The organism is Bifidobacterium pseudolongum subsp. globosum (assembly GCF_004155535.1).
Classification (GTDB): Bacteria; Actinomycetota; Actinomycetes; order Actinomycetales; family Bifidobacteriaceae; genus Bifidobacterium; species Bifidobacterium pseudolongum_C.
This window is the reverse complement of sequence record NZ_RYUH01000014.1, coordinates 1-57,671: the sequence shown is the minus strand read 5'-3', so window position 1 is coordinate 57,671 and position 57,671 is coordinate 1. Positions and strand designations below refer to the sequence as shown.

Here is a 57,671-nt window from a genome sequence, read left to right as displayed (position 1 = left end):
GGGATGCTGACTCTGAACGTTCTGGAACGCGCCGGTCTTGTGGACGGTCCTTCGTTCGCATCGATGTCCAAGGAAGAGGCGTACGGCACCACGTTCACCGCCGACCGTTTCGATCTGCAGGACCCGTTGATCGCCATCAGCAATTCGCGCAAGTTCTCGATGGATCTTACGCCCGAAACGGCGCAGGAGCTCGCGAAGTCCGAGGAGCTGGAAGCCTGCGATTTCCTATGCGTATACGGCAACGCCAATCTGGATGCGCCCGTCGAGGCCGGCTATGCGATCACGGACGACAACCGATTGGAGGTCACGGGCATGTCCCGCCCGGATGCCGCCCAGGACGACAACGACATATCCAAGTACAATCTCGGTTTTTCCGGCTATGAACATTACTGGCTCGTGCAATGGCGCGATGCGCATGGCGTTAAGCTCGCCAAACCCAAGATCACGTATTTCACCGTCAAGGACAAGTACCGCAGTTCGTTGGACCGTCCGCGCGACCTGCAGTTGTCGGTGGATGGCGATGGCATATTGCGCATCAGTTTTTCCAAGGTGGAAGGCGCGAGCAAATACCGGCTGTACACGATCCGGCACACGTTCTTCACGTCCGAAGTGCAGATGGATCCCATCGCCGACACCGACCAGACGGACGTGCGCCTCGACCAGTTAGGCGACAGCGCCGGCAACGGCGCGTTATCGCAATTGGTGCTGCAAAGCGAGGACAACGCGATGGAGTGCAAGGCGTCAAAAAGCACCGATGTTGACTGCGTTGATTACGATTTGGGTCTGGCGCTCGGCGAGGAACGTGCTGCACAACTTGCCCAGCAGTTCGATGAGCGCATGGATACATCGGATGGCTGGATTGCCGTGAGCGCAATCGACTCGAACGGACATGAGAGCTATTTATCAACAGCCTCGCTTGCGCCGTTCATGTCCTCGTTGCCATTACAAGAAGCCGACTATATGCTGAGCACCATCAATCAGCAGACGCAACCGTTCTCCGGCAATGACTCGCAGATGCCCGACAAGCTCCAGCACGCCTATGCCAAGCACTACGTCACGATGCTCGACGGCCGCACCCACGAGATCTACAAGGAATGCCCCAAGCCTGAATTCGACGATTCGCACATGCTGTACAGCACCTGTATGGTTCCGGGGACGGCATATACGACGAAGCAGTGGTACAGGGACATCGGCGAATACGACCAATCCCAAGCGAAAATCGCCCAGTGGAAGCGAAACGAGCCGAAGTCCGGCGTGATTAGTGCCACCTTCAAACAGGAAATGAATGACCTGCTCGAACCGGATAGCAAGCCCGTTGGGCACAACGGCGTGGAGAAATACAAGCCATTCGGTTCGACCGAATATGTGCGCTATGTGGCGGAGAATCTGCTCGCTGGCCATAAGATGATCGACATCGACGCCTATGCGTCAAGCCCAAGCGCTCCTGAGTTCTATGACGTGCTTCAGGAAGCGATATACCAAAACTCGTATCTTGCCGTCATGTTCAAGGTGGATTATTCGGGTGTCAGTTTGGCCACTATTACTACGACTGGCAAGCGTATGGTGCGTGTGACCTATGCCGATGACGCATTCGCATTGCGTGATGCATTTTACGACAAAGTGATGCAGGGCGCCTCCGCAATCACAGCCGGTGCCACACGCGAAGGCGCTATCCAGATTGACAACTATCTGGCGGCCACCGCCGAGTATGACTATGACGCATTCGAAGCCTACGAGTCCCATATGGAGTTGTTTCAGCTGCAAAAGGCGTTCCCTCATTCCTGGACGGATGGCATATTGATCAACGGCCGGGGCGTATGCGCATCATATACATTGTCGTTCGACGCCATTGCCGACCAGATCGGTATACCGTCGCTGTTCGTTAGCGGACAGGGTGCGAGCGGCAGGCACGCCTGGAACCGCGTGCAGCTGGATGGTAAATGGTACGACATCGACACCACATGGGACGACGATGGCTCATATGCGTCGAGCGAGTATCAGCTCAAGGACGCCAATACATTGGACGAACACACCGTGGAATCGGATTGGATGCTCAAGTCAAGCATTCCCGCCTATGGCGGCAGTCAACGGTAACGGGACCACAAGAGCATAAGGATATAAGGAAGAGAAGCGATGACTGGACCACAGGAGCCGCACGGAAACCCATCTCAGCAGCCACCACAACCGCAGCAGGGCCGACCGTTGCCCAAGGCCGGCTGGTACCGGCACCCGCGCACCCGGAAGACCATGTATTGGACTGGAACGCGATGGGTCTCCACACGGCCCGGCCAATCCAATCCCACACAGGCCAAGGCCGTGGCCATAGACCCCAAGAAGCACAGGAAGCGGATCATCACCATCGTCGCAGCCGTGGTGGCGGTATGCGTCATCGCCTCTTCGGGTGTGGCATGGTTCATGCACAAGCGCGCCGCAGACCGAGAGCAGGGCATCTATGGCGGCTACATGTATCCAAGTGCATTGCAGAACGGCGATTTCGAACTGCTGGAGCCGATGACGGGGCTCGAGTGGTACCACAGGTTTGACATCCCATATGCTTGCAAAGACGATGACGAGAGGTACAAGGAAGCGGTGAGGGTGTACACCGACCCGGCGCTCACCAATGAGTTCCCCACGACCTCGTCTTGCGGGATAGAGAAACCCGGCAATATCACCATCTCCGCATTCACTGGTTCCTCTGTGAGGAACAACAAGAAGGTCTACCCGTTTACCAAGGAACACGACAAGGACCCCGAACATTATTCGTTTGATGGAAAGACGTCGGGAAACCGCTGGTTCGGGTTCGACGGCTACTATCTGGTGCGGTATGCGGGCGATGACGGCAAAAAGCTCAAGAGACCGCAGGTGACCTATTTCACCGTGCAGGGGGATGCGGATGAATTGCCCATCCCCAAGAACCTGCGCGCGTCCGTTGACGATGACGGGTATGTCACGATTCGCTGGGACCCGGTGGACGGGGCCTCCAGATACCAGGTGTTCATGCAGAAGAAGCGGAAGGGCGAGACATCCATCCCTCAGACCGTCACCCTGATCGACTTCACCGAGGACACGTCGATCAATTCCAAGGAACTGGAGATGTCCGCACACGCCATCGATCCGGATGATGAGAGAGACAGCCAGAACGGATTGTTCGGCGGCCTGGTCATGGGCGACAGCGCCGATGACATCGAAGGAACCCGTCTGGACCTGCAGAACGCGGCCACGTCCGACAACATCAAGGCCGAGGATGTGAAGTCGTATTATCCGGGCCCCGACACCGTGCGCAACATGTCGTTCCTGGTGCGTGCCACGGACGGGGAGGGCGGCTACTCTCCCTACGCCATGCTGCGCGCGAATGACCTGCTGTCGCAGATCCCCATCACCGTGAGCTTGCATACCGAAAACCTGCGGGGCAAGAAGCCCGAAGGCGGCATCGAACTGCTGAAGTACGAGGCCGTGGGCTACGTCAACATGGCGGATGGCACCATCCGCAAGACGCGCCGTGTGTTCGACTTCGACAAAGCCACCACGCGCAAGGAGGACTCGGTCCAATACGACCGTGAGAACGGTGGCACCACGAGTCGCAGGGAAACGCTCATATGGGAGGTGCCGTGCACCATCAAGGGCACCACGATACACGACACGGTCTCGATTCCCGCGACCGATTACCCGACGATCGACGCGCTGAAGAAGGGATTCGACGAGGCGGACGCCCAGCTCGACGAGGAGAATCCCGGCACAGGACTGCTCCCGGTGGTCGATGACAGCGATGTGGATTGGGAGCAGCTGGCCAAGGACATGGCCGTGGAGACTTCCACGACCATGCCGGACCTGTCGTCCACGGGCATCCCCGTGAAAGGCACCAATGAGCTGGTCAAATACCTGGCCGCCAATCTGCTCGCCGGCAACCGCAGGATCAACGTGGCCCACTACGTCAGCGCGGATGACTCCGATCACAGCGACACCCTCCAACAGGCGTTCCAGGAGGCCGTGGCGCAGAACCCGCTGACCTTCTGTGTGTACACCTGCACGATGTCGGTCCGTACGGACGAAGGCAGCGAGGACCCGATTGTACAGGTGTACGCCGGCTCCAAACGCCAGAGGAAAGAGGATTACCTCAAGGAGCGTGACAAGGTCCTGGGCGTCGTCAATGCGTGGGTCAAAGAGGTCGGCGGCAGTCCACGGGACAAGGTGACCTATTTCCACAACAAAATCATCGACTCGTTCCGGTACGACCATGCGGTCTACAAGGACGGCAAAAGCAACATCGACGCCCGGACGGAATACACCGCCAGCGCGCTCGCGTTGGAGGTGGCCGGCACCGACGACGCGTACATCGTCTGTTCGGGGTATGCGCAGGTGTTCCAGGCGTTGTTGAACCAGGCCGGCATCGAATCATGGTATGTCACCGGCAACGTCATCGACCCGTCCATCCCCGTCTACAACAGCCGGCACGCGTGGAATGTGGTCAATACCGGCGAAGGCTGGACCGCCGTGGACGTGACATGGGATGATTCCCAGTCGGGGCCTGCGGGAACCGAGTTCCTGATGGTGCCGTTCGACCAAGGGAGGATGGCCAGTCGCACATACGATGCGGACTCATTGCCGGTGAACGTGGTCTCAAGCATCGTGCCCGCGAATATGGTGCGGGAGGACAATGGTTCGCTCTTCTGACCACGGCAATCGCCATGGGCGCAGTAGACGGGTGCAGTAGAATCGTGCACGTATGGTCCGGTCGTGGATATCGGTCGGATCGGTGGACTGATGCATATCAAGTGAGGATGAATATGCCACGTATGTTTGGAACCGATGGTGTCCGTGGTCTTGCCAATCGTGATCTGACCGCCCAGCTCGCGCTCGATCTGGGGGACGCCGCCGTGCGTGTGCTCGGCGACGATGCCCCGAAACCCGATCAGAAGGCGGGCCGGCGCCGTGCGTTGATCGGACGCGACACCCGTGTTTCGGGTGACTTCCTCTCCAACGCGCTCGCCGCCGGCATGAGCGCCGGCGGCTTCGACGTCATCGACGCGGGCATCATCCCCACGCCGGGCGTGGCCTATCTGACGAGCGTGCTCAATGTGGAGATGGGCGCGGTCATCTCCGCCTCGCACAACCCCATGCCCGACAACGGCATCAAGTTCTTCGCGCGCGGCGGCTTCAAGCTGCCCGATAAGAAGGAGGACGAGATCGAGGCCGTGCTCGGCCAGGATTGGGACCGCCCCACCGGCGCGGGTGTGGGCCGCGTGAGCCACGACTCGAACACCGCCACGAACATGTACATCGACCATCTCGTGGCCACGATTGCCCCGATCACCGACGGCACGCAGTCCAAGCCGCTCAAGGGCCTGCGCGTCGTGGCCGATTGCGCGAACGGCGCCACGTCGGTCGTGGCGCCCGAGGCACTGCGTCGCGCGGGCGCGGACGTCATCGTGATCAACGCGTCGCCGGACGGCTACAACATCAACAAGAACGCCGGATCCACCCACCCCGAGCAGTTGCAGGCCATGGTCAAGGCGTCCAACGCCGATCTGGGCGTCGCCTTCGACGGCGACGCCGACCGCTGCCTGGCGGTGGACGAAGACGGCACGCTCGTCAACGGCGACCAGATCATGGGCATCCTCGCGCGCGCCAAGCAACGCGAAGGCAAGCTCAACCACAACACGCTCGTCGTGACCGTGATGAGCAACCTCGGCCTCAAACTCGCGCTCAAAGACATGGGCATCACCACCGTGCAGACCAACGTCGGCGACCGTTATGTGCTCGAAGAGATGCTCAAGGGCGACTACTCGCTCGGCGGTGAACAGTCGGGCCACGTCATCAACCGCGAATTCGCCACGACCGGCGATGGCACACTCACCGCGCTCACGCTGTGCAAGGAGGTCGTCGATTCCGGCCGCAGCCTCAAGAGCCTCGCCGCGGACTTCCCGCAGCTGCCGCAGCAGCTCATCAATGTGCCGAATGTAGACAAGATGGCCGCCAAGACCAACAAGGCGGTGCTTGACGCCGTCGCGCGCGAAGAGGAACTGCTCGGCGACACCGGCCGCGTGCTGTTGCGCCCCTCCGGCACCGAACCGCTTGTGCGCGTGATGGCCGAGGCCGCCACGCAGGAACAGGCGGACGCCGTGACCGCGCGCCTGGCGCAGGTCGTGGCCGACGAGCTCGGGCTGTGAGCGCACAGTAGACATACCTTATATATAAGAGAGAAGGATACGGATGTTCGGATCACACAAGCGCGTCGACATGGCGCTCAACAGGGATGTGGAACGGCTGCTCAAATCCGCCGACCACGGCGTATTGCCGATCGTCGAGGCCGGCGAGCCGGTGCTGCGCGCGCAATGCGTGCAGTACGACGGGCAGTTGAGCAAGCACACGCTGCACAAACTCATCGAGACGATGCGCACCACGATGCTCGCCGCGCCGGGCGTCGGGCTGGCAGGCCCGCAGATCGGGCTGAACCTTGCGCTCGCCGTGGTGGAGGACCATGCCGACGGCGACGACGACCCGCGTGAAATCGCTGAGTTCCCGTTCCATGTGATCATCAACCCCGCCTACGAACCGGTAGGGGAGGAGACGCGCTCGTTCTACGAGGGTTGCCTCAGTGTGGAAGGCTACCAGGCGGTGCGCAAGCGCTGGCTCGACATCGTGGCCCACTGGCACGACGAGGAGGGCAACCGCCACGAGGAGCGCCTGCATGGCTGGCCGGCGCGCATCTTCCAGCACGAGACCGACCATTTGAGCGGCGAGCTGTACATCGACAAGGCGGAGATCCGCTCGCTGACGACCGTGGAGAACCTCGAGGACTTCTGGTGCGAAGACCCGGTGCCCACACAGGCCGCGAAGGAGCTCGGTTTCGACCTCTGACCGCCCCGAATCCCTCCTGCCGCCATATCGCGGCAGGAGGGATTCCGTTATGTTCGGGGCGGTGGCTTGGGATTTGTCGGCCAAGACGCGTATATTCCTGTGGCCACTGCGTCGCTTATTGGTCAGCGGTGCACCAACCAACCGGATACCGACAGTGGGGTTCTTTTGTGGGGTGAAAAACATTCACATTTCGCGTATAAGAGCATGAATTTTCGGTTTTTCCACAACGCCTGAAGCGTATTATGCCTTGATTGAAACGGTGGGGTCCGCATTTTTTCCGGTTCTATTGTGAAAGCGTATCCGATAAGAGGCACAAAGGACCGGTCATGACAGAACTTACGGATCAGCAGCGCGCCATCGTGGACAAGGCGAGCCGAGACGACATCAATGGTTGGCATTACCTGCACGTGGAAGGTGAACCCTACGACATCGGGTTCCAGCACGGCTACCTACTCACCGACGAGTTCCGTGACGCCATCCGCGTCTACACACACATGACGCTCGAAACGCTCGGCATGGACTACTCATTCTTCGTGGAACAAGCCGTGAAACTCCATCAGGCGCACATCGAGCAGGAATACCTCGACGAGATGCAGGGCATGGCCGACGGCTTCACCGCCGGCGGGTTCCCCACGACGCTCGGCGACATCATCGGCTGGAACGCATGGATGGAACTGACCGGCTACTGGTGGCCGCAGGTGGCCGCGCAGTACTCCAACAATCCGCCGGCGGGCCCCAAAGGCTCCCATTGCTCGGGCTTTGTGGCCACCGGTTCCGCCACTGCGGACGGCCGGCCCGTCATCGCCCACGAAAGCTTCGACGACTTCTGGAGCGGCCAGTACTTCAACGTGTGCGAGGAAGTGGTGCCGGCCCACGGCAACCGCTTCAAGATGCAGACCGTGCCGGGCTATATCGATTCGATGACCGACTTCTATGTCACCTCCGCCGGTCTGGGCATCACCGAGACCACGATCGCCGGCTTTGTGGGCTACGACGTCAACGGCATCCCCGAATACGTGCGCTCGCGCAAGGCCACGCAATACGCCAATTCGATCGACGAATGGGTCGACCTTGCGAATCAGGGCAACAACGGCGGCTACGCCAACATCTGGTTGCTCGCCGACACCAAGAACGGCGAGATCGCGCGCTACGAGCAGGGCCTCAAGCACCAGGAGCTGCTGCGCACGACCGACGGCTTCTACTATGGCTGCAACGCGTGCCACAATCCGCGCATCCGCAACCTCGAATGCGTCGACAACGGCTACAACGACGTGCGCCAGCAGACCGGCGCGCGCCGCGCCCGGTTCGAACAGCTCATGCCGCAGCTTGCGGGCACCATCGACGACGATGTGGCCAAGCGCATCCTGGCGGACAAATTCGACCCCTATCTGGGGTACATCAACGCGTGCTCGCGCAACATCTGCGCGCATTACGACGTCGATCCGCAATACTACGCCGACGATCCGCACGGTGTGTGGAATGTGCCGTTCTTCCCGGGCGGCTCGTGCGACGGCAAATGCGCGGACGCCTCCGACATCGAGGCGCTGCGCATGTGGGGCATCTTCGGACGCGCGGACGGCGAGCCGTTCGACGCCGACGAGTTCATGGCCCAGCACCCACAGTGGAACTGGCAGCGTGGTTACCTGTATGACCGCCCCAGCCAGCCGTGGACGCTGTTCGACTGAACGCCAAGACAAAAACACCGGGATTACCGCACAAGGAAAGGCATCGATCATGGAATTGACCAAACAGGACCTGGCGCAGATGGCGCAGGCCTATAAGAAAGACACCGCCCAGCAGATCGCGGAGCAGGCCGTCAAGAACAACGGCATCCACGCCTCGAGCGAACGTGAGAACGTCGTCGTCACCAAGAACAATTTCGTGTTCTCCATCGACGTCGACAGCGAAGCCGTCGCCAACCAGGAGCAGTCCGGCCGCTGCTGGATGTTCTCCGCGCTCAACTTCCTGCGCTTCCACATGGAGAAGCAGCTCAAGCTGCCCAAGGGCAGCTTCCAGCTGTCGCAGAACTACAACTTCTTCTATGACAAGCTCGAGAAGTCGAACTTCTTCATGGAGAACATCGTCAAGTACGCCAAGGAGGACCTCAACGACCGCCGCATCGACTTCCTGCTCGCCACGCCGCAGCAGGACGGAGGCGACTGGGACCCGGTCTGCGCGCTCATCGAGAAGTACGGCGTCGTGCCGCGCGAGGCGATGCCCGACACCAAGGTGACGCTCGACACCTCCGAGTTCAACGCGGTGCTCAACCGCCTGCTGCGCGAGGACGCGTTCGAACTGCGCGCCATGGTCCGTGACGGCAAGTCGGATGAGAAGATCGAGAAGACCCGCAAGGACATGCTCTCCGACATCTACCGCATGCTGTGCGTGAGCTTCGGCCAGCCGCCGGAGAAGGTGGACTTCGAATACCGCGACACCGACAAGCAGTACCACGCCGACTACGGCCTGACCCCACTCGAGTTCTACAAGAAGTATCTCGGCGAGATCAGACTCGACGACTACGTGGGCGTCATGAACCTGCCGGTCGACGGCATGGAATTCGGCAAGGTCTACACGATCGACATGACCGGCGAGGTGCTCGGCGCCAAGCGCCACCTCAAGTACCTCAACGTGCCGTTGGATGTGTTCAAGCAGGCCGTCATCGACCAGCTCAAGGCGGGCGAGCCTGTCTGGTTCGGCTGCGACGTGGTGCAGGATTCCGATTTCCAGAAGGGCATCCTCGCGCTCAACCTGTATGACGTGCAGAAGATGTTCGGCATCACGTTCAAGATGGACAAAGGCCAGCGGTTCCAATACAACCAGAGCCTGCCGAGCCACGCGATGACGATGGCCGGCGTCGATCTGGACGCCGACGGCAAGCCGGTGCGTTGGAAGGTGGAGAATTCGTGGGGCGCGACCGCGCACGGCAAGCCGGTCGGCCACCAAGGCTACTTCATCATGGACGACTCGTGGTTCGACGAGTACATGTACGAGGTCGCCGTACGCAAGGAGTACCTGCCGGAGGAATACCGGAAGGCACTCGACACCGAGCCCGAAGTGCTTCCGTACTGGAACACCTTCAACCCGGAACCGTGATGAGGCGCGTGGCTCCGGCCCCGCTTCGGCGTTGTGCAAGATAAGCAGGAAATCATGAGTGGAAATACAAAATCGAAATCCGGCGCCATAGTCAAAGGCGCCAAGGGAGGCTCGGGCAATCTCACCACCATCGCGTTGATCATGATGAACGTCACGGTCATCGCCGGTCTGGCGAACGACGTACAGCAGTCGTTCTACGGCTTGTCCTCCGTCACACTGTTCCTTCTCGGCGGATTGCTGTTCTTCCTGCCGACCGGTCTGGTCGCGGCCGAACTCGCCTCCGGGTGGAGCCAACGCGGCGGCATCTTCCGTTGGGTCGGCGAAGGCATCGGCACGTTCCCGGCCATCGCCTGCCTGTTGATCCTCTGGTTCCAGACGACCTTCACCTTCGGCTCCGGCATCCCGTCCATGTCCGCCACAATCGGCTTCTTCACCACCAAGTACGACTGGGCGGTGGACTTCGCCAAGAACTCGCACACGTGGAAGGTCACGCTGCCGATCATGATCGGCTGGCTCGCCTACTACTGGTTCTGCTGCTGGCTCGCCACCAAGGGTGTCAAGACCTTCAGCAACATCGCCAAGTACGGTGTGATCCTCGGCACGTTCCTGCCGTTGGGCGTCATGACGATCCTCGCGGTCGTCTGGCTGTGCCAAGGCAACAGCCCGGCCATCGACATGTCGCCGGCGGAGCTCGTGCCCAAGTGGTCGGGCATGTCCACGCTCGCCCTGGCCGCAGGCGTGTTCTTCTCGTTCGCCGGCATCGACATGAACGCCGCGCACATCAAGGACCTGAAGAAGCCGAACAAGCAGTTCCCGCTCGCCATCTTCATCTCGATGATCCTCTCGCTCGTCATCTTCATCGTCGGCACCCTGATCATCGCCATGGTCATTCCGAACAAGCAGATCAACCTGCTGTACACGCTGTACGCCACGTACCGCGCGCTCGGCGCCGCGATCGGATTCCCCGACCTGTATCTGGTGTTCTGCTGGCTCGGCATGCTCAACAGCTTCGCCGCGCTCATCACCAATCTCGCCGGCCCCTCGTACATGCTCGGCCAGGCCGGCCGCTCGGGCTTCCTGCCCAAGTTCCTGCAGAACAACAACAAGCACGGCATGCCGAGCCGCCTGATGTACACGCAGATGGCCCTGATGACCGTCATCGCGTTCATCGTGTTCCTGCTGCCGAACGTCGAGGGCTTCGTCGCGCTCATCACCCAGGCCATCACGATCCTGTACCTGACCTACTACGTGCTCATGTTCGTCGCGTTCCTGCGCCTGCGTTACCAGCAGCCGAACCGCCCGCGCGGCTTCAAGGTGCCCGGCGGCATGGTCGGTGCCTGGATCGTGGCCGGTGTGGGCATCATCGCCTGCCTCTTCGGCATCGTGCTGGCGTTCTACCCGCCGGCGCAGCTCGAGGCCGAGGTCGGCTCGGGCCTGACCTATGACCTGATCATCATCGGCCTGCTCGCCTTCGTGTTCCTCGCCTGCGTGCTCATCTACCGCGCCTCGCGCAAGCACGACTGGTCCGATCCAACGAACCAGTTCGCGCCGTTCACTTGGCAGATCGAAGGCATGAAGAAGCCGGGCAAGGCGCTGTCCAACATCCCGACCGCGCTGCTCAGCGAAGGCCAGAACCCGATGGGCCAGCCGATCAAACATCTCTACGATCCGAACGAGACAATCGATCTGCCGAGCGCCAAGGACGCCGACGCGCAGGCCGCCGCAGCCGCCGCGCTGCTCAAGAAGCACGGCATCACCGAACCGGGCGAGCCCGCCAAGGTCGCGCTTGTGGGCGACCCGAACGCCGGCATGAAGACGATCGCCTATGAGCCCGAGCCGGTGCACACCGACGACGACGGCAACATGCTGCCTGCGCCCGCCGCCGCGGACGTCAAGGCCGCAGCCATCCCGACCGACGCCTCCGCCGACGCCAAGCGCGCCCAAGCCCGCGCGCAGGCGCTCGAAGCCGACGTGCAGGACTACACCGACGAGGCGCATGCGCTCGAAGACGAAGCCAAGGACGACGCCGCGCTCGCCAAGGCCGAGCACCGTGTGCAGGTCGACGAGGCCGAAGCCAGCGAGGCCGCAGCCAAGACAGCCAAGCCCACGCTTTCCGGCGGCACGTCTACGCCGTCCAGGCCCGCGGGCCCCGCATCCCACTGATTCACATGTTTTCAATCTAAGGAGTCATTATGACTGACGAAACCAACGCTGCATCCAGCGCGAAGGAAGACAAGAAGGAACCGCTTGAACCGGTTCCCGCCACTGCGAGCAAAGACTATGTCTGGACCGGCGCGGACGGCACCACCATCAACTACACGGCCACCGCGGAAATGGTGCCGGTGCGCGAGGACGACGGCACGCTCATCGGCCACATGTTCATGCTCTCGCAGGTTTCGGACGCATCCGACAAGTCCGACCGTCCGGTCACGTTCTGCTGGAACGGCGGCCCCGGCGGCGCGTCGTACATGGTCAACATCGGCGGCATGGGCGCCGTGCGCGTCAAGACCGACGGCATGGCGCACCTGACCGGCGTGGGCGAGGTGGAAGACAACCCAAGCACACTGCTGACCAGCTCCGACCTCGTGTTCATCGACGCGTTCGGCACCGGCTACTCCCATGTGGCGCCCGGCTTCGACGCCAAGAAGGTGTGGGGCGTGGACGGCGACGGTGACGCGTTCACCCGCGGCATCATCGCGTGGCTCACTGAGCACAAGCGTTTCAACAGCCCGGTCTACCTGTACGGCGAATCCTATGGCACCATGCGCAACGCCGTGGTGTACCGCATGCTCGGCGAGCATGGCGTTGGCGTGACCGGTGTGGTCGAGCAGTCCACGATCCTGGACTACGCACCCACGCTTTCGGGCAATGACGCATACTACATGGGCATGGTGCCGGTGTACGCCGCCACCGCGAACTACTTCGGCAAGGCCGGCAAGGGCGTTGACCAGTACGAGTGGTACAACAAGGCGTTCGACTTCGTGAACTCCACGCTCGCCGGCGCGCTCATCCTCGGCGATGAGCTGCCCGCGGACAGGATGGACGAGATCGCCGGCCAGATGAGCGAACTCATCGGCCTGCCGAAGGACTTCATCAAGGCGAAGGGCCTGCGCATCGAGCTCGACACGTTCCGCAAGTCGCTGCTCGCCGACGAAGGCAAGACCACCGGCCGCTACGACACGCGCTTCACCACCTTCGGCTACCCGGACGTGCAGGGCGACAACGAGTTCTTCGCGGGCGAGGACCCCTCGTACGACGCGATCAACGCCGCCTACCTGGACGTCTACATGAAGATGCTCGGCGACATCGGATTCAAGGGCTACGCCAACTACGAAGGCCTGTCGATGAAGGTCAACGAGTCGTGGAACTGGAACCATCAGGCCCCGGGCACGATGGGCTCGCCGCAGACGCCGAACGTCGCGTTCGACATCGCCACGGCGCTGCGCCGCAACCCCACGAGCCGCATCCTGTTCTTCGGTGGCATCCACGACGCGGCCACGCCGTACTGGAACGTGCGCCACGACATGGGCAAGCTGTTCCTGCCGCAGGCGCTCAAGGACCGCATCGAATACCATGTGCATTCCAACGGCCATATGCTGTACTGCGACCAGGTGGCGCTCGAGGCCGCCGGCCCCGAGCTCAAGGCGTTCTACGAGAAGCGCCACGAGCAGTGAGCGGTTGGCTGACCGCTAGAGAATAGCCGCAAGATCGGGCCATGCGTCTGGGAAATCCTCCAGGTAGCGCATGGCCTCGTTGCGCATGGCGCGCATCACGAGCATGTGCTCGTAGACGGGGTTGCGCGCCAGATGCGGGCCTTCATGGTGGTAGTCGTCCACGATCCGCGCGGACTGCTCGTCCCATGTGCGGTCGTCGCACAGGCGCCGCAGGTTCGTCAGCGCCGCCAACTCATCCATGTCGAACGCGCCGAGCACGCGCGCACGGTAGATCTCCTGCAACTGCCCGCGCTCGTCGAGGCCCTGCAACGCGATCTCGCGCAGCGACTCCCAGTCATAGGGCACAAGGTCTTCGGGGAACATGATCGTGAACTGTTCGGGGCGGCGCGTTTCCACATCGTCGATGAACTCGAGCAGGTCGCGCCATCGGCGTGCATGGATCAGCCGCGCCGCATAGGCGTCGGCGAGCGGCGCGATCGTGCAGTGCTCGCGCAGCAGCGCGTCGGCCTCGTCCGCGTCGCCGCTCATGCGCATCAGGTCGTGCCGCATGAGCAGCATCGCCTGCTTGAAGTGGAAATGCGCGTGCAGCTCCAGCTCACGCCGGTCCGTGCAGGTGTTGGGGTCCGGTTCGTCGTCGAACCCTTCGAACCCGTCCAGATCGGCGAATTCATGCGCGTATTCGCCGGTCACCATTTCGCGGAATCGGGCGTCGGCGATTGCGTCGTCACCGTACTGGCGCGCCATGCCGTCCATGCTGGCCACCGCGTTGTTCAGCGCCTCATACGCAAAGACGCGCGTGTCGTCCCACTGCGCGAACGACAGGCAGCAGGAGAGCAGCTCCACCATCGGCATCGGGTTGATGCGGAAGTCCTCGTTGCACGCCACGTCGGTCACCATGCGCAGCGCCTGCGCGCTCGTCTCGGGGTCCGCGTTGCGCGCCACCGAATCCATGTAGATGCGCACGAGCTGGATGAGTTCCTTGAGGTATTCCAGGCATTCCTGATTGCGGTCCTCGCACGACCCGATGAACCGTGCGGTCAGTTCGACCGCCATGCACAGGTTGCGCGTGGCGTCGAGCCACTGGTTGCTCGCGAGCGCGTTGGCCACGACCGCTTCCACGCCGGCGAGCGCCTGCGATTCCAAGCGGAACGACGGCATGTCCTTGCATGGCACGTCCATGCCGCCTTCGGGCGTGGGGGTGGCGCTTGGGGTGATGGCGGCGATGCCATCGAAATACCATTGCATCGGCTGGGCCATGACGAGCCGCGCCTCATCGGGCTGTGCCACCGGCGTGGGGTTGCGCCGCGCGTCCTCGTGTTGCGAGCATGACGATATGGTGGGGTCCCACAGGAACGTGGGGCCGTCGAATTCCTCGTCGAATCCCCATTCGGTCTCCACGAAATCCACCATCTGCGTCAGTTCGCGGTACTGCGCGATGTTTGAACTGTCAGCTCGCATTGTCATGTGTCGTCCCCTTGCCGCAGCGCCGTCGGCGGCCTCGTGTGGCTGTGCGCGCGGCGCCGGGGCCCTGCCGGGCGGCCCGATCCGGTGCGCATACGGTTCACGCTAGCAGTTTCCCGGGCACAGCACCGGCATGGTTCTACGATGTGTACGCGCCCGTCTCAGAGTGTGTCGCGCGCACGGTTCACATGGTGGCCATGCGCGCGGATGCTCAGTCCTGGTGCTCGAATGGGAACGCGAGGCCCCATTCGTCGCGGATCTGGTCGAGCAGCGCCATCATGCGCAGGGTGTCCACATGCGGCATCTCGATGCAGTCGCGGCGCCCTTGGCGGATCGCCTGCACGCTTGCGGCCACTTCGTATTCATAGCCGGTGAGCTGTTCGGGCATGTCGATGTGGTCGACGCGCTCATGGCCGTTGTTGTAGACGTCGACCGCGGAGACGTTGTTGACATTGCGGCACGCCAGGTATCCTTCCGTGCCGTACACCATGCCGTCGCGGTCCGAGGCGCACAGCATCGAGCTGAGCGCCGTGGCCATCGTCGTGTCGGCGTAGTAGAGCGTCGTCGTGCTTTGCGCGTCCACGCCGGTGGGGTAGGGCTGCATCGAGGTGGCCAAGTGGTCGATCTCCTGGGCTCCCATGACCATGTCGATGAACGTGAGCGGGTAGATACCGACGTCGAGCAGCGCGCCGCCCGCGAGGTTCGGGTCGGTCAGGCGCGCCTTGTGGGTCATGGGGTAGCACAGGTTGGCGTTGATGCCGGTCACCGCGCCGATGCGCCCGGAATCGATGATCCGGTCGATGATCGCACGCGACGGCATGTACCGTGTCCAGATCGCCTCGCCGCAGTACAGGCCGGTCTTGTCGGATTCGTCGATGACCGCGCGCGCCTGCTCGAGGTTCGCGGCGAAGGCCTTCTCCACGAGCACGTGCTTGCCGCCCTTCATGCATGCGATGGCCTGTTCGGCGTGCAGGCTGTGGGGGGTGGCGATGTATACCAGATCCACGTTCGGGTCGGCGAGCATCGCGTCGTAGGAACCATAGGCGTGGGGCAGATGGTGTTGGGCCGCGAATTCGTCGGCCTTGCCCTGTGAGCGCGAGGCGATGGCATACGGCACCACCATCGAGCTGTACGTGGGGGAGCCGGCCATCATGGTGAGGGTCTTGGCCATCGTGCGGGCGATCCGGCCTGCGCCAAGGATCGCCACATTGAGCGGGCGTGCCGCGTCGCTCCCTCTGGTCGTGGCCTCGGGTTGGGATTGGGTGGAATCGGTCATCAGGGCCGCCTTTCTTATGGAAGCATTTCCGTGCGGTGCGCGGGCGCACTATTCCCACCGTAGGCACTTCGCCGACCGCGCGATGGCACATGACGCCCAACGCGTAGTATGAACCACAGGGCATGTGAATCAGGGCGCGCATACAACGCCCAAAAGGAGACCGTGATGGACGAATCCCATAATCTGCACACCTTGCCGCCGCTCGCCACGCGCGCCGGCGCCGTGCACCCGTTCCGCGCGATGCGCATCGGCGCGCAGGCGGACATGATGGAGGCGGCAGGCGTGCACGTGATCAAACTCAACCTGGGCCAGCCGGACTACGACGCCCCCGAACCGGTGCGCACGGCCATGCGCGACCTGTACGACGGGCGCGCCCTGCCCTACACCGAGGCGAAGGGCCTGCCGGCGCTACGCCGCAAGATCAGCGAATTCTACGCCACACAGCATCAGGTGAGCGTCGATCCCTCGCGCATCGTCATCACAGCGGGCGGGTCCACCGCGCTGCTGCTCGCCGTCGCGCTCACTGTGGACGCCGGCAGCGAGGTGCTCATCGCCGACCCGTCATACCCCACCAACCGCGAACTCGTGCGTGCGTTCGAAGGTGTGGTGGTGGACGTGCCCACAAGCGCCTACACGCGCTTCCACCTGACCCCCGAGCTGCTCGGCCAATACTGGTCCAAACGCACGCGCGCCGTCATGGTGACCTCGCCGTCGAATCCCACCGGCACCACCATCGCCCCGGACACGTTGCGCGCCGTGTGCGACTATGCGCGCGAGCACGACGCCTGGCGCATCGTCGACGAGACCTACCTTGATCTGGCCGATGTGGAGCCGGACGGCACGCGCGTGCCATCGGTGCTCTCGATCGACCCGGACGCGATCGTATGCAGCAGTTTCTCGAAATACTTCGGTATGACCGGCTGGCGGCTTGGTTGGATCGTGGTGCCCGAAGCCACCGTGGACGCTGTGGACAACCTTGCGACCAACTTCTTCCTCAGCGCGCACACGCCCACACAGATCGCGGCGGTGGAGTGCTTCAGCAGCGAGGCGCTCGCCATCAGCGAGCGGCGCCGGCTTGAGCTGCTCGAACGCCGGTCCATAGTGATCGATGGCCTGCGCGGCCTTGGATTGCCCGTGGACGTGGCTCCCAACGGCGCGTTCTACGCGTATTTCGACGTGAGTTCCACGGGTCTGAGCGCCACCGAATTCTGCGAGCGCGCACTGCAGGAGGCGCATGTGGCGCTCACCCCCGGCGCCGACTTCGGCGAAGCGACCGCGGACACGCATGTGAGGCTGTCGTACGCCGCATCGCGCGACGACCTGCGCGAGGGATTGGACCGTCTACGCGCATTTGTCGGCTCGCTCGGTGCCAAGCGGGCGCAGTGATCCCGTCGATGGAGGAAGGAAAAGAGGTATCATGGCGAATCTGAAACTGCGTTCCACGCGTCTGGGCGTGCTCGACATCGGTTCGAACACCGTGCATATGCTTGTGGTCGATGCGGCCGTAGGTGCGCGTCCCGAGCCGGAAGCGAGCTCGAAGACCACGGTGCGGCTCATGGACCATCTCAAAGAGGATGGCAGCATCAAGAAAAGCGCGGTGGACGCATTGCTCACCGCGGTGGACGAATCCATGCGGCTCGCCGAACAATCCAAGGTCTCGCAACTGCTTGTGCTCGCCACTTCCGCGATTCACGAGGCGCCCAACGGCAACAAGGTGCTGCACCGGCTCGAAGAAGTCATCGGGCAGCGCGTCACTGTGCTCTCTGGCGAAGACGAGGCGCGTCTGACGTTCCTCGCCGCACGCCGCTGGTACGGCTGGGACGCCGGCCGTCTATTGATGATCGACATCGGCGGCGGCTCGCTCGAAGTCGCGCTCGGCTCCGACGAGGAGCCCACCATCGCCGCCGCCGTGAACGCCGGCGCCGGCGTCGTGACGCGCGACCTGCTGCCGGGCGGCATGGCGTCGGTGAAAGACCTCGACGCGGCATACAAGAAAGTACGCAAGATGATTGCGCCGGTCGTCGACGCCGTGCCCGCCGAGGATTATTCGAGCCACGCCGTCGGCACGTCGAAGGCGATCCGTTCGCTCGCACGCCTAGCCGGCACGGTGATCCACCAGCCAGGGCGCGAGGACGCGCTGTGCGTGGAGCGCGGGCAGCTCGAGGATTGGATTCCGCGCCTCGCGGCGATTGAACCGGCCCAGCGCGCCGCACTGCCCGGCATCACGCAGGACCGCGCCATGACGATCGTGGGCGCGGGCATCATCGCCGTCGAGATCATGCGCGCGCTTGGCATCAACGAAATCGAAGTGTGCCCGTGGGCGTTGCGCGAAGGCGCGATCCTGCGCTGGATCGACCAGTACGGGCGCACGCGCTTCGGATTCTGACGGCTTGTCGCGCTTACTGCAGCGCGGCGAGTTCGTTCTTCGCCTTGTGCAGTTTGGCGTAGATCTCGTTGCGCTGCGTGGGGTTCTTTGCGCGCTTGTGGTCGGCGGTGAGCTTCGCGACCGCAGCCTCCAGCGCGCGAATGCGCTCGGCGCGGGCGATGCGCGCGTCGAGGTCCACGTGGTCGATGGAACCGAGGATCGTCTGCGAGCACAACGACGCCCACAGTTCGTCCATCGTGGCGCCGTTGACATCGAGGAACATCTCGCCGGCCGGCTCCCATGCGCTGTGGAATACGCGGAACGTGGGCGTATGCCCGGCGCGCCCGGGAATCGCGCGGCGCACGGCGAACTGGCATTCCTCGCGCGTGGTGCCCTCATGCTCGGCCGTGCGCACCACGGCGAAGAGGATGCCGGATGCGCGCTGTGAGGCGATGAGCTCGATGACATCGTCCGGCGTCTCCTGCACGCCGTCGGCCAGGCGCAGGCCCAGCACCAGGACCTCCGGCATGCGGGCGCTCGCCTCAAGACCGGTGTTCGCCGGGCGCAGCAGCGCGAGCATCGTGATCGACGCGATGCCGTGCACCAGATGCTGTTTGGTCTTCGCGGAAAGGGGAGCGGTCGGTTTCGCCGCGAACAAGCCCTTCGGCAGGGTGCCTTTCGCCGCGGGAATCGCCTGCGAGGCTTCGAATCCAAGTGTTTCGGCGGTCACGGAACCACAGGCGGCCATCGTCATTGTGGGCCTTCTTTCGTCGGTGCTACTGCTGTTTCGCCCCACTGTACCGCCCGGTGTGCGCGTGCGGCCCCGCAAGTCTCATATCGGTGGGTGCAGTGGCATGTTTTTTCTTGTACAGTATTGGAAATTCCCGGGCGTACGGTTGCGAAAAAGCCGATGTGACCTGCGCCGTCAACCAACGGCACAGGTCACATCGACTGTTCAGGGGAGGCGCGAGGTCAACGTTCAAGCAGTGCGTTCAGTCGCTGGATGAACGCGGCCATGTCCTGCCGGTAGGTGGGCGTCATGCCTTCGAAGCGCCATGTGCCATTTGGATTGCGGTAACCCTGTGCGATGCCCGACCCGCCAAGCCATTCGATTTCTCGGTAGTGTGGAGTTTGCCCTGCCACCACATCGGTGAAATCGGTCTTTGGCTTGACGCTTGATGCCTTGTGGGCGAGTTTGGCGATGCGTTCGAGGAACGCGGCCATGTCCTGACGGTAGACGAAGGTCATGCCCTCATAACGCCATGTGCCGTCGGCATTGCGGTACCCTTCGGCAATGCCTGCATGGGCGAGCCACAGGATATCCTCGGCGTGCGGGGTCCTTTCATTCACGTCAGTGAAGCGGTGCCAATCCTCTGCAGACGGCTTCCACATGCGGGAATCGCCGATGTTGCGCAGCTGGGCCTCACGCCTGAGGAATGCGGCCATGTCCTGACGGAACACCTTGCCCATGCCCAGGTAGTTGCCATCCGGGTACCCTGTGGTGATGTCGTTGTTGGCCATCCACTGGATGTCCTCATGATGGGGGGTGTCGTTGTTGACGTCTTTGAACCCGATGGTCACGGTCACGGTATCAGACTTACCGGCGGCTGTCACTGTGACTTCGACCTTTCCGGCCATATGCGCAGTGATGACGCCATCCTTCGACACGCTCAGCTTCTTGTCATCGGAGGATTTCCACGTCACGGTCTTGTCCAGCGCTTCGACGGGCAGGACGTCGGCGGTGAGCTTGTCGGTCTTGAACACGGTGATGTCGAGTTTGCCGTTTTGCACATGCGCGCCCTTGATGGCGACCTTCTCGACCTGCGGGTGCACGACGACCTTCACGGTCGCGTTCTTGCCACCCGCGCTGGCGGTGATCGTCGCGTCGCCGGTCTTGTGTGCGGTGACGGTGCCGTCGGCCGCGACCGATGCGACCTTGTCATCGGAGGACTTCCAGGTCACCTTACGGTCGGTGGCATTGGCAGGGGAGACAGTTGCATTCAGTTTCGAAGAAGAGAGCGCTGACATACGCAAGATGCCGTTGCTTACCGCATCTCCTTGGATGGTGACGGTGTCGACAGGGCGTTTGGCTACCGTAACCGTAATCGAAGTGGACTTGCCGCCTGCCGTGGCGGTGATTTTCGCGGTGCCGAGCTTGCGTGCGGTGAGTTCGTGACCGTTGACCGATACGACTGACGGATCGGAACTCGTCAATGTGACGTTTTGATTGGTTGCGTTGCTCGGGGAAACATAGGTGGACAACGTCGTGGAATCCCCGACATACATGGAGAGATCATTTTCGCGGATATGTACGGAGTCCACTGGGATGACCCGGACGGTGACATGCACCGTGGATGAATAATCGCCAATGTGGAGGGTGATATCGGCTTCACCTGCAGCATGGCCTTGAATGGCGCCTTCAATCTGTACCATCGTCCGTGAGTAGCTACCGAAAGAGATGGTGCTTGTTCGGGTAGCCGTTGTATATGCGGAGGCAACTTGATTATCGGATGACGACCACCAGGCACTGGAATTTCCGTTGTAGATGGTTACGGAATCCGAAGTGACGTTTTCCGTAGTATATACACCCATCGTGAGTTGGTTTCCGAGGATATTAGCACCCTGTATTGAGAAATCGTTGTTTCGAGCTTGTGCACTCTGCGTGGTGGTTGTTACCGTTTCGGCATCCACTGCGTAAGCGGCGGACATGGTAAGACTGGCGGTGAGACAACATGCAAGAGTAACCCCAACCATTGTTCTGATTTTTTGTGACAGCATTTCGACTCCTTCTCCAGTGTCGACATTGACTGAATTACTGCATGGACTGCATTGGAAAGTCTACTCTACGTACTAACTACCATCAAAATGGACATGTGGGGCAAACTGTGTTAATTGCAATGGGTAATCGGCCGTTAGGTCTGTTGGGTCTCAAGGACTGCCAAAACGCCGTGCCGCACCAAGAGCCACGGCATATGGTGCCCCAGATCGGATTCGAACCGACGACACCCGCTTTAGGAGAGCGGTGCTCTATCCACTGAGCTACCAGGGCAAACAACCTGCCATTATACACAGCGCCACGGCCTGTGGCCAGCGCTGTGGTTTTCGGCGCGCTGCGAATCATTCGCGGGGAGGATGGCGCCGGTCGGGCGGCCGCGGGTACCGTGGGTGGCATGCGGCCGGTGGACCCAGGCGGGCGAGCCGGCCATATGCTGTCGATGTAAGTTCGCACAACCGCCCGCAAGGAGGCACCATATGGCATCGCGTAGGCACCCTGTTCTGGCTTCCGTAGGGGCCCTGTTCGCACTCGTCGCATTGCTCGGCTGCGCGGCCCGTCTGCTGCCAGAAGACATGCAGGCGCTGCCGTATGTGCCGTATGTGATCGCGTTGAGTCCGTGGTTCGCGCTCGCCGCGGTGGTCTCGCTCGTCTGCGCGTGCATTGCACACCGTTGGTTCACCGCCGCGGTGGCCGTGGCGTGCATCGTGCTGCAGGGCTATTGGCAGCTGCCGTTCTACCGCAACGGCGAGCCGCTCGGCGCGCAGGCCATCGCCGCGGTGGCGCAGGCCAAACCCGCCACCGACGACGCGTTCGCGCGCGTGATGACGTGCAATGTGTACAAGGGCGCCGCCGACCCGCAGGCGATCGTCGACGCGGTGCGCGACCAGCATATCGAGGTGCTCGCGCTGCAGGAGACCACGCCGCAGTTCGTGCAGCGGCTTGAGCAGGCGGGCATCGGGGATTACCTGCCCTATGCGGTCAGCGCGTCGTCGGATGGTACGTACGGCAACGGTCTGTGGTCCGCGCAGCCGTTGCGGCAGCCGGCCGACGCGGAGTTCCCGTCGAGCGCCTCGGCCATGCCCGCCGGCACTCTCCGCTTTGACAACGGCGCGCTGCCGGTGCGGTTCGTCAGTGTGCACACCACGTCGCCCACCGCGCAGTCGTGGGACCTGTGGCGCAAGTCACTCACCGAGATGCAGCAACTGACCGCGCGCACCGGCACACAATACGTGCTCATGGGCGATTTCAACGCGACCTACGACCACGCGGTGTTCCGCGACCTGCTCGGCTCGCGGTTCCAGGACGCGGCGCGCGCGAGCGGCCACGGCCTTGTATTCAGCTGGCCCGCCGACAAACCGTGGCTGCCGGCGTTCTCGGGCATCGACCACATCGTCACCGAACGTGGTGTGGTCGTCGGACAGGTCAGCACGGTGCGCATCGGTGGCTCGGATCACCGCGCACTGCTCGCCACGCTCGACTTCACGCGCCGCTAGCGGCCGATTACTGCAGGTTTTCCTGCGTGCCGGCCGTGCTCGCGGTCTGCGCCTGCTGCGCCTGTGCGGCGTCGAGGCGCGCGCGCACGTCGGCGAGCAGGGACTCGGCACGCTGGGCGAGCGCCTCGCCGATCTCCCACTGGCGCATCGACTGGTCGAGGCTCAGGCCGCCGTTCTCCAGTGCGCGCACGGCCTGCACGAGCTTGTCGCGCGCCTCCTCGTACGGCATGGCGGCGATGAGGTCGCGTTCCTCCTGGGTCAGGCTCGTGGCCGCCTGCGGTGCGGGCTGCGCGGTGTTGGTGGATTCGTCGCCGGTGATGGTCTCTTCGGTCTGCGTGATTTCGATGTCGTCTGCCATGGTGTCTCCTTGGGATGTGTGATGTATGTGGATTGGATTGCGGTTGTTAGGGATTGTTCTGGGTCGGCGTGTTTAGACGTGCGTGGCTTGGGCCTGCGCCACCACGGTGCCGTGGCGCAGGGTGATTGTCAGCTCGTCGCCCACATGCACATCGCCTGCGTCGTCGACCACATGGCCGCTGGCGTTCTGCAGCACCGCGTAGCCGCGGTCGAGCGTCGACTGGGGGCTCAACGCGGTCAGCGTGGCCTTGAGCTTCTCCACATGCATCTGCGCATCGTCCACGATGCGCGTCAGCCCGATGCGCATCGCGCGCACGGCGTCGGCGATGTCGCGTTCGTGGGATTCGACCATCGTCTGCGGGTGGGTCAGGCTCGGGCGGTTCACATATCCCTCGATCAGGCGCGACTCGTTGTCCACCATCGCGCGCATGCGCATGCTCATCGTGCCGATCGCGCTCGCGACGAGCTGCTGCTGTTCGCGCACGTCGGGCACCACGCGTTTGGCGGCGTCGGTGGGGGTGGAGGCGCGCATGTCGGACGCCAAGTCGATGAGCGTCCAGTCGTCCTCATGCCCGACCGCCGAGATGATCGGCGTCACGCAGGCGGCGGTGGCGCGCACCACGCGTTCGTCGGAGAATCCGATGAGGTCTTCGAAACTGCCGCCGCCGCGCGCCACGATGATTACGTCCACCGCCGGGTCGGCGTCGAGCTCCTGGATGGCCTGCACCACTTCGGCGGGGCATTGCGGGCCCTGCACATGCGCGTATTTGACGGCGAAGTGCACGATGGGCCAGCGCAGGTTGACGTTCGTGATGATGTCGCCCTCCGCGCGGGCTCCGGGGCCGCACACGATGCCGATCGTCGTGGGGAATTCGGGGATCGGCACTTTGTTGGATTCGTCGAACAGGCCTTCGCCCTTGAGCTTCTTGCGCAGTTCGTCGATCTGCTCCTTGATGCCGCCGGAACCGATGCGCCGGATGTCGTCGGCGCGGAAGCTCAGGCGCGTCGATTTGACCCACAGATCGGCCTGCCCGTGCATGACCACGCGGTCGCCCTGCTGGAACGCGCGCGCCTTCTGTGCGAACGCGCCGAAGCCGAGCGCGGAGATCGACACCTCCTGGAAGCTGTCACGCAACGTCAGGTACACCGTGCCGGTGCGCCGCGCGTTGATCTCGATGATCTGCCCCTCGATCCATGCGGCGGGCCAGCGTTCCACGGCGTCGTGGAAATGCTGGCTCAGCAGCGAGACCGGCCACGGGTTTTCGGGGGTCGTGTCGCGCGCGAACCTGGGCAGCTCGTCGGGCGTGCGCGGCCTGTCGAGCGGCGAGCCGGCGCCGCCCGAGCCATTGTTGTTGTTCCAAACCATACTGACTAGATTCCATCAGCGAACGGACATCGTCAAGGCGCGCAATGCGGCGTGTCGGTTGGTTTTCCCGGCCAGCGAACGCACCGGCGCGCACCTCGGCCGGGCGCTTGGGATACCATAGGCTCGCGTGGATTTCCGCACGGCGAACAAGGTGGTTCGTGATGAGTATCACACGCATGACATTTGGGGCGGAATTTCAACGAAAACCCAAGATATGGGTCATTTGCCGGCGCGTTGTACTAGATATGGGGGGTGGCTTTGGCGTACAGTTCTGTCAGGCAAGTATGGCGCCCCACCGCAGCGGGCGCTTCGGCAACACGGCCGGGTGGCACCGGTCCCTTAAGAGAACAGGAAAGCGCATGGAAGCTCAGGTCATGGACGCCCCGCGGACACAGGCAAGGAACGCGACCACGGTGTTGGTCGAAAAGCGCGATGGTCGCATCGTGGATTTCGACCCCGTCAACATCGTCGAAGCCGTCAAGTCCGCCTTCGCGGACCTCGACAAAGAAGTCGGGCCCGAAGAGGAGCGCATGATCCGCGACCTGGCCAGCCAGGTGGAAGGCGAAATCAAGGAACGCTACAACGGTCCCGCCAAGATCGAAGACATCCAGAACCTTGTGGAGCACGCGCTCATCGAGGACCACCTGTACGAAGTGGCGCGCACCTACACCAACTACCGCCTCAACAAAGACATCGAGCGAGCCAAGGCCACTGACATCAACGAGGCCGTCAAGCGCCTCGTCAACCGCGACGAGTCGCTCGTGCGCGAAAACGCGAACAAGGACTCGAACGTCTACGCCACGCAACGCGACCTGCTCGCCGGCGCCGTCTCCAAGGCATCCGCGTTCTCGATGCTGCCCGACGCGGTGGCGAACGCGCACATGAAGGGCGACATCCATTTCCACGACGCCGACTATTCGCCGTTCACGTCGATGAACAACTGCTCGCTGCCCGATTTCGGCGACATGCTGCGCCACGGGTTCGCGCTCGGCAACGCGATGATGGATTCGCCGAAGTCCATCGGCACCGCCGCCACGCAGATCACGCAGATCATCAAGGACATCGCGGGCGCGCAGTACGGCGGCCAGACCGTCAACCGCGCCGACGAGATGCTCGAGGACTACGCGAAGCGCGATTATGCGAAGAACATGGACATGGCCCGCGCCATGATCCCCGATTCGACGCCGATCGCCGTGGCCGAAGACATGGTGCGCGGCCTCAAGGAGCAGGAGCCGCGCTGGCTGCACTTCGAGAACCGCGAGCCGCTGCCGATGGACGAGGCGTTCGACAAGGACCTGCCCGAACTCGACCAGCTGCGTGAGGTCTACGCGAAGATCATGACGCGCAAGGCCATCTACGACGCGATGCAGACGATGGAATACCAGATCAACTCGAACCGCGTCTCGAACGGCCAGACGCCGTTCGTTACGGTCGGCTTCGGCCTGGGCACGAGCTGGTTCGCCCGCGAGATCCAGCGCGCGATCCTGCTCAACCGCATCCGCGGCCTGGGCAAGGACCGCCACACGGCGATCTTCCCCAAGCTCGTCTTCACGATCAAGCACGGCGTCAACGCCGACCAGGGCGACCCGAACTACGACTTGAAGCAGCTTGCGCTCGAATGCTCGACGAAGCGCATGTACCCCGACGTGGTGTTCTACGACAACATCGTGAAGATCACCGGCTCGTTCAAGGCCCCGATGGGCTGCCGTTCGTTCCTGCAGGGATGGATCGACCCGCAGACGGGCGAGGATGTCGAAGACGGCCGCATGAATCTGGGCGTCGTCACGGTCAACGTGCCGCGCATCGCGCTCGAATCGCACGGCGACGTGAACCGCTTCTGGCGCCTGTTCGACGAGCGCATGGAGACCGCGCACCAGGCGCTGCAGTTCCGCATCATGCGCTGCAAGCAGGCCACGCCGGTCAACGCGCCGACGCTGTTCCGTTACGGCGCGTTCGGCCGACTGGACGCGAACGACAACGTCGACCAGCTGTTCCGCAACGAGCGCGCCACCGTCTCGCTCGGCTACATCGGTCTGTATGAGACGACCGCGGTCTTCTACGGCAAGAACTGGATGCGCGACCACGGCTGGGACCCGCAGGGCAAGGAGTTCGCGCTCGAGATCGTGCGCCGCATGAACCAGCTGTGCAAGGACTGGTCCGCCGCCGAAGGCTACCACTATTCGGTGTACTCGACGCCGGCCGAATCGCTCACCGACCGCTTCAACCGCATGGACCGCGACAAGTTCGGCGAGGTCGAGGGCGTGACCGACCACGACTTCTACACGAACTCGTTCCACTACCCGGTGTGGCTGCAGCCCACGCCGATGGAGAAGCTCGACTACGAGAAGGACTTCCCGTACTACGCTTCGGGCGGCTTCATCAACTACTGCGAGTTCCCGTGCCTGCAGGCCAACCCGAAGGCGCTCGAGGCCGTGTGGGACTACGCGTACAACATCGGCATCGGCTACCTCGGCACCAACACCCCGATTGACCACTGCTTCGAATGCGGCTTCGAAGGAGACTTCGAGCCGACCGAAGAGGGCTTCAAGTGCCCTGAGTGCGGCAATTCCGACCCGGACAAGTGCAATGTGACAAAGCGCACGTGCGGCTACTTGGGCAACCCGGTGCAGCGCCCGATGGTGCACGGACGCCACGAGGAGATCGCCCACCGCGTCAAGCACATGGCTGGTGAGACCGGCCGCGTCACGCTCGGCAACGGCGAGACGCGCGAATGGTTCGAGGAAACGAAGTAAACGCACGCGCATAGCGCGACCGGCAGGGCGGCACATCCGCGGTGAACGCGGGATGTGCCGCCCTGTGTCATGATGGATGCAGATTGGGCATGGAGGAGCAGGAACGCATGGTACAGGCAGGCACACGCCACGATTTCGTCAAAACCAAGGAATACCGGGGCCCATCGGTGCCGAGCCCGTTGACGAACAACCCGCGCGCGGGGCAGTGGACGAATGCGATGAGCCACAACATGATCGCCGACTACAAGCGGTTCCTCATGACCGACGGCGAAGGCATCCGCTGCTCGCTGTATGTGTCGGGCTGCCCGTTCCACTGCGAGGGCTGCTACAACTCGTCGATCTGGGATTTCCAGGCGGGCCACGAATACAACGAGAAGCTCGAGGCGCAGATCATGGACGACCTTGCGCAGGGCTTCGTGCAGGGCATCACGTTCCTCGGCGGCGAACCGCTGCTCAACACCGGCGTGCTGCTGCCGCTCGCCCGCAAGATCCGCGAACGCTTCGGCCACACGAAAGACATCTGGTGCTGGACCGGCTACACGTGGGAGGAGCTCATGCGCGAAGGGGAGAGCCCCGACAAGCTCGACCTGCTGCGCGAGATCGACATCCTCGTCGACGGCCGGTACATCAAGACGCTGCATGACTCGTTGCTGCAGTTCCGTGGTTCGTCAAACCAGCGGATTATCGACGTTCCCGCAAGCCTTGAGCGCGGCGAGGTCGTCATCTGGAGCAAGCTGCACGACCAAGAGCGCTTCATTCCAGAAATCTACGGCCATGAGCGTGCCGCCGGCGAAGGCGACGCGAGCTGACGCGCGCGGCACGCTAGTCCGCTTTGGACGCTTGCGTGTCGATCCACGTGTTTACCGCGTCGATCGCCTCATTGATCGTCACCTCGGCCGCTTTGTACACCTTGGAATCCTTGATGCCCGAGTCGTCGATGAGCCGTTGGCCGGCGTCGACCGCCTTCTGCAGCGCGCCGGTCAGGTATGACCCGACGGCCGAGCCGTCGTAGTGCTCACGCACGTCGTCGAGCACGTCGCCGGCGCGGTCGAGCGCGGACTGCAATCCGCTTTTCGCGCTGTCGGCGGCGTCGCCGGCCGCCTCGCCCGCCTTGTCGAGCGTATCGGAGGCGCCCTGCTTGAGGCTCTCGCCACTGAGTGCGTCATCCACCTTGTCCTTCGCCTTCTGCTCGATCTGCTTCGTGGACTCGCGCAGCGAATCCGTGGCGCTGGTGAGCGTGTCTGCGACCAGATTGAGTTGGATGACCGTCGCGTTGGTGGCACACCCCTCGTCCGAGACCGTGCCCTCGGCGGCGGTCGCGGCCTTCGCCACCGCGTCGAGAATGTCGTCCACACCCAGCACATTGCGGATGAACCGCTGGATTGCCGGCGAATCATCGCTTGTGGCGAGCAACGCCTTGCGCGCGTCACTGAACTCACTGACCGCCGTACGGCAACGGGCGAGCGCCTCGGAATGCTTGTGGCTGTACACCACGCCGCCGATCACCGCGCCGATCAGCGCGATGAGCGCGATCACCGCCACCACAATCGGCCACGTTTTGTGCTTGGGCGGTTGCGGCGCCGGCGCCCCACCCACCGCATAGCTCGGCGGCGCCGCCTGCGCCGCGCTCGCACGGATTGCATCGACCGGCAGCGCCTGCGTGGCCGGCTCCTCCTCGAACTGCTCCATCGCGATGTCGATGCGCTGCGTGGGGTGCAGCTGCCCATCCCCATCTGTGTTCCGACCGCTCATCCCAGCCTCGTTTCTCGCGCCATCGTCGAAAGGGCGGACTGCCGGGCGCAATGGCGCGCGTGTATCGGTTAGAGAAAGTATAGGTGAGTGTTCATGCAGTGAGCCGCACGCTGAACCGGCCCTTCACAACGTACCCGCTCGGCACTAAGATAATCGGATTATTGACGTTGGGGCGGCGCGCGCGGAACACAAGGCGACCATGCGCGCGCCCGCACCAGCACGCCCGAAGATGAACGAGGTATCGATGGTTCAGACGGCACCCGAACGCATGCCGAACGACAACACAACACCCACGCAGCACACCAGCCAAGCCGCACAGCCGGCCGGCCACGGCATGCGTGGGTCCGCCGCGCGCCCGCTGCGCGTCGGCCTCGACATCGGCTCGACGACAGTGAAGGCTGTCGTGCTCGACGATTCCGACGCGCTCGGCGAGACGCTGTTCGCCGACTACCGCCGCCACCACGCGAACGTGCGCGCCACGATGGAGGGGCTGCTGCGCGACATCCGCGCCAAGCTCGCCGAACTGGGCCGCGCGGACGAGCCGATCGCGCTCGCCATCACCGGATCGGGCGGCCTCGCGCTCGCCGACGCGATCCATGTGCCGTTCGTGCAGGAGGTCATCGCGGAGACGCGCGCGATCGACCAGGACGTGCCGCAGGCCGACGTGATCATTGAACTCGGCGGCGAAGACGCCAAGATCACGTATCTCAAGCCCACGCCCGAACAGCGCATGAACGGCTCGTGCGCCGGCGGCACCGGCGCGTTCATCGACCAGATGAGCACGTTGCTCGACACCGACGCCGCCGGACTCAACGCGATGGCGAAGGACTACACCACGCTGTACCCGATCGCGTCGCGCTGTGGCGTGTTCGCGAAGACGGACCTGCAGCCGCTCATCAACGACGGTGCCGCCAAACCCGACCTCGCCGCGTCGATCTTCACCGCCGTGGCCACGCAGACGATCGCCGGCCTCGCCTCGGGCCGGCCAATTCACGGCACGGTCGTGTTCCTCGGCGGACCGCTGTTCTTCATGAGCGAGCTGCGCGAAGCGTTCCGCCGCGCGCTCGACGGCAAGGCCGACGAATTCGTCACGCCCGCCGACGCGCACCTGTACGTCGCGTACGGAGCCGCGCTCATCGCGGGCGAATCCGACCAGATCGAGCACGCTGAGGACTATCCGGCGCGTTCGGCCGACGACATCATCGCCGCACTCGAACACCTGAGCACACTGCCGGCGAACACCGCCACGATGCCGCCGCTGTTCGCCAACCGTGCCGAACGTGAGGCGTTCGACGCGCGCCACCACCGCGAGCACGTGCACATCGGCACGCTCGAAGGCGCACGCGGACCGCACTTTTTGGGCATCGACGCCGGATCGACCACGATCAAGGCCACGCTCGTCAACGACGACCGCGAGATCGTCTGGTCGTCATACGCCACGAACGACGGCAGCCCGCTGACCGCCGCGATCGAGATCGTGCGCACGATCGAACACGACCTGCCCGAAGGCGCCTGGATCGCGCGCAGCTGCGCCACCGGCTACGGCGAAGGGCTCATCGCCACCGGCCTGCATCTCGACGAAGGCGTGGTGGAGACGATGGCCCACTACCGCGGCGCCGAAATGGTGAGCCAAGGCGTCACCGCCGTCATCGACATCGGCGGCCAGGACATGAAATACCTGGCCGTCGACGACGGTGTGATCGATTCGATCGCCGTCAACGAAGCCTGCTCATCGGGCTGCGGGTCGTTCCTGCAGACCTTCGCGCGGTCGATGGGACTGACCATCGAGGAGTTCACGCAGGCGGCGCTCGCCTCCGAACACCCCGTGGATCTGGGCTCGCGGTGCACGGTGTTCATGAACTCGAGCGTCAAGCAGGCGCAGAAAGAGGGCGCGAGCATCGAGGACATCGCCGCCGGCCTGTGCTATTCCGTCGTGCGCAATGCACTGTACAAGGTCATCAAACTGCGCGATTCGGGCGAGCTCGGCAGCACGGTCGTGGTGCAGGGCGGCACGTTCCTCAACGACGCCGTGCTGCGCGCGTTCGAACTGCTCACCGAACGCGAGGTGACGCGCCCCAACATCGCCGGACTCATGGGCGCCTACGGCGCCGCACTCACCGCGCGCATGCACTACGATGACATCGCCGACGACACGGACGGCGACACCGACGACGCCGGCGCACATGTCGCGCGCATCGACGGCGTGGACCACACCATCTCGAGCATCCTGCACGGCGTGGCCCTCGACGAGCTGTCGATGACGACCGAACGTGACGTGTGCAAACTGTGCCAGAACCACTGCAAGCTCACCATCACCACATTCCACGACGGGTCGCGCTATGTGACCGGCAACCGGTGCGAACGCGGCGGCGACGCCAAACGCAAACGCAGCGACCGGCCCAACCTGTACGACTTCAAATACAAGCGCGCCTTCGCCTACCGCCGCCTGACCGACAAGAAGGCCACGCGCGGTGAGATCGGCATACCCCGCGTGCTCAACATGTACGAGAACTACCCGTTCTGGTTCACGCTGCTCACCAGCCTCGGATTCAAAGTCGTCATCTCCGGACGCTCCAACCACGAACTGTTCGAAACCGGCATCGAATCCATCGCGTCCGAAAACATCTGCTACCCGGCGAAACTTGTGCACGGGCACATCAAGTGGCTCCTCAACAAAGGCATCCACACGATCTTCTACCCATGCGTCTCGTTCGAAGACGACCTGGTGCCCGAAGCTGACAACCACTACAACTGCCCGGTCGTAGCCAACTACCCCGTGGTCATCGGCGCCAACATGCCCGAACTGCGTGCGGACGGCATACGGTTCATGCGCCCCTACTTCAACCTCTCCAAGCACAGCCTCATGGTCGACCGCATCGTCGAGGAATTCGCATGGGCCGGCGTGACGCGCGAGGAGGCCGAAGCAGCCGTCGCCGCCGCCTACGCCGAAGACACCGTGTTCAAACACGATGTGCAGCAGGAAGGCGTGCGCGCGCTCGCCTACATGAAGGAGCACAACTGCCGCGGCATCGTGCTCGCCGGGCGCCCCTACCACGTGGACCCCGAAGTCAACCACGGCATCCCCGAGACGATCTGCTCGCTCGGCATGGTCGTGCTCTCCGAAGACTCCGTGAGCTGGCTCGACCCCAACGACGTGCCAGCACTCACCGCATACCTCGACGAAGATGAGACCGACCCGGCCGCCCACACGAGCGAAGGGTTCCGGCACGTCGAAGACCGCAAGGTCACCACCATGCCGCTGCGCGTCATGAACCAGTGGGCCTACCACGCGCGCCTCTACCGCGCCGCGCACTTCGTGGCCTCGTGGCCCGGACTCGAACTCGTGCAACTCAACTCGTTCGGCTGCGGCCTCGACGCCGTGACGACCGACCAGGTGTCCGAGATCCTCGCCGACAAAGCCGACGTGTACACCATGCTCAAAATCGACGAAGTCTCCAATCTTGGCGCCGCCAAAATCCGCCTGCGCTCGCTCAAAGCCGCCGTCGAGGAACGCGAACGCAACGCCCGGCTCGCCGCTACGCCCGCAGCCGGTGCCTTCCGGCACACCGGCACCGCAGCGCCCACACCCGGCCGGCAGATCCTGCTCGACGCCGTCATGGGCCAGCAGGCCGGCGCCGGCGCCCAGCAGAACCGGCACAGCGCCACCATGAGCGCCTACGCCAACCGCGTGCCCTTCGGCAAGGACATGCGCCGCGACTACACCATCGTCGCCCCGCAGATGAGCCCCATCCACTTCCGGCTCGTCGAAGCGGCCATACGCGCCTCCGGATACAAATTCGACGTGCTCGAACACGCCAGCAAAACCGACGTGGAGACCGGCCTCAAATACGTGAACAACGACGCCTGCTACCCGGCGATCATGACCGTAGGCCAGCTCGTCGAGGCCATCAAATCCGGGCGGTACAACCCGGACACCACGGCGCTCGCGATCTCGCAGACCGGCGGCATGTGCCGCGCCACGAACTACTTCGCGCTCATCCGCAAGGCGCTCGTGGATGCAGGCTACCCGCAGATCCCCGTGATCGCGATCTCCACGCAAGGTTTTGTGGACAATCCCGGCTTCACGCCCACAGTGCCGTTGCTGCACCGTGCGGCGAAGTCGCTTGTCATCGGCGACCTGCTCATGAAGTGCCTGTACCGTGTGCGCCCGTACGAGGCGAATCCGGGTTCCGCGAACCGCCTGTACGAGCGGTGGAACGTGATCGTGCGCGAGACGCTGCTCAACCACGGCATGTCGAAGACCGCGAAGATGCTGTACGGCAACGCATACTGGCCGTATGCCAAGCTCGTGGCGAAGATCGTGGAGACCTTCGACGCGCTGCCGCTCAAGGACGTCGAGCGCAAGGTGCGTGTCGGTGTGGTGGGCGAGATCCTCGTGAAATACCAGCCCGACGCCAACAACCACGTGGTCGAGGTGATCGAGTCGCAGGACTGTGAGGCCGTGGTGCCCGGCATCATCGACTTCATGACGATGCGCCCGTACATCAACGAATGGAACGAGCACCATCTGGGAACGGGGCGCAACAAGGCGCTGTACACGGCGTTCAAAGGCGTGATCCACGCCTACATGAACCCGGTGAACCGCGCGCTTGAGGCGAGCGGCGGCAAATTCGACAAGGACCTGCCGATGGACCAGCTCGTGGCCAAGGCGCAGACCGTCACGTCGATCGGCGTGCAGGCCGGCGAAGGCTGGCTGCTCACGGGCGAGATCGTGGAGCTCATCGAATCGGGCTGCCCCAACATCATCTGTGCACAGCCGTTCGCGTGCCTGCCAAACCATGTCACGGGCCGTGGCATGTTCGGCAAGATCCGTCGGCTCTACCCGCAGGCGAACATCGTCTCGATCGACTACGACCCCGGCGCGAGCGAGGCGAACCAGCTCAACCGCATCAAACTGATGATCGCCGCGGCGAAGAAGAACGCCGCAGCCGGCCGAACCGGCGCGTGAATTGTGCACATTATAGGGATTTTTTAGAACAAACGCGCCGTGTCCGCGTGCGCGCGCGTTACTATGGGCACTTATGACGACACCACGAGTTTCCTACGCGCATCTGCTGGTTCAGCCGAATCCGCGCCACGTGCGCAGTCTTGTACGATTCTTCGAGGAGGGGTGCTCCACGCCTGGCACCGGGGGCTTCGGCGTGGAGATCGAACATCTGCCCGTGCACAACAGCGACGACACGGCGGTCACCTACGGCGAGCCGAACGGCGTGGAGGAACTGCTGCGCCGCCTGCGCCCGTACTACGACCCCGCGCAGGAATACTGGCAGGACGACCACCTCGTCGGGCTCGCGCGCGAGGGAATCTCCATCTCGCTCGAACCGGGCGGGCAGATCGAGACGTCGATCGGCATTCTGCGCAAACCCGAGGATCTGCTCGAACTGCACGGGCAGTTCATGCGCGAAGCCGCACCGATCCTCGACGAGCTCGATTTCCGCCTGGTGAACTACGGCTACCAGCCAAAGAGCTCATACGCGGACATCCCGCTCAACCCCAAACTGCGCTACGCCGCGATGAACGAGTACCTGGGGCGCATCGGGCAGTTCGGCCCGTGCATGATGCGCGCATCCGCCTCCACGCAGGTGAGCATCGACTATACAAGCGAACGCGACGCGATCGACAAGATGCGCCTCGGCACCGCGATCGGCCCGATCCTCGCATGGTTCTTTCGCAATACGCCATATTTCGAAGGCGCGCCGAACCCGTGGCCGTTGTGCCGCCAGCGTATGTGGGACTACCTCGACGTGCAACGTACCAACGTGACGCCGGGCCTGTACGACGAGCGGTTCAGCTGGGAGGATTACGCGGCGGACGTGCTGAGCACCCCGCTCATGTTCGCCGACCTGACCCACACGCCGGAAGCGGAAGGTGCGTCCGTGCACGGCATCGAATTCGCCGCGTTCTACACGACCGCGGCCGACCTATACCCGGACCGCGAGCTCAACGCGTACGAGATCAACCACGTGCTCTCCACGCACTTCAACGACGTGCGTTTGAAGAACTTCATCGAGATGCGGCACTGGGACTCACTGCCGATCGAGCGCGCGGAATTGCTCACACAGATCGTGAGCAACCTGTTCTACGATGTGGAGCGCCGCAACAGCCTCGAATCGTACTTCAGCGGACTGACCGGCGAAGACGTGCACGCCGCAAAGGCCGTGCTGCAGGCGCGCGGGGGAGAGGCGAAGCCCTACGACCAGCCGATGGAGTATTGGGCCGAGGTGCTGGGCGTAGGGGATGCGCTGGCGGATGTGCCGGGCGACGCGAAGTGGCCGGAGGTGCGACAGGGGTAAGTTGTGTGCAGACTGATAATCGTGTATACTCGGATTTGCTAATTTCCAGTAAGGATGGACTCGATAGCCATCTTGAATGCTAACGGAAATGCTCCGCAGGGGAAGCTTCGGCTTCCCCGTTTTCGTATTCCACCATACTTTTGATGCATGGTGTGTAGATACAGAATTACTGATGGAGTATGGGTCTACATTAGGTGATTTGAAGAATATGCTATACACTGAGAGGACGATGACTTCCAAAGGGGGCAACATGAAACAAAGGCGTTACACTATTGGGGTTGATGTTGGTCTGTATTCCGTAGGATTAGCGGCCATCGAACTCGATGAGACAGGGATGCCTGTGCGCATTCTCAAGGCGATGAGCGTGATTCATGATGGAGGTGTGGATCCAAATTCGCAGAAAAGTGGGGACTCCCGCCGGCAACAGGCTGGTATAGCACGGCGTACGCGTCGTATGCGTAGGCGTAGGAAGGCTCGCTTGGCTAGGTTGGATAAAAAACTTAGCGATTTGGGTTTCCCCATCGTGGATGAAAGGCTGCTCCATGGATTTGGCGCGTGGCAGATCCGTGCATTGGCGGCGTCTGAATACATTGAAAATGAGGATGAGCGCAGACGTGCAATCTCCATAGCCTGTAGGCATGTTGCACGGCATAGGGGGTGGAGAAATCCATATATTCGTGTGGAATCTTTGCTGAGCGTGGACGCGCCATCATCAGAGCAATATCAACAATTGCGAGATAGTGCCATTGCGAAGCTTGGTGGGGAATACATTCCAGAAACTGCGACTCCTGCCCAAATCATTTATGCAGTGCTCGCTGAAAACCATGGTCCGGCAATCCGCATCCGTACGTCGACTGGCAGTAAGAAGTTGGGCGTCAGAGAAGGGCTTATTTCCACTCGTCTTATGCAGGCGGACTATGCATATGAATTGCGCACTATCTTCAAGCAGCAACATGTTTCGGAAGAAGTGGCTCGTGAGTTGATTCTCGCTATATTCGAAGCGAAATCTCCGCGTGGCTCTGCTGAACGCCGTGCAGGGCGTGATGCCCTCGATCCCATGGAGATAAGGGCATCAAAAGCTTCTTTGGCCTTCCAACGTTATCGTATCGCCAATATCATCACCAACCTTCGCATTTTGGATGGTAATGCACTGCGACCGCTTACGGTCGATGAAAAGCAACGGGTGTACCAGCGCCTTGCATCGCAACAGACGGGAGAGAATCTGCTGTGGAACGATATTTGCAGGGAACTGGGATTGCCAAGGAATCGCCTCAAGGGCGTTGGTTCGCTCACTCAGGATGGCGAGGAGCGAGTGACAAGCCAACCTCCGCAATTGACATCCGTGCAGCGGATTATGGGGTTGAAAGATTCGAAGCTTCGTAAACTCCTCCAGCAATGGTGGAATGAAACTGATGATTCCACGCATGAGGCAATGATTTCGCTGCTATCGAATGCGGTCGATATTGACGACAAACGAGAAGATCCAGTATTTACAGAAGCCATTGAGTTCATTGAACGTCTTGATGATGATGCACTGACCAAGTTAGATTCCATTGATTTGCCGAGTGGTCGTGCGGCATATTCAGTGAAGACGCTGAATAAACTGACAAGACGAATGCTGGATACTGATGACGATTTGCATGCGGCTCGTAAAGCGTTGTTCGGTGTGGATGATAATTGGCGGCCCCCGCAACTGCCAATCCATGCACCCCTAGGTAATGCTGCGGTGGATAGGGTGCTGAAAATCGTCCATCGATTCCTGATTGCTGCGCAAAGTCGATGGGGGAACCCGGAATCAGTTCAGATTGAGCATGTGCGCAATGGGTTCTCGTCTATTCCCACTGCGCGTCAAGACAAGCGTGATTATGAGTCCTACCTCGCGAAGCGAAACGCATACCGAGCTCAACAAGCAGAGGATCTGAAAAAGGAGTTTGGGCTGGATACCGTTCGCGATTACGATCTTCGGCGCATCGAGTGCATTACCCGGCAGAATGGCGAATGCCTGTATTGTGGTCGCACCATTAGTTTCAAGACATGCGAGATGGACCATATTGTCCCCCGCAAGGGTGTTGGTTCCACAAATACCAGAAATAATTTTGCTGCCGTATGTGAGGAGTGTAATCGGTCTAAATCCAATATGCCGTTTGCCGTATGGGCACAGACGGATGCAGCACGGCAGCGAGGTGTTTCCTTAGAAGATGCCCTTGCTAGAGTCAAGATGTTCAATATCGATTCGTTGGCAATGAGCAGCCGAGAGGCGAGAAATTTCATGAATTCCGTAATCGCACGATTGCGGGAGACTGAACAGGATGAACCGATTGACAATCGGTCCATCGAATCAGTCGCGTGGATGGCTGATGAGTTGCATCGACGCATTGACTGGTATTACAACTCGGCACGATATACGGGAACTTTGGCTGCAGATGAGCCAGCTGCGACACGAGTGAGCGTGTATCAGGGAAGTATCACTGCCGAAGCGCGTAAGGCTTCTCAAATCGATGGGCAAATTCATTTTGCTGGAGCAAAATATAAGACGCGTCTAGACCGTAGGCATCATGCCATTGATGCAGCAGTAATCGCAATAATGACATCAGGAGCTGCGCAAGCTTTGCAGATTCGCAGGAATTTGCATATAGCGCAGAATGCGATAGGCCACATTGAAAAGGACGAAGTTGCGTGGAAAGAATATCCAACCTTGGATGACCGAGGATATGCTGCCTACAGAAAATGGGTGGAGTCTATGCGTGCGCTGTTGGATTTGCTCAACGAAGCATTGGATGCAGACCGTATACCAGTAACTCATTTGTACAGATATTCATCTGGTAATTCTGCGGCTCATGATGCAACTATTCACCCGCTAGTTAGAGTTCCGCTAAGTAATGCGATGGATGCCAAATTGATAGCGAAGGCCTCAACGCCAGCACTATATTGTGCTTTGACGCGTTTGCCGGAATATTCGCCGAAGAACGGTCTTCCTGAAGATATGCATCGTGAGATTACGGTGAATGGAACGTATTACACGGCATCGGACACTGTGACATTTTTTTCTGGTAACAGTGTGCAGATTGCTGTGCAGCGAGGATCCGCTGATATTGGATGTGCTATTCATCATGCTCGCATCTATAAGTGGTATAAGGAGAACAAGAAAGGCGAGCGTACATATTCGTACGGTATGATTCGCGTGTTCCAACCCGATTTGCTGCGTGCTACTCATGAGGATTTATTCACATGTGCCCTTCCTGAGCAGTCTATTTCGATGCGGTATGCAGATCACAATGTAGTCGATGCTATTCGCGACGAGCGTGCTGAGTATAAGGGTTATCTTGTTGTAGGTGATGAGATTGAGCTGGATTTTCCCGACGATGTGAGCGATCAGCTGGTTTCCTTCCTCAATCTTTTTGAACAGGATCTGCATGTTGACAGCACTATTCTTGGTCGATGGGTGGTGACGGGCTTCGAGTCTGCGACGAGAATCAATCTGCGACCGAGTGTATTGGCACTCGAAGGATTGTCGAAAGTCCTAGAACGATTGGATGTCGACTCTAAAGTCCTCGCTAATGTGAATACTCTATTTTCCAGAAGTTGGCGTTTGACCATCGGGAAGATTCTTCCCTACAAAGCAACGGTGGTTCGTCGGAATACTCTTGGTGAGAAACGATATGTTTCCTACAACCATATGCCAGTTTGTTGGTCCTTCGATTAAGCGGGTGGAAATATGCAAAGCGCTTGGCGAGTCATGGATTGCACACAATTACGAGGTAAGCTGCGATATGTTCGCGGACGCTTGCGCGTATGCCGTGAAGGCGAGGATCCAGTGGAGATCCCGTTGGCTCAGATTGCCGTGATATTGCTGGGACAAAAGGCTACATGCTCTACTGCGTTGTTATTCGAACTTGCAAAGCATGGTATTAGTGTCATGCTCTGCGACTGGCGTGGGATTCCAGTGGGAGCCTTGCATAGTTGGAGTGATTCTCCAACGTTTGTTACTCGCAGACAGCGTGCGCAGGTCTCAATGAGCGTACCACGGCAGAAAAATGCGTGGATGCAGATTATCAAAGCTAAAGTGCGTGGTCAGGCGCATTGCCTTGATGTATGTGAAAAATCAGGAGGGAATGAGCTTCGTGAGCTTGCGAAAGCGGTTCGTTCCGGTGATTTGACCAATATTGAAGGACAGGCGGCGAGAAAGTATTGGCAGTACCTTTTTGGTGGAGAGGGTTTTCGTCGCGTTCCAGGAGCAGGAGAGGGGCGTAATTCACAACTGGATTACGCCTATGCCGTTCTTCGCGGTTTCGTTATCAAATCAATATGTTCAGCCGGTTTGTCGCCAGTTTTTGGAGTTGGACACCACAACCGATCCAATTATTTCTGTTTGGCTGACGATTTGATAGAACCATATCGTCCTGCCATTGATTGCCGGGTTGCGCAACTGGATATTCAAGGATCTTCCCTAGGGAAAGACGAAAAAACAGCATTGGTGCAGGCAGTGCACTCTCAGTTCAATGGAGGGCTGACAATTCCCAGTTCCATTGACGAGTTTGCACAGCAATTTGGCTTATATTGTGAGTCGAAGGAGAGGGTATTGGCAACTCCGATTTTTGGAGGATATGATGAAAAAGGATGAGGAGAGTGGGGGGATGTGGTGTTTGGTGATGTTCGATTTGCCTGTACAGACCAAGAATGAACGACGCGAGGCAACAGCGTTCAGGAATATGCTGCTTGACATGGGTTATATGATGGTACAGTTCTCCGTGTATGCGAGATACTCACCAACCCAATCGGGAAACCGATCCACGGTGAAAATGATTAAGCAGCATTTACCGTCCGGGGGGAAAGTACGGGTGGTGCATATTAGCGACCATCAATGGGCGCAATCTCTGCGTTTTGTCAACGAGGTTCCTCAAAACAATGTGGAGGCACCAGATGTCTGCACTGTTTTTTGAACATCTTTTTGGTGAAAATCGTTGGAAAACCTACCTTCTTGGCAGGCTATCAAGTCTATCAAGAAGGTAGGAAGCTAATTTCCAGCGAGCGTGACTGGTGTCACGAACTTCTGGCAAGTCTATCAAGAAGGTAGGAAGCTAATTTCCAGCACACTCGACGAGATGCTCGCCGACGAACCAAGTCTATCAAGAAGGTAGGAAGCTAATTTCCAGCATTGATCGTAGTGGCCCGTGTGCGTCTGCAAGTCTATCAAGAAGGTAGGAAGCTAATTTCCAGCATCGCGTCGCGCAAATCGGGCCGGTCGGCAAGTCTATCAAGAAGGTAGGAAGCTAATTTCCAGCGCTGCGGTGAGGTTGATGGGTGTGGGTGCAAGTCTATCAAGAAGGTAGGAAGCTAATTTCCAGCACGCCAATGAGAATCACCATCATGCCGGCAAGTCTATCAAGAAGGTAGGAAGCTAATTTCCAGCATTGGCGCCAGGATCACCGTAGACTTCCCAAGTCTATCAAGAAGGTAGGAAGCTAATTTCCAGCTCGATACACTCAAGGCCAAGGGCAAGATCAAGTCTATCAAGAAGGTAGGAAGCTAATTTCCAGCAGCGCGAGCAGGAACTGTGGCGCCAATTCAAGTCTATCAAGAAGGTAGGAAGCTAATTTCCAGCTGCGCAGGCGGCGGATGGCATCGTTGTCCAAGTCTATCAAGAAGGTAGGAAGCTAATTTCCAGCGCACACCATGGCGGGAACTGACCGCCTCCAAGTCTATCAAGAAGGTAGGAAGCTAATTTCCAGCTCACGATCCTGCCCACGTGCGGCGAACCCAAGTCTATCAAGAAGGTAGGAAGCTAATTTCCAGCCATTGGTTCGGATGCGGTGGACATGGTCAAGTCTATCAAGAAGGTAGGAAGCTAATTTCCAGCGACGGAACCACATATGATTCCAGCAAGACAAGTCTATCAAGAAGGTAGGAAGCTAATTTCCAGCGCATGTCCGGCATGGCGCTGGTGATGGCCAAGTCTATCAAGAAGGTAGGAAGCTAATTTCCAGCTTCGTCGGCTTCAAGTCCGAGAACGGCTCAAGTCTATCAAGAAGGTAGGAAGCTAATTTCCAGCACGCAGATCGACGAGTGGGCGCTCCGCTCAAGTCTATCAAGAAGGTAGGAAGCTAATTTCCAGCAGAGGGCACGCGGATAGTAGGCCGGGTGCAAGTCTATCAAGAAGGTAGGAAGCTAATTTCCAGCACCGTCATCGCCTCAAACCCGTCGGCACCAAGTCTATCAAGAAGGTAGGAAGCTAATTTCCAGCATCTACAGCGCTACGGGGCCGACGATTTCAAGTCTATCAAGAAGGTAGGAAGCTAATTTCCAGCGACGCGCCGGTAGTCGGTAGCGTGGGCGCAAGTCTATCAAGAAGGTAGGAAGCTAATTTCCAGCGCGTGGGGTTCCCTAGTATCTCCCTAGCAAGTCTATCAAGAAGGTAGGAAGCTAATTTCCAGCCGGCGTAGTGGAGTTGGTCGCGCATGCGCAAGTCTATCAAGAAGGTAGGAAGCTAATTTCCAGCGAAGAGGGCATAGCAAGTCTATCAAGAAGGTAGGAAGCTAATTTCCAGCCGCGACGTCGGTCAGATGGTCGGGGGAACAAGTCTATCAAGAAGGTAGGAAGCTAATTTCCAGCATTCATACTGCCGCTGCAACTGATGCAGCAAGTCTATCAAGAAGGTAGGAAGCTAATTTCCAGCCGAACGGTGTGGACATGGACGCCATCGACAAGTCTATCAAGAAGGTAGGAAGCTAATTTCCAGCACGCGCTCGACCTGTGCATCAAACTCGACAAGTCTATCAAGAAGGTAGGAAGCTAATTTCCAGCTGGCGGAATCAAGCGTATGGGCCCGAGCCAAGTCTATCAAGAAGGTAGGAAGCTAATTTCCAGCATCAGATTCGGGTTAGCGATGTGGTTTCAAGTCTATCAAGAAGGTAGGAAGCTAATTTCCAGCGACGCAGGTGACGGTGGACACGGATTGTCAAGTCTATCAAGAAGGTAGGAAGCTAATTTCCAGCTATCGACCCGGTGACCTCGTCCGCGAAATCAAGTCTATCAAGAAGGTAGGAAGCTAATTTCCAGCTGCAGGAACACGGGGCGTTCCACCTTCACAAGTCTATCAAGAAGGTAGGAAGCTAATTTCCAGCACCGATCCATACGATGATGCTTCCGGCGCAAGTCTATCAAGAAGGTAGGAAGCTAATTTCCAGCGATGGTGATGACCCATGCGAATTGTTCACAAGTCTATCAAGAAGGTAGGAAGCTAATTTCCAGCTGAAGGAGTACGGTATTCAAGGCAGGCCCAAGTCTATCAAGAAGGTAGGAAGCTAATTTCCAGCCCGCAAACCACTGTTCACTTCTTGTGCTCAAGTCTATCAAGAAGGTAGGAAGCTAATTTCCAGCGATGGTGATGACCCATGCGAATTGTTCACAAGTCTATCAAGAAGGTAGGAAGCTAATTTCCAGCAGATCCCCGGCGTCACCAAGACCGAGGCCAAGTCTATCAAGAAGGTAGGAAGCTAATTTCCAGCCACCGCCACCAGCCGTCGATGGTTTCGACAAGTCTATCAAGAAGGTAGGAAGCTAATTTCCAGCGAGCTGTCGTTCGCTACGTCGGCTGAGACAAGTCTATCAAGAAGGTAGGAAGCTAATTTCCAGCGCATGGGCCGCACAGACCGGGACATGCGCAAGTCTATCAAGAAGGTAGGAAGCTAATTTCCAGCCGGTGTGGAACGCTCTTGTCACGTTCTTCAAGTCTATCAAGAAGGTAGGAAGCTAATTTCCAGCGCCAGACACCACTCGTCATCGAGACCTACAAGTCTATCAAGAAGGTAGGAAGCTAATTTCCAGCGTGAAGAATCACGAATTTCCGGCATATAGGAACTAAAGTTATTGATTTAGACTTTCATTCGGTTGCGTTTGGGTAGCGTGTGCTGGCGTGGAATTCGTTCCAGTCGGTGCCGGTTCCGAGTGTTGGCTGGGTCATGTCGGGCTCGTTGTCTTGGTCTGTACGTGGTTTGCCCTGCCGGTCGTGTTGCTTGAGGATGCGGGCGGGGTCGGGTTTGGCGCTGTGCATGGTGCAGTGCCATTCGCAGGCGCGGCGCATGTGCGCCTCGGGCAGGCCGCGGTGGTTGACGAGCATGCACTTGAGCGCGGCGTTGAGCCCTCCCTCGAGTGTTTGTGTTCAATTGGGGATTGAGGTTTTGGTCAGGTAGTTTTTTCGGGTTTGCGCATGGGAGCATGCCGACCATCACCGTTGGGTCTGGTTGACTGGGAAGTGCTCTAATTCTTCCAGTTGAAAGGCCCGGAAAGGCAATGATCAGCATGTCCGTAGTCCACTCTATCCGTTCGATGCGAAAGGAAGGCTGCTCGGTCGCGGCGATAGCCCGCGAGCTGAACGTGAGCGAGCCGACCGTGCGCAAGTACTTGAAGGTGCGTGACCTGTCGCCCAAGCCGCCGGTCAAGCGGGCCAGGCCGTCGAAGATCGACCCGTGGGTGCCGTTGATCGAGCAGTGGCTGGCCGAGGACCGCGAGTCGTGGTCGAAGCAGCGTCACACGGCCACGCGCATCCATGAGCGTCTGGTGCACGAGCATGGTGCGGACGTGTCCCTGTCGACGGTGAACCGCAAGGTCGGCGAGCTCAAGCGGCAGTTTCGCTTGGAAAGGGAGAGCGGGTTTCTGGACCTTTCATGGCATGAGGCGGAGGCGCAGGCCGATTTCGGCCAGACCGATGTCTGGTGGCGTGGGGTGCGCACGCGCATGCGCTTCTTCGTGCTCTCGTTCCCGTATTCGAACACGGCGGTCGCCTGCCTGACCCCGGGCGAACGCGGAGTGCACGTGCGCGGCGCTTCGTGGCCTGTTCGAGCGTCTGGGGGGGCGTGCCGCGCCGCATCGTGTTCGACAACGCGGCCGGCGTGGGGCACAAGCGCAAGGACGGCGGGGTGCGCTACACGGAACTGTTCGCCGCCTTCCGCGCGCATTACGGGTTCGACTCCACGCTATGCAACCCGTATTCGGGCCATGAGAAGGGCAATGTGGAGGCCAAGGTCGGCGCGATCAGGCGCGCCCTGTTCGTGCCGGTGCCCAAGGCGTATGGTTACGAGTCGTTCAACGCCGACCTGTTCGAACGCTGCATGGCCATGGCCGACAAGCCCCATTACCGCAGGGGCGAGAGGGAGTCGCGCCTGTTCGAGCACGACAGGGCCATGCTGCTGCCATTGCCGGCCGCCGGATTCGACCCGGTGGCCTACAAGCGCATGAAGGCCGACAAATACGGGGCCGTCACCCTCGAGGGACGCCACCGATACTTCACCGGCATCGAGCACGCCGGACGCGAGCTGATCGTCGGCCTTCGCGCCGACAGCGTCGAGATCCTCGACACGACCGGCAAGCCCATCGGCATGCACGAACGCGCGTACGGGGACGCGCCCACCAGCAGCGACGACCCGGTCAACCAGCTCGAGGCGCTCGTGTTCAGGGCCAACGCGTGGCCCAACAGCAAGGTGCGCGACGCCCTGCCCGACCCGCTGCGCTCGTGGCTCGACCAGCAAGGACGCATCGAGCTGCAGGGCCACCTGCGCACCATGCTCGCCGTCAGCCGCGACACCGGATGGCGGACCGCCATCGACGCGATGAGCGACGTGCTCTCGGCCACCGGCACCCTCGACGCCGCCAGCGTCGAACTGCAGGCCGCGCGCCTGCGTGCCGGCAACGAACCCATCGTCTACGACGAACCCGTCGACCTGAGCGAATACGACATCGCCTTCAGCGACCTGCACCACTGACCCCCACAAGGACCACACCATGAAGAACAACGACACCGCCACCCGCCTGCGCGACAACGCGCGCGCCCTGTTCATCTCCAACGACACCATCGACGACCTGCTCGCATGGGCCACGCCCCGCCAGATCGACGCCGTCAACACCATGCTCGCCCGCGAGATCGAGCACCGCGAACAAGGCAAACGCCAACGCCTGCTGCGCCGCGCCAAATTCCCCGTCATCAAAAGCCTGGACGGCTACGACTACACGCACGTCAAGATGCCCGACGGCTACGACACCGACCAGCTCACCAGCCTCGAGTTCCTCGACCACGCACAGGACCTCGTCTTCTACGGCAAGACCGGACGCGGCAAGACCCACCTGGCCACCGCCCTGGGCATCAAGGCCGTCGAACAGGGACGCACCGTGCGTTTCTGCCAGACCGCCGAACTCGTCCTGCAACTGGGCAAGGCCAAACGCGCCGGCAACCTCGACCAGATCCTCAAGGACCTAGGCCGCGCCGACCTGATCATCCTCGACGAATTCGGCTACGTGCCCTTCGACATCGACGGAGCACGCCTGCTCTACCAGATCATCGCCGGAGCATACGAACGCCGCAGCATCATCTTCACCACCAACATCGAATTCGGCAAATGGGGCACCATCTTCGCAGACGACAAACTCGCCGCCGCCATCATCGACCGCATCGTCCACCACGGACGCCTCATCGAATTCCACGGGCCAAGCCGCCGTCTGAGCCAAGCCCTCATGTTCAACAACAAATAACCACCCGCCGGCACGCCCCATGCACAAAACCGAAAAAAGCTAATGACAAAAACCAAAACGCCAATTTGACAAAATACACTCGAGGCGGTTGCTGTCGCGTGGCACGGGGCCCTGCGCGGTCAGTGTGGGGTCGAGGAAACAAAAGAGCGTGCCGTCTTTGAAGAGGCGTTCAAGCCTGAAATAGGCGCGGCGCAATGGCAGGTGGGTCCACCACCATCCGCTTCTGCTCGTGGCGGCCCTGGGATCGTCGGGATGGTCCTTGGCATACGTGCGTTCGGCCAGCATGCCTTTCCAGCGTTCGTGCCACGCGTCGGGCGCCTGGCCCCACCTGGCGGCCGTGTCGGCGTCGTGGATGCGGATGAGCGTGTCGGCGAGGCGTTTGAGATCCTTGCCCGCCTGCAGTCTGGGTCTGGAGGTCAGATCGGCCCTTGTGTCGCGTTGCACGTGGACCAGGCAGCGTTGGATGCGCGTGCCCGGCCAGATTTGCGCGCAGGCTTTGAGGATGCCTTTCATGCCGTCGCATACGAGCACGTCGGGAGGTGCGATCTGTTCGAACAGGGCCTGGTAGGCGGCCGCGCTCTCCCGGGCGCACCACTGCCAGGCGAGCACCTCGCCGTCCTCGCCGTCGACCGCCGTCAGCAGGCACCAGCCGTTCATGTAGGTGCCGTCGGCCATGACCGTGCGATGCACCACGCCGTCGGGTTCGATGCGCGGGGCGAGCCGCCAGCACCAGTCCACGCGTTTGCGGAAGTTGCGCGCGCTCTCCGTGCGTTTGCGTTGGGGCGCGGCCTCGAGCAGCCAGTCCAGGAACTGCGCCAGCTGGGTGCGGCGCCGTTTGGTGTTGTTCCTGGTGCCGGCGGTCAGCCTGCACCCATCGCACTGCCAACGCTGCCGGCCCATGCGGTCGTGCCCGTTCTTGCGCATCGGCGACTGGCAGACCGGGCATTTCTTCGCTTGCTTCGAACGTGTCCTCATGACACACATTGCACACGAAACCACACAAGCAGATACCCGTGCGCATCTGCAACGGGACGACACGCCTACTGGCGAAAAGGCAAACCAGACTCTAAATCAATAACTTTAGTTCCTATATGCCGAATTTCCTGAGTGTTCAAGTCTATCAAGAAGGTAGGAAGCTAATTTCCAGCATGGGTCTACTTATCTCATATATCAAGGTTAGTCTATCAAAGTCTATCAAAGAGAGAGTCAATTCCCATATCCGTTATCTAAATGAAAGTGTAGCATCTGTTGGGTTGGTAATTGTCCAGAAAACCAAGCCGAAGGACTATTGCACCTATGGGAGCGGTGTATTCACACCTGTCGGAAGAAGAACGGCAGGTCGTCCAGATTGAGATTGGCAACGGTACCGGCATACGGGCGGTCGGCACGATGCTCAGGCGCAGCGCATCCGCCATCAGCAGGCAGATCAACCACGACATGTGGTTGCCGTCCAATGAGTGGGTCGTACCGACCAAAACACCTCAAGGCGGCCCGTGGGCGCCGTCATTGTATCGCCGGTCCCGCGCAGTGCAAGGCCGGACGGCGCAGTGCGAAGCCGCGCAAGCTGTATCGCTTGTCGGGTATGGGTGTCTGTGGGCGTAGGTGGTCGCGGCTGGGTTTGCTCGCTGCTGGCCCGGCGGGCTGCGCGTCCTGTGGCCGGATGACCGGCTCATGCACGTGTGCCCAGAGACAATCTACCAATGAATCCACGCCATACGCGGCTGCGCGACGAACTGGGTATGGCCAGGATCTTCGGACTCGTACTCCAGCTGGCAGCGGGCGAGTAACGAGAATCGCGACGGCATGATCCGCCGCTATCTGCTCAAACGCCACATAATCGCGATGGGCGTGGTACGGGAGGTGTAGGAGATTGTCTACGAGACCGACAACAGGCCCATGCGCATGCTCGGAGACCGCACACCTGACGAACTGCCAAACCTACAAGCCTGACAAAGATGACACACTTTCATCTAGACAACGGAGTATGTACAAGGTTTGTATAGTGTTTGTTACAGTAAAATCGCAGTAGATGATTGCAAGGCTGAAAATGTGAGGAGGCGGAGATGCATACAACACTGGACTTGAGCCAATACGATGATGTGACGGTGTATGACGATGCGCCTCGTAGGCCAAAGATACATGTGGATTATCTGCCGACTCCGTCAGCGGTTGCACGCCGTGTGCGTGAGTTGATTGATGGCCGCCACTTGAGCATGGAGCGGGTGGCAGCGGATGCGCATGTCGATGTGCATGCTGTGCGTTCGTTGTATGACAGGGGTTTAGCGAGTTTGCAAGATACCCGGCGTGTGTTCGCGATGTTGGGAATTCATGTGCATGCGTATCCGGTTGAGATGGTGACGATGTCGCTATGAGCGATGTGTTGCATGTGTGGGTGGGCGATCGATGCCATGTGGGTATGTTCATCCGTGACGATGACAATCTGGTGGAGTTTCGGTACGATTCCGATGCCGATACGCCAATTAGCGTGAGTTTGCCTCTGGATGGGGATTGGACTGTGCGTGCGCCAGAAGCGTTCCTTGACAATCTCCTCCCCGACGAGGAGACTGCCCGCCATGCCATGATGTTTCGTCTGGGCGCGGCATCGACTGACGTGTTCGACCTGCTTGATGGCGTGGACTCCACCGGTGGTCTTGTGTTTACTCGTTCTGATGATGCGGAAAACATTACGAGAATGATCGAGCCGGTTGACGAGAATATGCTGGCCGATCAGATTGCCTTGATTGAGAGGCGTCCGCATTCATGGTGGAATGAGGAAGGCGTGCACGAGCGTTTTTCTCTGGCCGGCGCGCAGGGCAAGTTCTCGCTGACTCGTATTCAGGATGAGTGGTATTGGCCGAATGCCGCTGTACCGTCGACGCATATCGTCAAACCGCAGCCAAGGGATTTGCATGGTCTGCGCGACATCGAGCTCGCTGTCATGGATTTAGCGCTGTTGTGCGGTCTTCCAGTACCGCAGCATGGTGTGTTGTCCGTACAGGAACATGATGCGTACATCGTGGAACGTTTCGACCGTGCTGTCAGGGATGGCCGTATTGTGCGTTTGCGCCAAGAGGATCTGCTGCAGGCCATGGGACTGCCAGGACGGATGAAATACGATGTGAGCGTCGATGACGTGCTTGATTTGTTGCACCGTGTGGATGCAAGCGATGAGTTGGCATATGTATGGCTTGAGCGGTATGCGTTTAATGTTTCGACCGCGAACAGCGATGCGCATGCGAAGAACTATTCATTGATGCTGGGCGCCGATGGTGTGCGATTATCTCCGGTGTACGATGCTGTCGCCACCAGATTCTGGCCTGAGTTTGTGTGGGAGTACGCGATGCCGATAGATGAGGATGCTCCGTTTGCCGAACAGGTGACACCCTCCCAATGGGCTGAGCTGGCACGTAGGCATATGCTTGATGAGGAACGGGTGGTTGTTCTTGCTCGTACAATGGCCGCTCATGTGCTGACACGGGCTGAAACATTACGTGAAACACTGGCCTCGCAAGACTTCGACCGACTCATGGCATGTCTGCGTAAAGTCAACGAATCAATCGAACCCTTATTCTAGCGTTCGCGGACGAAGGACCTTCCTTTGTGGCTGCGGGTGCAGGAGGGTCCGACTGCAGTCTTGCGATTATCGATCTGCTCAAGGTTTGCCCCGCATGTGTAGGAATGATTGTTGACCCGATGCTAAACTGAGAGTCGGGTATTACCGCAGTGAAGAAGTTCGGAATCATGATGACGTTAGCGAAGTGTGGCCGACTGTGCAAATCGAATTTTTCGGGCATTGTTGGAGAGTGTTTTGCTAATAGAATCAGACTGTTTGCCCCGCATGCGCGGGGATGATCCGAAATGGAGGAACGGGAAACCCTGAAAATCACCGTTTGCCCCGCATGCGCGGGGATGATCCGAACAAGAAGTTTTTTTGCGCAGCGGTTACGCTGTTTGCCCCGCATGCGCGGGGATGATCCGGAGGGCTTCGTCACCGGCATCACCATGCAAAAGTTTGCCCCGCATGCGCGGGGATGATCCGCGCTCAAAGCGGCACAGGATGCGATCGCCGACGTTTGCCCCGCATGCGCGGGGATGATCCGACTTGACCCACTGCACAGCGGCTACGGTGACTGTTTGCCCCGCATGCGCGGGGATGATCCGGTCACCGTGCGCAACAGCCTGACAGGCGAGCGGTTTGCCCCGCATGCGCGGGGATGATCCGGCTCCGCGGAGGTCGGCCAGATCCCCGGACAGGTTTGCCCCGCATGCGCGGGGATGATCCGCGGCAATATCGGCGGGGCCGTATCGGGGCTCGGTTTGCCCCGCATGCGCGGGGATAATCCGCTGTTTCGAGTGGACCCGGTTCATTCAAAGAGGTCCGCGAAGCGTTGAATCTCCGGATAATCCGGATCCTTGGTCAGTTCTTTTACTGATTCTGGGATTTGTTTGAGTATCTCAGGGTTGGCGCAGGCCGTATCCAAAGCCCGCACAATCGCGAGATCAGGCTCACCGACGTCGAGGAACGACTCCATGTAATCCGCTTCGTCAGAAGACACATGTTTGATTACGTTAATGCATTGCTTGGCGATCTCAACCACTTGTCTGTTCACATCATCCATGGCGTTCGCCCCCTGTCTTCCATTTCTTCCTCTTGGAAAGCCCTACTTCTATTCTACCGTTTTCAGTGTTTCTCACTACGCCGGATCCGCCGGCGGGAAAGTTTGCCCCGCATGCGCGGGGATGATCCGGCGTTATGCAGTTCTATCATCTCATAAGCCAAGTTTGCCCCGCATGCGCGGGGATGATCCGCACTCGCCGACGTGCGAGCGAACGGCAAAAACGCCAAACCAATGAGCCGTGCCATAAACTATGTCTTGAACAACAGAGAAAGGCCCTACAACGAGTCTTACAACTCAACAACAGGGCAGCCAAGAAACACGCGAAAAGCATCATAAAGAAACGAACATAACAATGCGCACGCCAATAGATCCACCAATGAAATGCAGGGAATACTACCCGCCAGTCGACAAAGAAATCGCCGCCCTGCCGACGTGCGAACCCGGCGAAAAACCGGAACCACTACTGATCCCTGAATACCTGTTCGACACACCCAACGACGAACGGACAGAACCACAGCCGGACAACACGGAACACGAGCCATACACCGACCACGACCCGAAACCAGCCGATCATGACCAGTGAACAGGCCCTCGACCGCATCGCCCACAGCCTCGAACAGATCACCGACATCCTCAACGGCAGCACGCCACTCGAAATCACCCGAGAAAAAGCATGTTTGCCCCGCATGCGCGGGGATGATCCGAAACGGCAGCGGGTCGAGGCGACCACGAACAAGTTTGCCCCGCATGCGCGGGGATGATCCGATCACGCCGGAGGCCATCGCCGCCGACAAGAAGTTTGCCCCGCATGCGCGGGGATGATCCTCTATGTTGAAGAACGGACCGTGGAACATGCCCCAATACACTATCAGCGCTTCAGCAAGATTCATTTTTCAACGTTGCGGTCGCGCATTTCTTCAGGGAGATACCGGGCAAAGTCACCATTGTAGGAAGTTCTACGGCCGCGTTCACTCATGACAGTTCTTTCATCACGTTATCCTGTGGGTATTCAGATGAGCGCATCATCTGGAACTTCGCCCTATGGTTTCGGCTTGTCGATATCGAGCCAGTGCTGGATGTCTTTGATGCATTCGGTCAGACTCTGGGGATACGACTCCCCAAAATGGAAGTAAGGCTTGTGGAACCGTTCCACGTACTCACGTGTCAGTTTTTGGAACAGATACAAGGTTTGTATAGTGTTTGTTACGGTAAAATCGCAGTATAAGCAGTATAAAATGATGCAAGAGCGGAACGAGCTGGAAGGAGGAATCTCGTGACGGATATCAGAGATTTCCGCAGCATTGAGGAATACCGGCAGTGGCTGCGCATGAACCGGTTGTTTTCCCAGTATCCTATTGATCAGATCCGCCGGTGGGGGTTGGCGCAACTGCCAGAGGTCCGTTCCATGGTCAACGGCGATTACTTTCAGCGGCTAATCGACGATTGGGAGGACGCATTGCATGATCCTGACCCGTCCGGTTTGCGAACCGTTGCATTAGACACCACGCCGTACGGCATCAATATGAGACAGAACAATCCTCTGTCTGGCATGCTTGGCGAAGAGGAGAACTGGCGAATCATCAAGGAGTCGCGTGATGAACAGAGAGCAGTTCTATCATCTGCTGCGTGCATCGGCTGAAATAGTAGAGAACCAACGCGCGATACGCGGGATAGATGTCAATGCGAAGCCCGCGAGAATCCTCATAATCGGTTCTCAGTCCATCCTTGGATCCTGGGACGACGAATACCTGCCGGCATACACGACCCGTTCGGTGGAAGTGGATGTCGCCTTCATGCCCACGGCCGAGGACGAATACGCATTCGACATGCCCGGTCAGGATCTCGCAGACTTGATTGAAGGATATCTAGGGGAGGAAACCCGCTTCCGTGATTCGTTCAAGGTTTATGCGCAGGGTGTCGAAACTGGTACTGCCATACTGCCGATGAGATGGGAAGACAGACTGGTGCGGTTGGAGGTTCCCGGACAGCAGACGCGTACGGAGATTTATTGTCTGGATCCCTATGATTTGTGTGCGGCGAAACTCACCCGCCTTGAGGAAAAGGACCGGCTGTATGTCGGTTCGTTAGTGGAGGCAGGTGACATTGATGTGGATAAGCTTCGCGAACGTGTCACCATGATTCGTGATTCACGTTTCACAATTCCGCTGCGCGCGCAGGCGCAGGATTTCCTGAACGCATTCGCAATTGGGAAAACACATTGTTGAGAACCAGTGAAATATCGTATGCGATCCGTCGAAGTGGGCGAAGCAGGCCATACTCACCGCATTTGCCCCGTATGTGCGGGGATGATTCGACCTTAAAAGCCGGTGCGTCACTGAAGATTGCGTTTGCCTTGCGTGTGGGGGATCAATGCTCTTACTTTTTGCTGGAGGGATGTTCCCCCCGTTATACTTGCTGTGTCCTGCAATTGCGGGAATGATCCGGAACGCTTCACCAAAATGGCCCATGATCTTTTGTTTGCCCCGCATGCGCGGGGATGATCCGCACCCGGACACCGCACGCCTATGGGCCAAGTACGCAAAGGATTACCTGATCCTTGACAAGGGCTTCGGCGGTACCACGCGCTTCTCCCCAGTGCGCGGAGGCATCTTCCTTGACTTGGAGAAGATCTTCACCGGCGACGACGCTCACCGCCCATATCAGACTCTGTTCCACGAGACCGCGCACATGCTCGACTACCTGCTCGGCAAGAACACCTACTATTCCACACAGGCGAAAAACGATGGCAAGACATTCAACGAGACATTGTTCACCGATGCCATGAACCTGTTCAATGCCACACGAAAAGAACTCGTGCAAAAGCGTAGGAAACAGCTGCCGATGGTCGCCGAGATGCGCGCTAGACTTCGGCGTTCCGGGCAACTCACAGCGCAGCAGTTGACCATATTGCAGAATGCCGGGATCATCTCTGACATATCCAACTTCCGAGGCGAGAAGGCATGGCAGCTAAGCAGCAGAATCACCGCATATGAAGACATGCTGGTCAATCCGCCGGAACGCAAAGAAATCCTCCGCGCCATAGCGGACAAGGTACACGAAGGCCGAAAGCTCACAGACGTAACAGACCTAGATGTAGACGATATGCTGCAAGCCGCTCTCGGCGATGACTACCCATACTGGGTTGGCCATCTCGGTGATGGGTATTTCAATCCCACACGTCAATGCGCCGAGGCTTGGGCTGAGATGATGAGCTCGCAGATCGCGAATCCTGATGCATGGTCGTTGATAGAACGTGTCTTTCCGCAATCAGCTACAATGTTTAATAGCATGGTGAAGGAGGTGACGGGATGATGGCAGATGCTGATTTCGAAGCTTTCTGCGAGGAGGCAAGAGATATTCCAGGCGGTGACCTGTTGTCGGCGTATGCCGTGTCCCATGGCGTCGGCTTCTTTGATATCGAGGACACATCCATCAACGTCACACAAGAAGAACTACGCCGTTGGTTGCTATGGTGCAACTATTACGGCAGACCGAAGGAAGAGTACCCACTCGCGAATCAATGAGACAATGCAAGGCCTCCGATTGTTTGCCCCGCATGCGCGGGGATGATCCGCGCTTGCCCACGACCGGGCTGAGCGTCTCCTCGTAGGAGGACTTCTGCTTGCCTTCGACGATGACCTCGGCTTCGGCGTTGCCGGAGAACACCATATATTCCTTGTCGAGGAACAGCTGTGGTTCGCTGGGGCTGAGCGCCGCGATGGTCGATGTATCCCTTCGCCTTCTTCGTGATGACGGTCGCCACTTCCTTCGGAAGCAGCACCTTGTCTGTTTGCAATGCCATATGAGGCTCCTAACTTGTTGGATGTTATGGGGTTACTTGTCTTCACCGAACAGGCGCGACACCCACGCCTTGGCTTCCTCATCGGCGGTCTTGCCAGAGGGCTGCTTGGCCGGGTCGCTGACATGCGGCAGTTTCGGCGCTGGATGCAGTAAAGGTTCGAGGGATGCGGCATGCGCCTCGATCTCCTCCAGACTCGTGCCGCGAAGCACATCGGCCGGCGCACCGGTCTTCTTCGCGACCTGTGTACGCCATTGCTCCTGCTGTTGTGCGGCCTTGTAGCCGGCGTTCTCCTGCTCGAGTTCGGCGATGCGCTTGGCGGTCTTCTCCGCGTCACTCATCTGCGCTTCCTTGAGCTTCTTGAGTTCCTCGAAATCAGCGAAGCTGGCCTTGGCGCGGTCCTCCCATTTGCGTGACTGCGCGACCGCCTCCTTGTATTTCGCCTCCCAGTCCGTGGATTCGTCCTGCGTGCCCTGCGGTTCGTCGGCGTTCTCGTTCTGGGTGCCTGTGTCGTCTGCCATGTCGTCTCCTGTTCTCTCGGGCCCATGCGGGCATGAAAAAGCCCGCCATGCGACGGGCTCCAGTGGACTGCACCGGAATCGAACCGATGGGGTAGAGGCCTTCCAGTCCTGGTATGCAAAAGGCCTCCAAGAATGGAGGCCTTGCGTTGATTCACTGATTCGCGAGTGGATACTCGTCTTTCGATCTCCCATAGAAGATGCACCAGCTGACCCACCGATACAACTCCTCATCAGAAACGTTGATGGAGGTATCCTCTATGTTGAAGAACGGGCCATGGAACATGCCGCAATAGGTGCCCAACGCGTCATCTGTGTCTTTTTTCAGTGTCATTGCATCGTGGTCCTCGGCGAGGAACTGCTCGAAGTCGCCGTCATAGAAGACATCAAGCCCTTGCGTTTTCATGCCAGCACCTCCTTCACCATGGTATTGAATATTGTAACCGATTTCGGGAAATACTGCTCTATCAGCTCGTAAGCCTTTGGATTCGCGAGCTGGGCATCCATAATCTCCGCCCAAGGTTCGCCACAGACGTGCTGGAATGAGGAGAAGTACCCATCGCCATGCCCGACCGATCGGGGATAGTCATCGCCTAGAGCCGCCTGCAGTATGTCATCGACGTTGCGGTCTGTCGGCTTCGACTCTGCGCGTATATGTTTCGCAATGTTCCTCATGGCTTCGTCGTCGCTGATTTCGATGCTGTTCTTCAACTGTTCGATGTGCCAGCGCATATTGGCGTCGGGGCCGTAGCCCTCGACGCTGTTGGCGTACAGGTCTTTCAATAGGCCGTTGTCCTTCATCCACACGAGGTCCGTTTTCTTCCAACGGCCATGTTTGTTGAAATAGCTTTGTATTTCATCCAACCGGCTGACGCGTTGGTTCCTGATGGACGCTTTCTCCTGTTCCAGAAGACGCCGGCCTTCGTTGCGGATCGATGTGCCGAACATCTGCTGGTACGAATAGGGCATGGCACCGCCAAGCAGCTGGTCAAGCATATGGGCGGTCTCATGGAACAGGTTCTGATACGGGCGGTGCACGCTGTCGCCTGCGTATATCCTTTTCAGGTCAAGGAAAATGCCTCCCTCCACGGGTGAGAAGTGCGCGGTGCCACCGAAGTGCTTGTCGATGATTAGGTAGTCCTTTGCCCGGCGCGCCCATAGGCGCGGTGTCCGGATGCTTTGACGCGTTGAGCATCTTATCGACGCGCAATGCATGCCTCTCACCGAGGGCTTTGTATAGTTCGCACCCGCGTGGGATGCGCAGTTCGGGGTCCAGAGCGGACCCGTCGGTGAAGGCATGGGGGAACCGTTCTCTCAGCCATGAGAACACGTTCCGTGAGCTTGTGCTTTCGCCGGCATCGGCGGCCATGCGTTTCGCCGATTCGTACAGGTCCTTGTACTTGTCCGGGTCATATCCCGCGAGGGTCGTTTGCCCCGCATGCGCGGGGATGATCCCTCAACACTCCGCAGGTGCAGGTCCCAAAAGGTGTTTGCCCCGCATGCGCGGGGATGATCCGTCCGGCCAGCCGATGCGCTGGTACGTCATCGGGTTTGCCCCGCATGCGCGGGGATGATCCGCTGCTCGTAGTCCTTGAGCTTGGCCTCGTACTTCTTCTCGATCTCGGCGACGCGTTTGGCGAGCGCATGGCTGAACTCCTTGGACGCATCCGCCCCGTCGCCGTTGTGTTCGCCGTTTGGCTCCTGCTGTGGCGGATCCTTCGGTTCGGTGTCGCCCGAGCCGTCTTCGCCATTGCTGGTGATGGTGCGGTACGGGCGTGGGCTGGACTGCTGCCAGAGGTCGGGGTTGTGCAGTTTCGGCATTGCTGTTTCCTTTGCTGTGTGGTGCGCACGGTTAGCGACGCGGCGTGCGGGGTCCGCGGATACGTGGTGGATGCAGGATTCGCACCTGCGCGGCTCAATGGCGGCCGATTTACAGTCGGCTCCGGTCGGCTACTGCGGCAATCCACCGGGATGTGATAGAATGTTGAATGAAGAGGTCCCGCGATTGACACCTGATAACCTCCGCGTTTCGGAGGGGTGACATTCCTGGACCTCTTCCGTCATCGAACACGAATCAGTTTGTTTTCCTTGGAATTGATGTATATTCGCCCCTGTTTGAATCTTGGGTTATAGGCCAAAAAGTGTGTCTGGCTAGTCGGTGTCTTTCCATGGTGTGTTGGTGTGGAATTCGTTCCAGTCGATGCCGGTTCCGTATCTGGCGGGGATGCCGAAGACTTGCTGCCTTCCTCCGTCGCTGCGTTCCCATGCCTGTCGGTAGAGGTGTTCGATCTGTTCGTCGCGCCACGCATGCGTGGCCAGCCATGCGGGGTTTTCGGGGTGTTCAGTGTGTTGGTGGCACCACCAGCACACGGCCTTGATGCGACGGAGCAGGCACAGGCCGCGGTGGTTCCTGAGCATGGCGCGGATGCGTGCGTTTTGCGATTCGATGGCGTTGTTGGTGGTCGGCACGGGTGTCGCGGTGCCCAGTTCGGGGTCCATGAAGGTGAACATGGTCCGTTCGCGTATGCGGCGGCGCATGGTGTCGCGCGTGTATTTTGTCAAGTCGGTGTTTTGGTTTTGGTCATGTAGTTTTTTCGGTTTTGGTCATTGGGGCATGCTGGTCGTGGTTGATTGGTTGTTGGTGTGGTCGAACATGAGGGCTTCGCTCATGCGTCG

General features: G+C 60.0%; 40 protein-coding genes, 2 tRNA genes, 4 pseudogenes and 2 CRISPR repeat arrays (1 of these 48 running past the window's edge). Of the genes and pseudogenes, 29 read left to right on the top strand and 17 right to left on the bottom strand.

All coding sequences use genetic code 11. The features are described from left to right. The 8 genes from PG2093B_RS07270 to PG2093B_RS07235 all read left to right on the top strand — a co-directional run. Positions 1 to 2,094 carry the 3' portion of a transglutaminase domain-containing protein gene (locus PG2093B_RS07270; protein WP_129897925.1) on the top strand. 162 nt of this gene lie to the left of the window's left edge, so the window shows 2,094 of its 2,256 coding nt (coding positions 163–2,256); its start codon lies off the left edge, out of view; its stop codon occupies positions 2,092 to 2,094. A 39-nt stretch (positions 2,095 to 2,133) separates the two neighbouring features. Continuing rightward, positions 2,134 to 4,671, top strand: coding sequence for a transglutaminase domain-containing protein (locus tag PG2093B_RS07265; RefSeq protein ID WP_129897924.1), 2,538 nt, complete (start codon positions 2,134 to 2,136; stop codon positions 4,669 to 4,671). Positions 4,672 to 4,784: 113 nt separating this feature from the next. After that, positions 4,785 to 6,167, top strand: coding sequence for a phosphoglucosamine mutase (glmM, locus tag PG2093B_RS07260; protein WP_129897923.1), 1,383 nt, complete (start codon positions 4,785 to 4,787; stop codon positions 6,165 to 6,167). A 43-nt stretch (positions 6,168 to 6,210) separates the two neighbouring features. Next, positions 6,211 to 6,858 (top strand): peptide deformylase, encoded by a 648-nt coding sequence (locus PG2093B_RS07255; protein ID WP_022858694.1) that lies wholly within the window; start codon positions 6,211 to 6,213, stop codon positions 6,856 to 6,858. Between the two features lie 326 nt (positions 6,859 to 7,184). Beyond that, positions 7,185 to 8,543: a C45 family autoproteolytic acyltransferase/hydolase gene (locus tag PG2093B_RS07250; RefSeq protein WP_129897922.1), complete on the top strand. Its 1,359-nt coding sequence runs from the start codon at positions 7,185 to 7,187 to the stop codon at positions 8,541 to 8,543. 49 nt (positions 8,544 to 8,592) lie between these two features. Further along, positions 8,593 to 9,951, top strand: a complete 1,359-nt coding sequence (locus tag PG2093B_RS07245; protein WP_129897921.1) for an aminopeptidase C — start codon at positions 8,593 to 8,595, stop codon at positions 9,949 to 9,951. A 54-nt stretch (positions 9,952 to 10,005) separates the two neighbouring features. Beyond that, positions 10,006 to 12,114 carry an APC family permease gene (locus PG2093B_RS07240; RefSeq protein WP_129897920.1) on the top strand — a complete coding sequence of 703 codons (2,109 nt, stop codon included), beginning with the start codon at positions 10,006 to 10,008 and terminating at the stop codon, positions 12,112 to 12,114. 29 nt (positions 12,115 to 12,143) lie between these two features. Further along, complete coding sequence (locus PG2093B_RS07235) at positions 12,144 to 13,625, top strand: S10 family peptidase (RefSeq protein WP_129897919.1); 1,482 nt, start codon at positions 12,144 to 12,146, stop codon at positions 13,623 to 13,625. A 15-nt stretch (positions 13,626 to 13,640) separates the two neighbouring features. On the opposite strand, the gene PG2093B_RS07230 is transcribed toward PG2093B_RS07235, so the two are convergent. Next, positions 13,641 to 15,089, bottom strand: a complete 1,449-nt coding sequence (locus PG2093B_RS07230) for a hypothetical protein (RefSeq protein WP_242502858.1) — start codon at positions 15,087 to 15,089, stop codon at positions 13,641 to 13,643. Between the two features lie 208 nt (positions 15,090 to 15,297). After that, positions 15,298 to 16,362, bottom strand: a complete 1,065-nt coding sequence (locus PG2093B_RS07225) for a Gfo/Idh/MocA family protein (RefSeq protein ID WP_129897918.1) — start codon at positions 16,360 to 16,362, stop codon at positions 15,298 to 15,300. A 165-nt stretch (positions 16,363 to 16,527) separates the two neighbouring features. Between PG2093B_RS07225 and PG2093B_RS07220 the strand changes: the two genes are divergently transcribed. Further along, complete coding sequence (locus PG2093B_RS07220; protein ID WP_129897917.1) at positions 16,528 to 17,748, top strand: pyridoxal phosphate-dependent aminotransferase; 1,221 nt, start codon at positions 16,528 to 16,530, stop codon at positions 17,746 to 17,748. A gap of 31 nt (positions 17,749 to 17,779) precedes the next feature. Then, positions 17,780 to 18,748, top strand: coding sequence for a Ppx/GppA phosphatase family protein (locus tag PG2093B_RS07215; protein ID WP_129897916.1), 969 nt, complete (start codon positions 17,780 to 17,782; stop codon positions 18,746 to 18,748). A gap of 13 nt (positions 18,749 to 18,761) precedes the next feature. Here PG2093B_RS07215 and PG2093B_RS07210 read toward each other — a convergent pair whose 3' ends face one another. The 3 genes from PG2093B_RS07210 to PG2093B_RS07200 form a co-directional block, all read right to left on the bottom strand. Next, on the bottom strand, positions 18,762 to 19,481 hold the full coding sequence (locus tag PG2093B_RS07210; RefSeq protein WP_129897915.1) for a DUF4391 domain-containing protein: 720 nt from the start codon (positions 19,479 to 19,481) through the stop codon (positions 18,762 to 18,764). A gap of 218 nt (positions 19,482 to 19,699) precedes the next feature. Further along, positions 19,700 to 21,505 (bottom strand): Ig-like domain-containing protein, encoded by a 1,806-nt coding sequence (locus PG2093B_RS07205; protein ID WP_129897914.1) that lies wholly within the window; start codon positions 21,503 to 21,505, stop codon positions 19,700 to 19,702. Between the two features lie 195 nt (positions 21,506 to 21,700). Continuing rightward, positions 21,701 to 21,776: transfer RNA gene (locus tag PG2093B_RS07200), tRNA-Arg, on the bottom strand. Positions 21,777 to 21,979: 203 nt separating this feature from the next. Here PG2093B_RS07200 and PG2093B_RS07195 point away from each other — a divergent pair. Next, a complete protein-coding gene (locus PG2093B_RS07195; protein ID WP_129897913.1) occupies positions 21,980 to 22,996 on the top strand; it encodes an endonuclease/exonuclease/phosphatase family protein in 1,017 nt (338 codons plus the stop codon). Between the two features lie 7 nt (positions 22,997 to 23,003). Here PG2093B_RS07195 and PG2093B_RS07190 read toward each other — a convergent pair whose 3' ends face one another. Both PG2093B_RS07190 and xseA read right to left on the bottom strand, forming a co-directional pair. Next, positions 23,004 to 23,354, bottom strand: coding sequence for an exodeoxyribonuclease VII small subunit (locus tag PG2093B_RS07190; protein WP_129897912.1), 351 nt, complete (start codon positions 23,352 to 23,354; stop codon positions 23,004 to 23,006). 72 nt (positions 23,355 to 23,426) lie between these two features. Next, positions 23,427 to 24,719 (bottom strand): exodeoxyribonuclease VII large subunit, encoded by a 1,293-nt coding sequence (xseA, locus tag PG2093B_RS07185; RefSeq protein WP_129897911.1) that lies wholly within the window; start codon positions 24,717 to 24,719, stop codon positions 23,427 to 23,429. A 359-nt stretch (positions 24,720 to 25,078) separates the two neighbouring features. Here xseA and nrdD point away from each other — a divergent pair, with 359 nt between their 5' ends. Then, a complete protein-coding gene (gene nrdD, locus PG2093B_RS07180; RefSeq protein ID WP_129897910.1) occupies positions 25,079 to 27,472 on the top strand; it encodes an anaerobic ribonucleoside-triphosphate reductase in 2,394 nt (797 codons plus the stop codon). Positions 27,473 to 27,579: 107 nt separating this feature from the next. Beyond that, positions 27,580 to 28,281, top strand: coding sequence for an anaerobic ribonucleoside-triphosphate reductase activating protein (nrdG, locus tag PG2093B_RS07175; RefSeq protein ID WP_129897909.1), 702 nt, complete (start codon positions 27,580 to 27,582; stop codon positions 28,279 to 28,281). A 13-nt stretch (positions 28,282 to 28,294) separates the two neighbouring features. On the opposite strand, the gene PG2093B_RS07170 is transcribed toward nrdG, so the two are convergent. Then, on the bottom strand, positions 28,295 to 29,224 hold the full coding sequence (locus PG2093B_RS07170; protein ID WP_242502856.1) for a hypothetical protein: 930 nt from the start codon (positions 29,222 to 29,224) through the stop codon (positions 28,295 to 28,297). Positions 29,225 to 29,558: 334 nt separating this feature from the next. Between PG2093B_RS07170 and PG2093B_RS07165 the strand changes: the two genes are divergently transcribed. The 5 genes from PG2093B_RS07165 to cas2 all read left to right on the top strand — a co-directional run bounded on the left by PG2093B_RS07165 (position 29,559) and on the right by cas2 (position 40,478). Then, positions 29,559 to 34,193: an acyl-CoA dehydratase activase-related protein gene (locus tag PG2093B_RS07165; RefSeq protein WP_129898030.1), complete on the top strand. Its 4,635-nt coding sequence runs from the start codon at positions 29,559 to 29,561 to the stop codon at positions 34,191 to 34,193. A gap of 73 nt (positions 34,194 to 34,266) precedes the next feature. Continuing rightward, complete coding sequence (locus PG2093B_RS07160; RefSeq protein ID WP_129897908.1) at positions 34,267 to 35,538, top strand: glutamate-cysteine ligase family protein; 1,272 nt, start codon at positions 34,267 to 34,269, stop codon at positions 35,536 to 35,538. 229 nt (positions 35,539 to 35,767) lie between these two features. Next, the gene (gene cas9, locus PG2093B_RS07155; RefSeq protein WP_242502854.1) at positions 35,768 to 39,241 is read left to right on the top strand and encodes a type II CRISPR RNA-guided endonuclease Cas9; all 3,474 of its coding nucleotides are present in this window, start codon (positions 35,768 to 35,770) and stop codon (positions 39,239 to 39,241) included. 12 nt (positions 39,242 to 39,253) lie between these two features. Continuing rightward, positions 39,254 to 40,159 (top strand): type II CRISPR-associated endonuclease Cas1, encoded by a 906-nt coding sequence (gene cas1 / locus PG2093B_RS07150; protein WP_129897907.1) that lies wholly within the window; start codon positions 39,254 to 39,256, stop codon positions 40,157 to 40,159. After that, positions 40,143 to 40,478 carry a CRISPR-associated endonuclease Cas2 gene (gene cas2 / locus PG2093B_RS07145; protein WP_242502853.1) on the top strand — a complete coding sequence of 112 codons (336 nt, stop codon included), beginning with the start codon at positions 40,143 to 40,145 and terminating at the stop codon, positions 40,476 to 40,478. Before cas1 ends, cas2 begins: the two co-directional genes overlap by 17 nt. 50 nt (positions 40,479 to 40,528) lie before the next feature. Beyond that, positions 40,529 to 43,363: a CRISPR direct-repeat array (repeat unit 36 nt; unit sequence CAAGTCTATCAAGAAGGTAGGAAGCTAATTTCCAGC). Between the two features lie 200 nt (positions 43,364 to 43,563). Here cas2 and PG2093B_RS09165 read toward each other — a convergent pair. Next, positions 43,564 to 43,696: pseudogene (locus tag PG2093B_RS09165) on the bottom strand (IS256 family transposase); the annotation flags it as partial. Positions 43,697 to 43,836: 140 nt separating this feature from the next. On the opposite strand from PG2093B_RS09165, the pseudogene istA reads away from it, so the two are divergent. Both istA and istB read left to right on the top strand, forming a co-directional pair. Continuing rightward, positions 43,837 to 45,296: pseudogene (istA, locus tag PG2093B_RS07135) on the top strand (IS21 family transposase). A 19-nt stretch (positions 45,297 to 45,315) separates the two neighbouring features. After that, entirely contained in the window at positions 45,316 to 46,059 is a 744-nt protein-coding gene (gene istB / locus PG2093B_RS07130; RefSeq protein WP_129897905.1) for an IS21-like element helper ATPase IstB, read from the top strand. A 78-nt stretch (positions 46,060 to 46,137) separates the two neighbouring features. Here the strand turns inward: istB and PG2093B_RS07125 are convergent. Beyond that, positions 46,138 to 47,034, bottom strand: a pseudogene (locus PG2093B_RS07125) (IS1249 family transposase); the annotation flags it as partial. Between the two features lie 321 nt (positions 47,035 to 47,355). Between PG2093B_RS07125 and PG2093B_RS09160 the strand changes: the two are divergent. The 3 genes from PG2093B_RS09160 to PG2093B_RS07110 all read left to right on the top strand — a co-directional run bounded on the left by PG2093B_RS09160 (position 47,356) and on the right by PG2093B_RS07110 (position 49,633). Continuing rightward, positions 47,356 to 47,661, top strand: a complete 306-nt coding sequence (locus PG2093B_RS09160) for a helix-turn-helix domain-containing protein (protein WP_242502852.1) — start codon at positions 47,356 to 47,358, stop codon at positions 47,659 to 47,661. Positions 47,662 to 48,122: 461 nt separating this feature from the next. Next, the gene (locus tag PG2093B_RS07115) at positions 48,123 to 48,431 is read left to right on the top strand and encodes an XRE family transcriptional regulator (RefSeq protein WP_129897903.1); all 309 of its coding nucleotides are present in this window, start codon (positions 48,123 to 48,125) and stop codon (positions 48,429 to 48,431) included. Then, positions 48,428 to 49,633, top strand: coding sequence for a HipA domain-containing protein (locus tag PG2093B_RS07110; protein WP_129897902.1), 1,206 nt, complete (start codon positions 48,428 to 48,430; stop codon positions 49,631 to 49,633). Before PG2093B_RS07115 ends, PG2093B_RS07110 begins: the two co-directional genes overlap by 4 nt. Positions 49,634 to 49,886: 253 nt before the next feature. Beyond that, a CRISPR array of direct repeats spans positions 49,887 to 50,403; the repeat unit is 29 nt; unit sequence GTTTGCCCCGCATGCGCGGGGATGATCCG. Between the two features lie 20 nt (positions 50,404 to 50,423). On the opposite strand, the gene PG2093B_RS07105 is transcribed toward PG2093B_RS07110, so the two are convergent. Beyond that, on the bottom strand, positions 50,424 to 50,678 hold the full coding sequence (locus tag PG2093B_RS07105; protein ID WP_129897901.1) for a hypothetical protein: 255 nt from the start codon (positions 50,676 to 50,678) through the stop codon (positions 50,424 to 50,426). A gap of 376 nt (positions 50,679 to 51,054) precedes the next feature. On the opposite strand from PG2093B_RS07105, the gene PG2093B_RS07100 reads away from it, so the two are divergent. From PG2093B_RS07100 to PG2093B_RS09000, 6 genes are all read left to right on the top strand, one after another. Continuing rightward, positions 51,055 to 51,261, top strand: coding sequence for a hypothetical protein (locus PG2093B_RS07100; RefSeq protein ID WP_129897900.1), 207 nt, complete (start codon positions 51,055 to 51,057; stop codon positions 51,259 to 51,261). Further along, positions 51,251 to 51,439: a hypothetical protein gene (locus tag PG2093B_RS07095; RefSeq protein ID WP_129897899.1), complete on the top strand. Its 189-nt coding sequence runs from the start codon at positions 51,251 to 51,253 to the stop codon at positions 51,437 to 51,439. The genes PG2093B_RS07100 and PG2093B_RS07095 overlap by 11 nt, the downstream gene beginning before the upstream one ends. A gap of 512 nt (positions 51,440 to 51,951) precedes the next feature. Then, positions 51,952 to 52,317 (top strand): hypothetical protein, encoded by a 366-nt coding sequence (locus tag PG2093B_RS07090; protein ID WP_129897898.1) that lies wholly within the window; start codon positions 51,952 to 51,954, stop codon positions 52,315 to 52,317. After that, a complete protein-coding gene (locus tag PG2093B_RS07085) occupies positions 52,274 to 52,903 on the top strand; it encodes a DUF6036 family nucleotidyltransferase (RefSeq protein ID WP_129897897.1) in 630 nt (209 codons plus the stop codon). Before PG2093B_RS07090 ends, PG2093B_RS07085 begins: the two co-directional genes overlap by 44 nt. Before the next feature lie 211 nt (positions 52,904 to 53,114). Continuing rightward, entirely contained in the window at positions 53,115 to 53,990 is an 876-nt protein-coding gene (locus tag PG2093B_RS07080) for a hypothetical protein (protein WP_129897896.1), read from the top strand. Continuing rightward, positions 53,990 to 54,202, top strand: a complete 213-nt coding sequence (locus tag PG2093B_RS09000; RefSeq protein ID WP_165369738.1) for a hypothetical protein — start codon at positions 53,990 to 53,992, stop codon at positions 54,200 to 54,202. The genes PG2093B_RS07080 and PG2093B_RS09000 overlap by 1 nt, the downstream gene beginning before the upstream one ends. Positions 54,203 to 54,512: 310 nt before the next feature. Here PG2093B_RS09000 and PG2093B_RS07070 read toward each other — a convergent pair whose 3' ends face one another. The 6 genes and pseudogenes from PG2093B_RS07070 to PG2093B_RS07050 form a co-directional block, all read right to left on the bottom strand. Beyond that, positions 54,513 to 54,998 (bottom strand): helicase, encoded by a 486-nt coding sequence (locus PG2093B_RS07070; RefSeq protein ID WP_129897895.1) that lies wholly within the window; start codon positions 54,996 to 54,998, stop codon positions 54,513 to 54,515. Between the two features lie 151 nt (positions 54,999 to 55,149). Next, entirely contained in the window at positions 55,150 to 55,401 is a 252-nt protein-coding gene (locus PG2093B_RS07065) for a hypothetical protein (RefSeq protein WP_129897894.1), read from the bottom strand. Then, entirely contained in the window at positions 55,398 to 56,084 is a 687-nt protein-coding gene (locus tag PG2093B_RS07060; protein WP_129897893.1) for a hypothetical protein, read from the bottom strand. The genes PG2093B_RS07065 and PG2093B_RS07060 overlap by 4 nt, the downstream gene beginning before the upstream one ends. Positions 56,085 to 56,537: 453 nt before the next feature. Then, the gene (locus PG2093B_RS09155; RefSeq protein ID WP_431520219.1) at positions 56,538 to 56,816 is read right to left on the bottom strand and encodes a hypothetical protein; all 279 of its coding nucleotides are present in this window, start codon (positions 56,814 to 56,816) and stop codon (positions 56,538 to 56,540) included. Positions 56,817 to 56,880: 64 nt separating this feature from the next. After that, positions 56,881 to 56,963, bottom strand: a tRNA-Tyr gene (locus tag PG2093B_RS07055). Positions 56,964 to 57,146: 183 nt separating this feature from the next. After that, a pseudogene (locus PG2093B_RS07050) lies at positions 57,147 to 57,542 on the bottom strand (IS256 family transposase); the annotation flags it as partial. Positions 57,543 to 57,671 lie beyond the last annotated feature (129 nt).

Excerpts from the sequence above, each read along its gene's own strand:
- PG2093B_RS07265 (WP_129897924.1), top strand. The coding sequence starts at position 2,134 with ATGACTGGACCACAGGAGCCGCACGGAAACCCATCTCAGCAGCCACCA.
- glmM (WP_129897923.1), top strand. The coding sequence starts at position 4,785 with ATGCCACGTATGTTTGGAACCGATGGTGTCCGTGGTCTTGCCAATCGT.
- PG2093B_RS07255 (WP_022858694.1), top strand. The coding sequence starts at position 6,211 with ATGTTCGGATCACACAAGCGCGTCGACATGGCGCTCAACAGGGATGTG.
- PG2093B_RS07250 (WP_129897922.1), top strand. The coding sequence starts at position 7,185 with ATGACAGAACTTACGGATCAGCAGCGCGCCATCGTGGACAAGGCGAGC.
- PG2093B_RS07245 (WP_129897921.1), top strand. The coding sequence starts at position 8,593 with ATGGAATTGACCAAACAGGACCTGGCGCAGATGGCGCAGGCCTATAAG.
- PG2093B_RS07240 (WP_129897920.1), top strand. The coding sequence starts at position 10,006 with ATGAGTGGAAATACAAAATCGAAATCCGGCGCCATAGTCAAAGGCGCC.
- PG2093B_RS07235 (WP_129897919.1), top strand. The coding sequence starts at position 12,144 with ATGACTGACGAAACCAACGCTGCATCCAGCGCGAAGGAAGACAAGAAG.
- PG2093B_RS07230 (WP_242502858.1), bottom strand. The coding sequence starts at position 15,089 with ATGACAATGCGAGCTGACAGTTCAAACATCGCGCAGTACCGCGAACTG.
- PG2093B_RS07225 (WP_129897918.1), bottom strand. The coding sequence starts at position 16,362 with ATGACCGATTCCACCCAATCCCAACCCGAGGCCACGACCAGAGGGAGC.
- PG2093B_RS07220 (WP_129897917.1), top strand. The coding sequence starts at position 16,528 with ATGGACGAATCCCATAATCTGCACACCTTGCCGCCGCTCGCCACGCGC.
- PG2093B_RS07215 (WP_129897916.1), top strand. The coding sequence starts at position 17,780 with ATGGCGAATCTGAAACTGCGTTCCACGCGTCTGGGCGTGCTCGACATC.
- PG2093B_RS07210 (WP_129897915.1), bottom strand. The coding sequence starts at position 19,481 with ATGACGATGGCCGCCTGTGGTTCCGTGACCGCCGAAACACTTGGATTC.
- PG2093B_RS07205 (WP_129897914.1), bottom strand. The coding sequence starts at position 21,505 with ATGCTGTCACAAAAAATCAGAACAATGGTTGGGGTTACTCTTGCATGT.
- PG2093B_RS07195 (WP_129897913.1), top strand. The coding sequence starts at position 21,980 with ATGGCATCGCGTAGGCACCCTGTTCTGGCTTCCGTAGGGGCCCTGTTC.
- PG2093B_RS07190 (WP_129897912.1), bottom strand. The coding sequence starts at position 23,354 with ATGGCAGACGACATCGAAATCACGCAGACCGAAGAGACCATCACCGGC.
- xseA (WP_129897911.1), bottom strand. The coding sequence starts at position 24,719 with ATGGTTTGGAACAACAACAATGGCTCGGGCGGCGCCGGCTCGCCGCTC.
- nrdD (WP_129897910.1), top strand. The coding sequence starts at position 25,079 with ATGGAAGCTCAGGTCATGGACGCCCCGCGGACACAGGCAAGGAACGCG.
- nrdG (WP_129897909.1), top strand. The coding sequence starts at position 27,580 with ATGGTACAGGCAGGCACACGCCACGATTTCGTCAAAACCAAGGAATAC.
- PG2093B_RS07170 (WP_242502856.1), bottom strand. The coding sequence starts at position 29,224 with ATGAGCGGTCGGAACACAGATGGGGATGGGCAGCTGCACCCCACGCAG.
- PG2093B_RS07165 (WP_129898030.1), top strand. The coding sequence starts at position 29,559 with ATGCGTGGGTCCGCCGCGCGCCCGCTGCGCGTCGGCCTCGACATCGGC.
- PG2093B_RS07160 (WP_129897908.1), top strand. The coding sequence starts at position 34,267 with ATGACGACACCACGAGTTTCCTACGCGCATCTGCTGGTTCAGCCGAAT.
- cas9 (WP_242502854.1), top strand. The coding sequence starts at position 35,768 with ATGACTTCCAAAGGGGGCAACATGAAACAAAGGCGTTACACTATTGGG.
- cas1 (WP_129897907.1), top strand. The coding sequence starts at position 39,254 with ATGCAAAGCGCTTGGCGAGTCATGGATTGCACACAATTACGAGGTAAG.
- cas2 (WP_242502853.1), top strand. The coding sequence starts at position 40,143 with ATGATGAAAAAGGATGAGGAGAGTGGGGGGATGTGGTGTTTGGTGATG.
- istB (WP_129897905.1), top strand. The coding sequence starts at position 45,316 with ATGAAGAACAACGACACCGCCACCCGCCTGCGCGACAACGCGCGCGCC.
- PG2093B_RS09160 (WP_242502852.1), top strand. The coding sequence starts at position 47,356 with ATGGGAGCGGTGTATTCACACCTGTCGGAAGAAGAACGGCAGGTCGTC.
- PG2093B_RS07115 (WP_129897903.1), top strand. The coding sequence starts at position 48,123 with ATGCATACAACACTGGACTTGAGCCAATACGATGATGTGACGGTGTAT.
- PG2093B_RS07110 (WP_129897902.1), top strand. The coding sequence starts at position 48,428 with ATGAGCGATGTGTTGCATGTGTGGGTGGGCGATCGATGCCATGTGGGT.
- PG2093B_RS07105 (WP_129897901.1), bottom strand. The coding sequence starts at position 50,678 with ATGGATGATGTGAACAGACAAGTGGTTGAGATCGCCAAGCAATGCATT.
- PG2093B_RS07100 (WP_129897900.1), top strand. The coding sequence starts at position 51,055 with ATGAAATGCAGGGAATACTACCCGCCAGTCGACAAAGAAATCGCCGCC.
- PG2093B_RS07095 (WP_129897899.1), top strand. The coding sequence starts at position 51,251 with ATGACCAGTGAACAGGCCCTCGACCGCATCGCCCACAGCCTCGAACAG.
- PG2093B_RS07085 (WP_129897897.1), top strand. The coding sequence starts at position 52,274 with ATGAACAGAGAGCAGTTCTATCATCTGCTGCGTGCATCGGCTGAAATA.
- PG2093B_RS07080 (WP_129897896.1), top strand. The coding sequence starts at position 53,115 with ATGATCCGGAACGCTTCACCAAAATGGCCCATGATCTTTTGTTTGCCC.
- PG2093B_RS09000 (WP_165369738.1), top strand. The coding sequence starts at position 53,990 with ATGGCAGATGCTGATTTCGAAGCTTTCTGCGAGGAGGCAAGAGATATT.
- PG2093B_RS07070 (WP_129897895.1), bottom strand. The coding sequence starts at position 54,998 with ATGGCAGACGACACAGGCACCCAGAACGAGAACGCCGACGAACCGCAG.
- PG2093B_RS07065 (WP_129897894.1), bottom strand. The coding sequence starts at position 55,401 with ATGAAAACGCAAGGGCTTGATGTCTTCTATGACGGCGACTTCGAGCAG.
- PG2093B_RS09155 (WP_431520219.1), bottom strand. The coding sequence starts at position 56,816 with ATGCCGAAACTGCACAACCCCGACCTCTGGCAGCAGTCCAGCCCACGC.